Origin of the sequence: Hyphococcus luteus, assembly GCF_002943565.1 — a bacterium.
Lineage (GTDB): Bacteria > Pseudomonadota > Alphaproteobacteria > Caulobacterales > Parvularculaceae > Hyphococcus > Hyphococcus luteus.
In genome coordinates this window covers 1-55527 of the sequence record NZ_PJCH01000015.1, presented here as the reverse complement: position 1 = coordinate 55527, position 55527 = coordinate 1, and the positions used below count along the sequence as shown (strand labels likewise).

Annotated in this window: 60 protein-coding genes and 1 pseudogene (1 of these 61 only partly in view); 30 read left to right on the top strand and 31 right to left on the bottom strand. The window is 61.4% G+C overall.

What is annotated here, in order from left to right:
• A protein-coding gene (gene galT, locus CW354_RS16455; protein WP_165793779.1) for a galactose-1-phosphate uridylyltransferase crosses the window boundary here: on the top strand, positions 1-355 show its 3' end. Its footprint begins 647 nt before the window's first position; only the last 355 of its 1002 coding nucleotides appear in the window; its start codon lies off the left edge, out of view; its stop codon occupies positions 353-355.
• A 12-nt stretch (positions 356-367) separates the two neighbouring features.
• On the opposite strand, the gene hypE is transcribed toward galT, so the two are convergent.
• Genes hypE through CW354_RS16400 form a run of 11 tightly spaced genes read right to left on the bottom strand, consistent with a single transcriptional unit; the run spans position 368 to position 10328 of the window.
• Positions 368-1417 carry a hydrogenase expression/formation protein HypE gene (hypE, locus tag CW354_RS16450; RefSeq protein ID WP_104831189.1) on the bottom strand — a complete coding sequence of 350 codons (1050 nt, stop codon included), beginning with the start codon at positions 1415-1417 and terminating at the stop codon, positions 368-370.
• Entirely contained in the window at positions 1407-2510 is a 1104-nt protein-coding gene (gene hypD / locus CW354_RS16445; RefSeq protein ID WP_104831188.1) for a hydrogenase formation protein HypD, read from the bottom strand. Before hypD ends, hypE begins: the two co-directional genes overlap by 11 nt.
• A gap of 4 nt (positions 2511-2514) precedes the next feature.
• On the bottom strand, positions 2515-2757 hold the full coding sequence (locus CW354_RS16440) for a HypC/HybG/HupF family hydrogenase formation chaperone (RefSeq protein WP_104831187.1): 243 nt from the start codon (positions 2755-2757) through the stop codon (positions 2515-2517).
• Positions 2748-5054 (bottom strand): carbamoyltransferase HypF, encoded by a 2307-nt coding sequence (gene hypF / locus CW354_RS16435; RefSeq protein ID WP_207764864.1) that lies wholly within the window; start codon positions 5052-5054, stop codon positions 2748-2750. Before hypF ends, CW354_RS16440 begins: the two co-directional genes overlap by 10 nt.
• Positions 5055-5318, bottom strand: coding sequence for a hydrogenase maturation nickel metallochaperone HypA/HybF (locus tag CW354_RS16430; RefSeq protein ID WP_104831186.1), 264 nt, complete (start codon positions 5316-5318; stop codon positions 5055-5057). It lies immediately after the preceding gene.
• A gap of 14 nt (positions 5319-5332) precedes the next feature.
• On the bottom strand, positions 5333-5782 hold the full coding sequence (locus CW354_RS16425) for a hydrogenase maturation protease (protein ID WP_104831185.1): 450 nt from the start codon (positions 5780-5782) through the stop codon (positions 5333-5335).
• Positions 5779-7089 carry a Ni/Fe hydrogenase subunit alpha gene (locus CW354_RS16420; protein WP_104831184.1) on the bottom strand — a complete coding sequence of 437 codons (1311 nt, stop codon included), beginning with the start codon at positions 7087-7089 and terminating at the stop codon, positions 5779-5781. The genes CW354_RS16425 and CW354_RS16420 overlap by 4 nt, the downstream gene beginning before the upstream one ends.
• Positions 7064-7849, bottom strand: coding sequence for an NADH-quinone oxidoreductase subunit B family protein (locus CW354_RS16415; protein ID WP_104831183.1), 786 nt, complete (start codon positions 7847-7849; stop codon positions 7064-7066). The genes CW354_RS16420 and CW354_RS16415 overlap by 26 nt, the downstream gene beginning before the upstream one ends.
• A 4-nt stretch (positions 7850-7853) precedes the next feature.
• Positions 7854-8699 carry an FAD/NAD(P)-binding protein gene (locus CW354_RS16410; RefSeq protein ID WP_207764862.1) on the bottom strand — a complete coding sequence of 282 codons (846 nt, stop codon included), beginning with the start codon at positions 8697-8699 and terminating at the stop codon, positions 7854-7856.
• Complete coding sequence (locus CW354_RS16405; protein WP_104831181.1) at positions 8696-9172, bottom strand: cyclic nucleotide-binding domain-containing protein; 477 nt, start codon at positions 9170-9172, stop codon at positions 8696-8698. The genes CW354_RS16410 and CW354_RS16405 overlap by 4 nt, the downstream gene beginning before the upstream one ends.
• Positions 9159-10328 carry a 4Fe-4S dicluster domain-containing protein gene (locus CW354_RS16400; RefSeq protein WP_207764861.1) on the bottom strand — a complete coding sequence of 390 codons (1170 nt, stop codon included), beginning with the start codon at positions 10326-10328 and terminating at the stop codon, positions 9159-9161. The genes CW354_RS16405 and CW354_RS16400 overlap by 14 nt, the downstream gene beginning before the upstream one ends.
• Positions 10329-10584: 256 nt before the next feature.
• On the opposite strand from CW354_RS16400, the gene CW354_RS23525 reads away from it, so the two are divergent.
• From CW354_RS23525 to CW354_RS16355, 10 genes are all read left to right on the top strand, one after another.
• Complete coding sequence (locus CW354_RS23525) at positions 10585-10746, top strand: hypothetical protein (protein ID WP_165793778.1); 162 nt, start codon at positions 10585-10587, stop codon at positions 10744-10746.
• 337 nt (positions 10747-11083) lie between these two features.
• Positions 11084-11695, top strand: a complete 612-nt coding sequence (locus tag CW354_RS16395; RefSeq protein WP_104831180.1) for a TetR/AcrR family transcriptional regulator — start codon at positions 11084-11086, stop codon at positions 11693-11695.
• Positions 11696-11700: 5 nt separating this feature from the next.
• Entirely contained in the window at positions 11701-12450 is a 750-nt protein-coding gene (locus tag CW354_RS16390; RefSeq protein WP_104831179.1) for an outer membrane lipoprotein-sorting protein, read from the top strand.
• 3 nt (positions 12451-12453) lie between these two features.
• Positions 12454-13674: an ABC transporter permease gene (locus tag CW354_RS16385; protein ID WP_104831178.1), complete on the top strand. Its 1221-nt coding sequence runs from the start codon at positions 12454-12456 to the stop codon at positions 13672-13674.
• Entirely contained in the window at positions 13674-14897 is a 1224-nt protein-coding gene (locus CW354_RS16380) for an ABC transporter permease (protein WP_104831177.1), read from the top strand. The genes CW354_RS16385 and CW354_RS16380 overlap by 1 nt, the downstream gene beginning before the upstream one ends.
• A gap of 15 nt (positions 14898-14912) precedes the next feature.
• Positions 14913-15614: an ABC transporter ATP-binding protein gene (locus CW354_RS16375; protein ID WP_104831176.1), complete on the top strand. Its 702-nt coding sequence runs from the start codon at positions 14913-14915 to the stop codon at positions 15612-15614.
• A gap of 78 nt (positions 15615-15692) precedes the next feature.
• Positions 15693-16862, top strand: a complete 1170-nt coding sequence (locus CW354_RS16370) for a hypothetical protein (protein ID WP_133162347.1) — start codon at positions 15693-15695, stop codon at positions 16860-16862.
• Between the two features lie 175 nt (positions 16863-17037).
• Positions 17038-18018 (top strand): tRNA dihydrouridine(20/20a) synthase DusA, encoded by a 981-nt coding sequence (dusA, locus tag CW354_RS16365; protein WP_104831174.1) that lies wholly within the window; start codon positions 17038-17040, stop codon positions 18016-18018.
• The gene (locus CW354_RS16360; RefSeq protein ID WP_104831173.1) at positions 18018-18848 is read left to right on the top strand and encodes a sulfite exporter TauE/SafE family protein; all 831 of its coding nucleotides are present in this window, start codon (positions 18018-18020) and stop codon (positions 18846-18848) included. The genes dusA and CW354_RS16360 overlap by 1 nt, the downstream gene beginning before the upstream one ends.
• A gap of 113 nt (positions 18849-18961) precedes the next feature.
• Positions 18962-19939, top strand: a complete 978-nt coding sequence (locus CW354_RS16355; protein ID WP_104831172.1) for a beta-ketoacyl-ACP synthase III — start codon at positions 18962-18964, stop codon at positions 19937-19939.
• An 11-nt stretch (positions 19940-19950) separates the two neighbouring features.
• On the opposite strand, the gene CW354_RS16350 is transcribed toward CW354_RS16355, so the two are convergent.
• Positions 19951-20781: a sterol desaturase family protein gene (locus CW354_RS16350; RefSeq protein WP_104831171.1), complete on the bottom strand. Its 831-nt coding sequence runs from the start codon at positions 20779-20781 to the stop codon at positions 19951-19953.
• Between the two features lie 105 nt (positions 20782-20886).
• On the opposite strand from CW354_RS16350, the gene CW354_RS16345 reads away from it, so the two are divergent.
• The 6 genes from CW354_RS16345 (at position 20887) to CW354_RS16320 (ending at position 26574) form a co-directional block, all read left to right on the top strand.
• A complete protein-coding gene (locus CW354_RS16345; RefSeq protein ID WP_104831170.1) occupies positions 20887-21585 on the top strand; it encodes a Crp/Fnr family transcriptional regulator in 699 nt (232 codons plus the stop codon).
• A gap of 76 nt (positions 21586-21661) precedes the next feature.
• Positions 21662-22111 carry a DUF2946 family protein gene (locus tag CW354_RS16340; RefSeq protein ID WP_104831169.1) on the top strand — a complete coding sequence of 150 codons (450 nt, stop codon included), beginning with the start codon at positions 21662-21664 and terminating at the stop codon, positions 22109-22111.
• Positions 22112-22182: 71 nt separating this feature from the next.
• A complete protein-coding gene (locus CW354_RS16335) occupies positions 22183-24279 on the top strand; it encodes a TonB-dependent receptor (protein WP_104831168.1) in 2097 nt (698 codons plus the stop codon).
• A gap of 142 nt (positions 24280-24421) precedes the next feature.
• Positions 24422-25138 (top strand): PepSY-associated TM helix domain-containing protein, encoded by a 717-nt coding sequence (locus tag CW354_RS16330; RefSeq protein WP_104831167.1) that lies wholly within the window; start codon positions 24422-24424, stop codon positions 25136-25138.
• A gap of 252 nt (positions 25139-25390) precedes the next feature.
• Entirely contained in the window at positions 25391-26215 is an 825-nt protein-coding gene (locus CW354_RS16325; protein ID WP_133162346.1) for a VPLPA-CTERM sorting domain-containing protein, read from the top strand.
• Positions 26216-26355: 140 nt separating this feature from the next.
• Entirely contained in the window at positions 26356-26574 is a 219-nt protein-coding gene (locus CW354_RS16320) for a SlyX family protein (RefSeq protein WP_104831165.1), read from the top strand.
• Here CW354_RS16320 and CW354_RS16315 read toward each other — a convergent pair.
• Entirely contained in the window at positions 26571-28070 is a 1500-nt protein-coding gene (locus CW354_RS16315; RefSeq protein ID WP_104831164.1) for a phosphomannomutase/phosphoglucomutase, read from the bottom strand. The two genes, CW354_RS16320 and CW354_RS16315, sit on opposite strands and share 4 nt — an antisense overlap.
• A 181-nt stretch (positions 28071-28251) precedes the next feature.
• Between CW354_RS16315 and CW354_RS16310 the strand changes: the two genes are divergently transcribed.
• Genes CW354_RS16310 through CW354_RS16300 form a run of 3 tightly spaced genes read left to right on the top strand, consistent with a single transcriptional unit; the run spans position 28252 to position 31239 of the window.
• Entirely contained in the window at positions 28252-29538 is a 1287-nt protein-coding gene (locus tag CW354_RS16310; protein ID WP_104831163.1) for a NupC/NupG family nucleoside CNT transporter, read from the top strand.
• Between the two features lie 28 nt (positions 29539-29566).
• The gene (locus CW354_RS16305) at positions 29567-30829 is read left to right on the top strand and encodes a metal-dependent hydrolase family protein (protein ID WP_207764860.1); all 1263 of its coding nucleotides are present in this window, start codon (positions 29567-29569) and stop codon (positions 30827-30829) included.
• A 17-nt stretch (positions 30830-30846) separates the two neighbouring features.
• On the top strand, positions 30847-31239 hold the full coding sequence (locus tag CW354_RS16300) for a GFA family protein (RefSeq protein ID WP_104831162.1): 393 nt from the start codon (positions 30847-30849) through the stop codon (positions 31237-31239).
• Positions 31240-31244: 5 nt separating this feature from the next.
• Here CW354_RS16300 and CW354_RS16295 read toward each other — a convergent pair whose 3' ends face one another.
• Positions 31245-31715 carry a YegJ family protein gene (locus tag CW354_RS16295; protein WP_165793777.1) on the bottom strand — a complete coding sequence of 157 codons (471 nt, stop codon included), beginning with the start codon at positions 31713-31715 and terminating at the stop codon, positions 31245-31247.
• Positions 31716-31798: 83 nt separating this feature from the next.
• Complete coding sequence (locus tag CW354_RS16290) at positions 31799-32293, bottom strand: GFA family protein (RefSeq protein WP_104831160.1); 495 nt, start codon at positions 32291-32293, stop codon at positions 31799-31801.
• A 71-nt stretch (positions 32294-32364) separates the two neighbouring features.
• Here CW354_RS16290 and CW354_RS16285 point away from each other — a divergent pair, with 71 nt between their 5' ends.
• Entirely contained in the window at positions 32365-32979 is a 615-nt protein-coding gene (locus CW354_RS16285) for a uracil-DNA glycosylase family protein (protein WP_104831159.1), read from the top strand.
• A gap of 578 nt (positions 32980-33557) precedes the next feature.
• Here CW354_RS16285 and CW354_RS24125 read toward each other — a convergent pair.
• Together CW354_RS24125 and CW354_RS16275 are read right to left on the bottom strand one after the other, a co-directional pair.
• A pseudogene (locus tag CW354_RS24125) lies at positions 33558-33995 on the bottom strand (lysozyme); the annotation flags it as partial.
• Positions 33996-34239: 244 nt separating this feature from the next.
• Positions 34240-34602: a hypothetical protein gene (locus CW354_RS16275; protein ID WP_104831158.1), complete on the bottom strand. Its 363-nt coding sequence runs from the start codon at positions 34600-34602 to the stop codon at positions 34240-34242.
• A gap of 455 nt (positions 34603-35057) precedes the next feature.
• On the opposite strand from CW354_RS16275, the gene dksA reads away from it, so the two are divergent.
• From dksA to CW354_RS16260, 3 genes are all read left to right on the top strand, one after another.
• Positions 35058-35474 (top strand): RNA polymerase-binding protein DksA, encoded by a 417-nt coding sequence (gene dksA, locus CW354_RS16270; RefSeq protein WP_104831157.1) that lies wholly within the window; start codon positions 35058-35060, stop codon positions 35472-35474.
• Positions 35475-35498: 24 nt separating this feature from the next.
• On the top strand, positions 35499-35993 hold the full coding sequence (locus CW354_RS16265; RefSeq protein WP_207764859.1) for a GNAT family N-acetyltransferase: 495 nt from the start codon (positions 35499-35501) through the stop codon (positions 35991-35993).
• A 236-nt stretch (positions 35994-36229) separates the two neighbouring features.
• Positions 36230-36433 carry a cold-shock protein gene (locus tag CW354_RS16260; RefSeq protein ID WP_104831156.1) on the top strand — a complete coding sequence of 68 codons (204 nt, stop codon included), beginning with the start codon at positions 36230-36232 and terminating at the stop codon, positions 36431-36433.
• Between the two features lie 64 nt (positions 36434-36497).
• Here CW354_RS16260 and CW354_RS16255 read toward each other — a convergent pair whose 3' ends face one another.
• From CW354_RS16255 to CW354_RS16245, 3 genes are read right to left on the bottom strand one after another with little or no spacing between them, the layout of a single operon-like run.
• Positions 36498-36839 (bottom strand): hypothetical protein, encoded by a 342-nt coding sequence (locus CW354_RS16255; RefSeq protein ID WP_133162345.1) that lies wholly within the window; start codon positions 36837-36839, stop codon positions 36498-36500.
• Positions 36829-37434 (bottom strand): RNA polymerase sigma factor, encoded by a 606-nt coding sequence (locus CW354_RS16250; RefSeq protein ID WP_104831154.1) that lies wholly within the window; start codon positions 37432-37434, stop codon positions 36829-36831. Before CW354_RS16250 ends, CW354_RS16255 begins: the two co-directional genes overlap by 11 nt.
• A 25-nt stretch (positions 37435-37459) precedes the next feature.
• On the bottom strand, positions 37460-37831 hold the full coding sequence (locus CW354_RS16245) for a DUF6249 domain-containing protein (protein WP_133162344.1): 372 nt from the start codon (positions 37829-37831) through the stop codon (positions 37460-37462).
• Positions 37832-38063: 232 nt separating this feature from the next.
• Here CW354_RS16245 and CW354_RS16240 point away from each other — a divergent pair, with 232 nt between their 5' ends.
• The 5 genes from CW354_RS16240 (at position 38064) to CW354_RS16220 (ending at position 42832) form a co-directional block, all read left to right on the top strand.
• Complete coding sequence (locus CW354_RS16240; protein ID WP_104831152.1) at positions 38064-38882, top strand: RlmE family RNA methyltransferase; 819 nt, start codon at positions 38064-38066, stop codon at positions 38880-38882.
• Positions 38879-39457: a hypothetical protein gene (locus tag CW354_RS16235; protein ID WP_104831151.1), complete on the top strand. Its 579-nt coding sequence runs from the start codon at positions 38879-38881 to the stop codon at positions 39455-39457. Before CW354_RS16240 ends, CW354_RS16235 begins: the two co-directional genes overlap by 4 nt.
• 1 nt (position 39458) lies before the next feature.
• Entirely contained in the window at positions 39459-40934 is a 1476-nt protein-coding gene (gene guaB, locus CW354_RS16230; protein WP_104831150.1) for an IMP dehydrogenase, read from the top strand.
• Between the two features lie 206 nt (positions 40935-41140).
• Positions 41141-41398, top strand: coding sequence for a hypothetical protein (locus CW354_RS16225; RefSeq protein ID WP_133162343.1), 258 nt, complete (start codon positions 41141-41143; stop codon positions 41396-41398).
• 75 nt (positions 41399-41473) lie between these two features.
• Positions 41474-42832: an RsmB/NOP family class I SAM-dependent RNA methyltransferase gene (locus tag CW354_RS16220; RefSeq protein ID WP_104831148.1), complete on the top strand. Its 1359-nt coding sequence runs from the start codon at positions 41474-41476 to the stop codon at positions 42830-42832.
• A gap of 188 nt (positions 42833-43020) precedes the next feature.
• On the opposite strand, the gene CW354_RS16215 is transcribed toward CW354_RS16220, so the two are convergent.
• From CW354_RS16215 to CW354_RS16165, 11 genes are all read right to left on the bottom strand, one after another.
• The gene (locus CW354_RS16215) at positions 43021-43908 is read right to left on the bottom strand and encodes an MBL fold metallo-hydrolase (RefSeq protein ID WP_165793776.1); all 888 of its coding nucleotides are present in this window, start codon (positions 43906-43908) and stop codon (positions 43021-43023) included.
• A 48-nt stretch (positions 43909-43956) separates the two neighbouring features.
• Complete coding sequence (locus CW354_RS16210; RefSeq protein ID WP_104831146.1) at positions 43957-44706, bottom strand: SDR family NAD(P)-dependent oxidoreductase; 750 nt, start codon at positions 44704-44706, stop codon at positions 43957-43959.
• A gap of 15 nt (positions 44707-44721) precedes the next feature.
• Positions 44722-45729, bottom strand: coding sequence for an alcohol dehydrogenase catalytic domain-containing protein (locus tag CW354_RS16205; RefSeq protein WP_104831145.1), 1008 nt, complete (start codon positions 45727-45729; stop codon positions 44722-44724).
• A 3-nt stretch (positions 45730-45732) separates the two neighbouring features.
• On the bottom strand, positions 45733-46854 hold the full coding sequence (locus CW354_RS16200) for an NAD(P)-dependent alcohol dehydrogenase (RefSeq protein ID WP_104831144.1): 1122 nt from the start codon (positions 46852-46854) through the stop codon (positions 45733-45735).
• Between the two features lie 24 nt (positions 46855-46878).
• The gene (locus CW354_RS16195) at positions 46879-47700 is read right to left on the bottom strand and encodes an SDR family NAD(P)-dependent oxidoreductase (protein WP_104831143.1); all 822 of its coding nucleotides are present in this window, start codon (positions 47698-47700) and stop codon (positions 46879-46881) included.
• Positions 47701-47703: 3 nt separating this feature from the next.
• Positions 47704-48237, bottom strand: a complete 534-nt coding sequence (locus CW354_RS16190) for a 2,4'-dihydroxyacetophenone dioxygenase family protein (RefSeq protein WP_104831142.1) — start codon at positions 48235-48237, stop codon at positions 47704-47706.
• A 12-nt stretch (positions 48238-48249) separates the two neighbouring features.
• Positions 48250-48657, bottom strand: a complete 408-nt coding sequence (locus CW354_RS16185) for a VOC family protein (RefSeq protein WP_104831141.1) — start codon at positions 48655-48657, stop codon at positions 48250-48252.
• Between the two features lie 3 nt (positions 48658-48660).
• On the bottom strand, positions 48661-49194 hold the full coding sequence (locus CW354_RS16180) for a 2,4'-dihydroxyacetophenone dioxygenase family protein (protein WP_104831140.1): 534 nt from the start codon (positions 49192-49194) through the stop codon (positions 48661-48663).
• Positions 49195-49284: 90 nt separating this feature from the next.
• A complete protein-coding gene (locus CW354_RS16175) occupies positions 49285-50013 on the bottom strand; it encodes a sulfotransferase family 2 domain-containing protein (protein WP_165793775.1) in 729 nt (242 codons plus the stop codon).
• 307 nt (positions 50014-50320) lie between these two features.
• On the bottom strand, positions 50321-52810 hold the full coding sequence (locus CW354_RS16170; protein WP_104831139.1) for a TonB-dependent receptor: 2490 nt from the start codon (positions 52808-52810) through the stop codon (positions 50321-50323).
• Between the two features lie 473 nt (positions 52811-53283).
• Positions 53284-54219, bottom strand: a complete 936-nt coding sequence (locus tag CW354_RS16165; RefSeq protein WP_104831138.1) for an AraC-like ligand-binding domain-containing protein — start codon at positions 54217-54219, stop codon at positions 53284-53286.
• Positions 54220-54686: 467 nt separating this feature from the next.
• On the opposite strand from CW354_RS16165, the gene CW354_RS16160 reads away from it, so the two are divergent.
• Positions 54687-55526, top strand: coding sequence for a p-hydroxycinnamoyl CoA hydratase/lyase (locus CW354_RS16160; RefSeq protein ID WP_104831776.1), 840 nt, complete (start codon positions 54687-54689; stop codon positions 55524-55526).
• The last annotated feature ends 1 nt before the right edge of the window (position 55527 follow it).

Genomic DNA, 55527 nt, shown 5'->3' with positions numbered 1-55527 from the left:
CGATAACTTTCTGATTGTCGTTCCGTTCGCCGCCGCCGGTCCTTTCGAACAAAGGATTTATCCTCGACGGCATCAGGCGTGTTTTTCCGAACTTGCCGAATTGGAAATCCGGGAACTTGCTGGCGCGCTGAAGCGCGCCCTGCAACATTTGAATGCTGTGCTCGATGATCCCCCGTATAATTTCGTTATTGAATCAGGGACGGCGGACAGCGCCGGCAGCCGCTATCGGCATTGGGATATAAGAATTGTTCCCGCTATTCAGCATCTTGGCGGATTTGAACTGGGGGCCGGCCTGCCGGTCAATTCATCATGTCCCGAAGACGATGCTGAAGAGCTGCGTTCGGTTCGGTTTTAGGCGGCAGGGGCGTCAGCAAATGCGCGGCAACTGTTCTCCCTTGGGCGTGCGGATCTGACGTTTCACGCCGTAAGCGCTGCGAATAAGGGCGCGCCCGCCTTGATGAGCCGGCGTCGTCTCGCCGATGCGCCGCGCTTGCCCGGCGCTCGCCGATCCAAGCGTTGCAACCGCCAGATCGGCGTGTTCGGCGGGAACGACCGCGATGAACCGGCCTTCATTGGCGACATGGATCGGATCAAGCCCCAAAAGTTCACATGCGCTGCTGATTTGCTCGCTGACCGCGATTTCCGGTTCGTCGACGGCAATCTCGCAACCGGCGCTTTGCGCAATTTCCACAAGCGCGGCGGCAAGGCCGCCGCGGGTCAGATCGCGCAGGCAGTGCAATTCGACGCCTGCATCGATGAGCGCGCGCACCTGATCCCATAAAGGCGCGCAGTCGCTTCTTATAGGCGGGGTGAAGTCGAGTTCCGCGCGCGAGGCCATCACGGCGACGCCGTGCCGGCCGATGTCGCCGCTGAGGATGATGGCGTCGCCGGGGCGCAGACGGCTGGGCCCCGGCGCGAAAGGCGCCTTCACAGAGCCGACGCCGGCCGTGTTGATGTAAAGCCCGTCGCCTTTGCCGCGTTCGACGACTTTGGTATCGCCAGTGGCGATGCGCGCGCCGGCGGTTTTCGCCGCTGCGCCGATCGATTGCGCCACCCGTTTCAGGGTTTCGATGGAAAGTCCTTCTTCGATGATGAAGGAGACGCTCAAATAAGACGGCTCGGCCGCGCACATCGCCAGATCATTGACGGTTCCGTTAACCGCGAGCGAACCGATATCGCCGCCGGGGAAAAACAGCGGGCTGACGACGTAGGAATCCGTCGTGAAAGCGGCCGGTCCGCCGAGCGAAACCGCCGCGCCGTCGCTTTCAATGTCGAGGCTCGCCTGGTCCATCGCCGGCGCGATGATCTTGCCGATCAGGTCGCGCATCAGGCTTCCGCCGCCGCCATGGCCGAGTTGAATAAGCGCGCCGTCGCCGGCGTTGATCGCGCAATGGGGGCCGGCGGGCTCATCTTTCATGGCCGGAGCCTCCTTCGCGATATTGGTAATAGGCCGAGCAGGCGCCTTCCATAGAGGCCATGGTGACGCCGATGGGATTGTCCGGCGTGCAGCTTGTTGCAAATCGCGGACAATCCGGGGGACGCTTCACGCCCTGCAGGATCGCCCCGCTGATGCAGCCGCAGTCGCGCCGGGGCGCCGCGCCAATGGCGCCGAAACGGCGTTCGGCGTCAAAATCGGCGTGCGCGGCGTTCAAGGCCAGACCGCTCGCCGGGATGACTCCCATGCCGCGCCATTCCTTCGGCGCGATCTCGAATATTTCCATCATGAGGGCTTGCGCGGTTTTATTTCCCTGTTGCGCGACCGCGCGTTCATAGCTGTTTTCAACGAAAGCCTCGCCCGCCTCGAGCTGGCGGACGGCGTGGAGGACGCCGCGTAAAATGTCCGCAGGCTCGAAGCCCGTCGCAACAATCGGCGTATGATGTTTTTCGGCGATCGCATGATAAGCGTCGAGCCCGGCGACGGCGCAGACATGGCCCGCCGCCAGAAAGGCGTCGATCCTGCAGTCCGGCTGGGACAGGAGCGCCAGCAGGGCCGGCGGCACGAGCACCTGCGAAACGAGAAGCGAAAAATTCGTCAGGCCTTCGTCTTTGGCGCGCCTGACGGCAAGCGCGTTCGCCGGCGCCGTCGTTTCGAAACCGACAGCGAAGAAGACGACGTCTTTGTCTGGATTGACGCGTGCAACCTCAACGGCATCGACCGGCGAATAAACGACGCGCACGTCGCCGCCGCGCGCTTTTGCCTGCGCAAGGTCGCTGTCGCCGGATGGCACGCGCAGCATGTCGCCGAAGGTGCAGAACACGACATCGGGGAGAAGAGCGATTTCGATCGCCTTGTCGATATAGGATTGCGGTGTTACGCAAACAGGACAGCCCGGCCCGTGCAGCAGCGTGATCTCTTCGGGAAGCAGCTCTTGAAGGCCGTAGCGCATGATTGCATGGGTCTGTCCGCCGCATACTTCCATGACAGACCAGTGTTGAATTGTGGTCTTCCGTATCTCTTCGGCAAGACGCTGAACGCTGTCTACAGCGCGGAATTCATCGACATATCTCATGCAATCAATCCGGTGCCTGGTCGAGAGCGGTTAAGTTCGCGATTTCGTCGAGCGTTCTTTGCGCAGCTTCTTCATCGAGGCGGGTGATCGCGACGCCGGCGTGAACGATGACGTAATCGCCGATTTGCACCTCCGGCGCTAAAGCGAGGCTTGCCTCCTTGATCACGCCGCCAAAGTCGACGCGCGCGCTGCGCGAATAAGCGGCGCCTGAGATGTCGAGAACGCGTCCCGGTATGGCTAAACACATGCCGCACTCTCCAACGCCTGTCCGCGCGCCCACAGCGCCTGACCGAGCGCAAGGCCGCCATCGCCGGGCGGGACGGCGCGATTGATGAAAACCTGAAAGCCTTGCGCGCGTAAGCGCCGCAGCGCGCATTCCGTCAACAGGCGGTTTTGAAAACATCCTCCCGACAGGGCGACGGTTCTGATCCCGGCGATGGTCGCCGCGCCCGCAATCATGGCGGCGAAGGTTTCATGGATGGCGCGGGCTATCGCCGGGGCCGGGCGGCGTGCTTCAAGATCGCCGATCATCGCGTCCAGCATGGGCCGCCAGTCAATATCGAGGAGGCCGGGCGCGCCGCTTTTGACGGTATCGAAAGGATAAGGGCGGCAGTCTCCCTCGCGGGCGAGGCGGGCGCAGCGCTCCAGCGTCATCGCCGCTTCCCCTTCATGGCTCGCGTTCAGGCATAATCCAAGCAGGGCGCTGCAGACATCGAACAAGCGTCCGGCGCTTGACGTTGCCGGCGAGTGCAGGCCCTGCTTCACCATTTGCTGCAGGAGCGAAAATTCTTTTTCGTTAAAGGCCGGCGCCATCCGGTTCACATCGGCGTTCATGGCCATGAGCGCGCCTAAAGCGCTCCGGCGCGGCTCGCGCATCGCCTTTTCCCCCCCGGGCAGGCGAAACGGAACTAGGCGGGCGATGCGCGTCCAGCTTCCATCTTCGATATGCAGGAACTCGCCGCCCCAGATCGTTCCGTCGGGCCCGAGCCCAGCCCCGTCCCAGGCGACGCCGAGAACCGGCGGTTCGAGTCCATGCTCCGCCATGACGGAGAGGATATGCGCGTGATGGTGCTGAACCGGGATGACGGGAAGTCCGAGATCGTCTGCGAAGCGCGTCGTCTCATAGTCCGGATGCTGATCGCAGGCGATGATCTCGGGCTTAACGCCATTGAGATCCTGAAGTCCTTCGATTGAGGCGTGAAATGCGTCGTCCATGGCAAGCGAGCCAAGGTCGCCTACATGCGGCCCCAGAATGGCGCGTTCTCCGGTTACGATTACGGGTGCGGTTTTCAGATGACCGCCAAGCGCCAAGATGGCGGACGCTTCGGATGCGCCGCCGAGTTTAATCTCGCCGGGAGCGAGGCCGCGCCCCAGGCGCAAGACTTGCGGCGCGCCGTCGATCACGCGCATGACGGCGTCGTCGATGGGGCGGCGAATGCGCCGATTGTGAAACAGAACGAAGTCGGCAAGCTCCGACAGGGCGTCGTAGGACCGGGTTTCGTCAAAAATGATCGGCTCGCCGCTTCCGTTGGCGCTTGTCGCGGCGAACGGACATTGGGCCCGGTCGGACAAAAGCCGGTGCAGCGGCGTATAAGGCAAAAAGATTCCGATTTCAGGCGCATTCGGCGCAAGATTGGCCGCGAAGCGCGCATCGGCTTTGGGCGTCACGAGGACAATCGGCGCGGCGGCGGAGGCGAGGAGCCTTTCTTCAGCCTGACTGACATGCGCCAGCGCGTGGGCCTCGTCGAGGCCGGCGAGGATCGCGAAGGGTTTCGCGGGACGTTTTTTCTTTTCGCGCAAGGCGCGGATCGCCGCCTCGTCACAGGCGTTCGCCAGCAAATGAAAGCCGCCGACGCCTTTCACCGCGACGCAGGCGCCCTCGCGCAAAAAGCGCGCGGCATGGTCCAACGCTTCGCCGCCGCGCGCCAGACAGACGCGCTCTTTATCAAGCAAGGCGATCTCGGGCCCGCAATGGGAACAGGCGATGGGTTCGGCGTGAAACCGCCGGTCATGCGGGGAGCTATACTCTTCGGCACAGCGCGCACACAGATCGAAATCGCGCATGGTCGTGGCGGCGCGGTCGTAAGGCATCGTTTCGATGATGCTGTATCGCGGCCCGCAATTTGTGCAGTTGGTGAACGGGTAACCGTAACGCCGATTGGACGGATCCCTTATCTCTTCAAGGCAATCATCGCAGATCGCCATATCCGGCGGGGCGCGGGTCGTAAGCGATTGATCGCTGCAATTTCGCCGGACCTTGAAGGAAACATCGCCGTGAACAGGAATCGAAGAAAGGCGGACCGCGTCTATTTCGGCGCTGGGCGGCGGCGTTTCGCGCAGGCGCCGCACGAACGCGCCGACGTTGTCACGAGGTCCCTCGATTTCGATCGAGACGCCCTCGCTTGAATTATAGACATGTCCGGCGAGGGAGAGATCATGCGCAAGCCGGCTGACGAAGGGGCGAAATCCGACGCCCTGCACGACGCCCTGCACGACAAGGCGCAGGCGCGTCACTTCTTCAGGCTGCGTCAAAATCTGCGTCATTCACTCTTCGGTTTCGATGCTTTTCAAAAGAATGGTTTCCGCATTCGGGTCGTCAATATCCTCCGACACTTCCGTGGCCAGTTCTGCACCTTCAGCGATGGACCCTTTGGCGGCGACGTTGAAATGTTCGCGGAAATGGCCGGGCGTCATATGCGACAGCGCGCCGAGCCAGACCTCAACGGCTGTGATGCGCTTTGCGCCTTCCTTTTCCGCGACGTCCAGGATTTTCGCCATCAGGCTCTTCATCAAAGAGGCTTCATGCATGAGATGGTTTTCCTCTACTCCCGGCTGAATTCATCGAGGATTTGCGTGACGAGGCGGCGGCTCGCTTCCGCGACGGACGGCGTCAGCGCCGCGCCGGGCTCGGCGCTGCCCGCTTCTATTCCGTAGACAATCAACCTATCCGGCAAGCCGGAGAGCGCCCGCGCCATCTCGATCGTGGCGCCAAGATCGACGCCGTGGGTGGAGATTTCGCCGAAACAGGCGGGAAGGGGCGATCTATGCGCCTCGAAGCGTTGCACCTGTCCGGGAGCGCCGCCGCTTGCGCAGGCGTCAATGATGACGATCCGGCGCCGCCCAGAGAAGGCGTCGATCAATTCCGCCGGATCGCCGCGGCAGAGCATCACGTCGAGCTGCGGCGCTGCGGCGGCGACCGCTTCGGCGGTGACGGGGCCGGCCGCGTCATCGCCCCGGTCGGCATTGCCGACGCCAATCACAAGGCCCTTCATGCTTGCGCCTCGTCGCCTGTCAGGCGCTCGATATTGAGTTTTAGAAAGTGCGTAGAGCAGGAAATGCACGGATCGTAATTACGGATGGTTTGTTCGCAGCGGTGCTGAAGGACGTCGTCGGCCATGTCGAGATTGGCTTCGATCACGCCGCGGACGTCTTTTTCGATGCTCGGCTGGTTCTGCGAGGTCGGCGGAACGATGCGGGCTTCCTTGATCAATCCGTCGTCGCCGATTTCATAGCGGTGATAAAGCAGACCCCGCGGCGCCTCCGTGGCCCATCGCCCGTTCGCCTCTCGCGGTTCGACATCGATAGCGGGTGCGTCCGGCTCCCGGTAGCCGTCGATGATTTCAAGCGCCAAGTCGAAGGCGAACAGCACCTCGACCGCGCGGGCGATCAGGCTCTTATAGGGATTGCGGCAGGACGGCGTGAGACCGGCCTTTTCCGCCAGCGCGACAATCTCGGGAGAGAGGCGGTCATGGTTGAGCGCAAAGCGCGCCAGCGGACCCACAAGATAAGAGCGGCCTTGTTTCGTGCGGCCGTGCAGCGCCGTCGAATGCGGCACATGGATTTCCTGGAAATGATTCTCGAAATCGTCATACGGAATGTCGAGACCGGCGCTTGAGACGATGCGCCCTTCATTCATCGGATAATGCGAAGGATTGCGCAGCGCGACCAGAAGATAGTCGCGTTCATAATCGGGATAGGGCAGGCCGGCGGCCCAGTTCAGCGTTTCAATCGCGGCGTCCCGCGCCCATTGAAGCTCGTCCCGCAGCTTCAGGAGGTCGGCGCGTCTGGGCGCGCGATAAAACCCGCCGACCCGCACATTGACGGGATGCACCTCGCGCCCGCCAACCGTCGCCACAATGGCGTTGCCCGCCTTTTTCATGCGCAGCGCGCGGCGCACGAGATCGCCATGGGTCTTCGCCATCTCGACAACGCCGTGGCAGCCGAGAAAATCCGGCGCATGCAGCATGAAAATATGCAGCACATGACTTTCGATCCATTCGCCGCAATAGAGGAGACGCCGCAGGACGTGCAGCGGGTCCGGAAGGGCGCCGCCGCACGCCGCCTCCATCGCATGAACTGCGCTCATCTGATAGGCGACGGGGCAGATCCCGCAAATGCGCGCAGTGATGTCCGGCGCTTCGCGAAAATCGCGGCCTCTTAGAAAAGCCTCGAAAAAGCGCGGCGGTTCGAAAATATTCAGTTCGACCTGTTCGACGACGCCGTCCCTTATGGTGGCGTTCAGCGCGCCTTCGCCTTCGACGCGGGCGAGATATTCAACATTGATCGTTCGGCGCGTCATGTTTTTCGCTCTCTTCCCGGAAGGCGGGCGCGTAGGCGTTGAATGTCCGCAAAATGCGAACAATCTCATCTTCTGACAAGCCTTGGGCCTGAAGCAGGCGCGCGGTCGCCGGCATGTTGGCGGCGTCGCTGGGGCCGAAACAGCCATAACAGCCGCGCCCATAGGCCGGGCAGATCGCGCCGCAGCCGGCGTGGGTCACCGGACCGAGGCAGGGCGTTCCCTCGGCGACGGCGACGCAGACCGATCCGCGCGCCTTGCACTCGCCGCACACGCTGTCGGCGGCGATCATCGGCTTGCGCCCGAAGGTCATGGCGCTGACGACCTCAAGCAATTGCTTTTTATCGACCGGACAGCCGCGCAGATTGAAATCCACCGTGACGTGATCTTCGATGGGCGTCGAGGTTTCGAGCGTCTTGATGTAATCGGGGCGCGCATAGACCGCTTTGGTGAATTCCTTGACGTCGGCGAAATTCCGAAGCGCCTGGATGCCGCCGGCGGTGGCGCAGGCGCCGATCGTCACCAGCTTGTGCGACTGCCGGCGCACGTCCTGTATGCGCTCGGCGTCATGGGGCGTGGTGATCGATCCTTCCACCAGCGACAAGTCATAGGGTCCCGCAACGGTCTTGCTCGAGGCTTCGAGGAAATAGGCGATCTCGACCGTCTCGGCGAGCGCCAGAAGCTCGTCTTCGAGATCGAGGATCGAAAGCTGGCAGCCGTCGCAGGACGCGAATTTCCAGACTGCGAGTTTCGGTTTCGCCATAAGATCAGATCTCCGGCGTTTGCAATAGGGCGCGTATGCGGTCGAGCCGGAACACCGGTCCGTCCTTGCAGACGAAATGCGGACCGAACTGGCAGTGACCGCAACGGGCGAACGCGCATTTCATATTGCGTTCTAGCGACACATAAATCGAGTCCTGCGGCAGGTCCCTCGCCATGAGTTCGTCGGCGGCGAGGCGCATCATGACCTCCGGGCCGCAAATGAAAGCGACGGCGTTTGCCGGATCGAAATGCGCGGCTTTAATGAGGCGCAGGATAACCCCGATATTGCCGTGCCAGTCCTGTCCGGCGCGGTCGACGGTCACGTCGAAGCCGACGTCGGGGCGCCCGCGCCAATCGGCGATGTCGCCGAGAAAGAGAAGGCTGTCCGGATCTTTGGCGCCATAAAGGATGACGATGCGCTGAAAGGCGCTGCGCCGGTGAAGCGCGTCGAGAATGGCGGGACGCAAGGGGGCAAGGCCAAGGCCGCCGGCGATGATGAGAAGATCCTTGCCGCGCGCGGCTTCGACCGGCCAGCCGGCGCCGAAAGGGCCGCGCAGACCGACAAGGGCGCCGCGTTCATGCGCGATAAGCGGGCGCGTCACCGATCCGACGGCGCGGATCGTGTGAATGATCCGTCCCGTTTCTCTCGGATCGCCGCTGATGCTGATCGGGACCTCGCCGCCGCCGAAAGCGTACAGCATGTTGAACTGACCGGGCTCGAAAGGCATGGCGTTCGCCCGGTCTTTCGGCTCAAGGGCTAAGGTCGCCGTGTCCGCGGTCTCCATCTGCTTTTCAACGATACGCCAGACCTGAGGGCGGTAAGGGTCTGTCTGCGCGCTGACAGCGGTCACTGCGCCGTGCTCCCGCCGGCGTAAAGGTCCATCGCTTGAATGCGCGCGTGCGTCAGGCGTTCGACCATGACCGGAACGAAGCGTTTCATGAGATCATAGCCGACCGCGCTGTCGGCGTCGCATTTCTGGCGAAGGCAGACCGCATCGAAAGCGATGGCGCGGGTGTCGTCGACGGCGCGTGCGTCGAACCGGCATGTATAAGGCGGCACGAGCCAGCTCGCATTCAAAATGTCGCCGCCATCGAGCGTTTCCACACAAAGCGCCTTGCCGGCGGCGGGCATTTCCAGGGCGACCCGGCCGTGCCGGACGACATAGAACGTATCCGCCGCATCGCCGAGCCGGTAGATCATCTCGCCGGCCTTGAAACGCACATTGCGCGCGCAGCCAGCGATCAGCGACGAGATGTCGGGCGTCAGGCCGTCGAAGAAGGCGTGGGATCGAATTATGTCTTCAAGCGGCTTAATTTTCACCATTGTCAGCCTCTTCCGCATGACGGCGCAATGCGGCCGCTTCTTCCGTGATGTCGATGGATGCGGGGCACCAGGAAATGCAGCGCCCGCAGCCGACGCAGCCGCTGTCGCCGAACTGATCGATCCAATGGGCGAGCTTGTGGGTCATCCATTGGCGATAGCGCGCCTCGACGGAAGGCCGGACTGGACCGCCATGGAGATAGGAAAAATCGAGATTGAAGCATGACGCCCAGCGCTGTCGGCGTTCGGCGCTTTCGCCGTCGAGGGCGGTCACATCCTCTGTGGTGTTGCAAAAACAGGTCGGACAGACGAGGGTGCAATTTGCACAGGAAAGGCACCGCTCGGCGACGTCGCCCCATTGCGGCGCGTCCTGATTGTCTTGCAGGATCTCTTTCAGCCCGTTCGTGTCGAGCGCGCGCCCCATGGACTGCGCCGTTTCGGCGAGGATGGCGTCGGCGCGCCCGACCTCCTGCGGCTCAGCCGCGCGCAAGGGCAGCTTGCGTGCGATCTCGGCGCCGGCCTCGGTTTCGATCTCCACGAGAAAATCATGCGCGTCAGGCGCAATGAGCTCCGTCAGGACGAGATCGTGACCGCGGGTCACTTTGGGCCCTGTATCCATGGAGACGCAAAAACAGGTCTCGCCGGCTTCGCCGCAATTCACCGCGATAAAGAGCGCCCCCGACCGGCGTGCGGCGTAATCGGGGTCCGGCGCATCGCCGTTCATGAAGACGCGGTCCTGTAGTTCGATCGCGGCAAGCTCGCAGGCGCGCATGCCGAGAAACGCCATTTTGGGCGCAGGCTCTTCGGGCTCCGTAAAGGAAAGCTCGTCGCCGGATTTTTCCGCCCGCCACACCGTGCGGCTTGGCTGGAAAAGATAGGGCCGCCAGGATTGCGCCCCGGCGATATAGCCGAACAGGGCGTTGTCGGCGCGTTTCTCAAGACGATAGCGCCCGGCGGCCTGACGGCTTGCGACGCCTTCGGGAAGCGCGCCCGCATTATCGATTTCCTGATAGACGACGGCGCCGTTGTCGACTGTGGGGCCGATCACGTCATAGCCTTCCGCCTGCAGCACGGTGATGAGGTGATCGAAATCCGCCCGGGAAAGAACAGCCTGGGCGCCTGGCTTGACCTGGTCTGCGGAGAGCATCGTCTGTGTCATGCCTGGATTGATCTGTCGGCTCTATGAAATGTCGCGGTTCGCCGGTCCAGTGTAAAGGGCAAAATTGAAAACACGTTCGCAAACCCGCATAAGGCGCTGAAAGCAGGGCGTCGGCCTCGCGGGGGTGCGCTTATTCGCCTCCGGGCGCGCATTGCGTCGCGCCGACTAAGTGCAATATAAAGCGCGTATCGCGCAGGCGCACCGTCGCATTCGATCAGTCGATCTCTCCTTTATAGCGCGTGAGCGAAAAAAAACCATGAGACGCCTGACTGTTCTGTTTGTCATTCTTGCAAATTGCTCAAGCGCGGCGGCGCATTTCGACTCGACGCCGCACCATCATCCGGGCGATCTCATCCTTCTTGGGCTGGCGCCGATTATTATCGGCCTTGCTTATCTATTGTGGCGGCGTGTGAAATAATCGCACACGGAGTGTCTTGTCTTCGACACAATGCGAACTCATGCCCGTAAAGCCTTGTTCTTGGCCCCAGCATTCCTCGCCATAATTTTTCGCTAGGCTGCCCTGAACCTGGACGCGTCGCCCGAAAGCTTTTCCGTTCCCACAATCTAGTTAGGGCCCTCGCCCAGGGGGCTCCTATGCGCTGGGCTGGGCGCTGCCGGGCGTTAGGAGAATCGAACATCTCGGCGGAATGCGCCGCGCATACGCCGGAATGTCGTTTTCGGCCGGGACGGTCATTGATTTTCCGCCATCCATGCTCAATAATGACCGACCAGTCGGTCATTATTGAGGTTGCGCCATGGCCCGCGTCGTCGATCGGGAAGCCAAACGCATTCAGATCCTCGAAGCCGCGTCCAGTTGCTTCGCTGAGGCCGGTTACGACGCCACCTCCATGGACGACGTCGCCGCTGCGGCGGGCGTCAGCAAAGGGTCGCTCTACGATTATTTCAAAAACAAGGAGGACCTCTTTTACGGGGTCTTCGAATGGTTCCTCGGCTCGCTGGTGGGCGACGGCGCCCAGCGTATGGAAGAGGAGACGAGCGCTTACGCCCGGCTTTTCGCCTTCGCCGAAACTTCCGTGAATGCGCTGATCGACCACATTGCGCTTTATCCGGTCACGCTCGAAGTCTGGGCCGCGGCCGCGAAGGCCGGCACGCGCGAGCGCTTCTCGGCGGTGATGCGCGAGCTATATGTCGCTTACCGGGCCGAAGTGACGGCGATCATCGACTCCGGCCAGAAAGCCGGAGAAATCAGACGAGAGGTCGACGCCGAAGCGGTGGCGGCCATGCTGGTCGGCGCGATCGACGGGCTCTTTCTCCAATACTGGCTCGACCGGAGCTTCGACCCGCGTCGATATGTCGAGCGCTTTCTAAGCTCCCTTTTCGAAGGCCTTGCTGCAGCGAAAGGATAAACGCCATGCGCATTCTTGCTTTCATCTGCATATTGTCCCTTTTCTCCACCGCGGTTCGCGCGCAGGAGGCCGACGCCGACGCACTGTTGCGCGCCGCCTTCGACAACTGGCGCGCAAAGAGTTCGGACAGTGAGGTCACCATGACCGTTCACCGGCCCGACTGGGAACGGTCGATGAGCATGAAGGCCTGGACGCAAGGCGACGATTTCGCGCTGGTGCGCTTCACTGCGCCGGCGAAAGACGCCGGCAACGCCACGCTGAAAACCGATAAGGGGACATGGATCTACAATCCCAAGCTCAATCAGGTGATCAAGCTGCCCGCCAGCATGCTGGCGCAGAGCTGGATGGGCTCTGATTTTTCCTACAACGATCTCTCCAAAGCCGACGACATTCTGACCGAATACACGCATAAGCTCGTCAAAACCGAAGAAACCGGCGGCGACAAGATCTACACAATCGAGGCGATCCCAAAACCCGATGCGCCGGTCGTCTGGGGAAAGCTCGTCGTCAAGGTGCGCGAAGACGGCGTGATGCTCGCCGAGACTTATTACGATCAGGACATGAAAGTCGTTCGTGAAATGACGACGGAGAAGGTCGGCGAGGTTGGCGGGCGCGACTATCCTCTCGTCATGGTCATGCGGCCTGCGGATGAGCCGGAAAAATGGACGCGCATTGAAACGTCTTCCGCCGATTTCAATATCGACTTGCCGTCATATCTGTTCACCTTGTCGAACCTCCAGAATCCGAGGCGCTGACTGATGCTCTTTGCGCTGGCATGGAGAAACATCTGGCGTCAGCCGCGTCGAACGGCGCTGAGCCTCATATCGATCGTGCTTGCAAGCGCCATCACGATATTTCTCCTCGCATTGCAGCAGGGAAGCTACAGCGCGATGAAAGAGAATGTGCTCAGTCTTCTTGACGGCTTCGCGCAGGTTCAGCCCGAAGGCTATGCGGACGACCCCTCCCTCAGAAAGGCGATCGACGAGCCGGACGCGCTGGCCGCGCGCCTTGAGACGCTGGAGGCGGTCACCGCCGCTGCGCCGCGCGCGTTGACTTACGTCATTCTCTCCAACGGGCCGCGCAGTTATGGAAGCGCCGTCATCGGCGTCGATCCGTCTATAGAGACAAAGGTCTCAACCCTCGACGCATCGATCAAGGAGGGACGGTATCTCAAACCCGGCGACGACGGCGTGACGGTGATCGGCGCCGGTCTTGCGCGAAACCTGAAACTGAAGGTCGGCGACGAACTGACCATGCTGGGCGCGGCCCGCGACGGGTCGGTCGCCGCCGATATCGTGACCGTCGTCGGCGTGTTCGCGACGGGCGCGCCGGAAATCGACCGGCAGGTGATCGAAACCCCGATTTCGCGCTTCCAGTCGATTTTCGCGATGGAGGGCGAGGCGAATATGATCGCGGTGAAAGGGCGCCGGCTTGCGGATATCCAGAACGCGCTACCGGAGCTGCGCACAATCGCCGAAGAAGAGGGGCTCGTCCTCCGCAACTGGACCGAGCTCGAGCCGGCGCTCCACGACGTCATCATGCTCGACGCCAGTTTTTCCGTGCTCCTCTATGTGAGCCTCGTCGTCGTCGTCGTTTTCATCATTCTCAACACGCTCCTTATGTCCGTGCTCGAGCGGACGCGCGAATTCGGCATGCTGATGGCGATCGGCATGCGGCCTTCCGAGATCGGCGCCATGGTCTGGCTGGAGCTATTGTTTCTCGCCGGCATAGGGGCGGGGCTCGGCATAGCGTTCGGGGCGGGGATCACCGCCTGGGTCGAGGGGCGCGGCCTCGTCTTTTCCGGCGCCGAGGCGCTTTTCAGCCAATGGAACATGCCGTCGACCCTTTATCCCGATCTCAACTGGACGACGGCGCTCGCCGGCCCGCTGGCGATCGCCTGTTCGATCGGCCTCGCCGGACTCGTTCCCTATGCGCGGGTGCGCCGGCTTGAACCGGTTTCAGCGATGAGGGCCGCCTGATGGAGAAACTTGAACTCCTTCTGCCGCTCGCATGGCGCAGTCTCTGGCGCAATCCGCGGCGCACGATTATCACTGTGCTGGTCGTCAGCGTCGGGTTGTGGTCGATCCTCGTCTTCGCCGTCCTGCTCGAAGCCTGGTCCGCGAGCAGCCGCGACACGACCCAGAAGATGATGACCGGCGAGGGCCAGATCCACGCCGCCGGCTATCTCGACGATCCGACCATCGCCAACCGGATGGCGCCGCTTGAAGGCGCGCTCGCCGATATTCTAAAATCGGACGCCGTCAAAGCCTATGCGGAGCGCGTGCGTGTCGCGGCGATCATGCAAAGCGAATACCGGACGCTGCCGATCACGCTGACGGGCGTTGCGCCGGCGAAAGAGCGCGCGGTGTCCGTCCTGCCCGACAAGGTTTCGAAAGGCCGCTATCTCGAAAACGCCGAAGACGACGGGATCGTCATCGGCCGCAATCTCGCGAGCCGCCTTAAGACCCGCGTCGGCAAGCGCGTCGTGGTGCTCGTTCAGGATACGAAGGGCGAGCTCGCCGAGCGCGCCTTCAAAGTCGTCGGCGTCTACGCCGCGTCACAACAGATCGAGGACGAATTTGTCTTCACCGGGCTCGATCCGGCGCAAAAGCTCATCGGCGCGGGAAGCGGCATATCCGAAATCGTGTTCGACTCCTCGGATGCTGAGGCGTTGCCGTCGCTTGTCGACAAGCTCAGGGCGGCGGCGCCGGCGCTCGACGTCCAGTCGTGGGAGACGCTGAAGCCGCTCGCTTACGCGGTCAGCACGTTTTTCAACGAATTCATCATGATGTGGCTTGGGGTGATGTTTGCCATGATGGCCATCGGCATCGTCAACACGCAATTGATGGCCGTCTTTGAAAGAACGCGCGAATTCGGCCTGTTTCAGGCGCTCGGCATGCGCCCGCGGCTTGTACTGATGGAAGTCGCGCTTGAATCGACCATGTTGATCGGCATCGGCGTCGTCATTGGCGCCGCGTTCGCCGTGCTCAGCGTCATGGCTTTTCCGGGCGGACTGGACCTCGGTTTTCTCGGGCGCGGCGCGGAGCTCGTCGGCGCCGGACGGGTGCTATATCTCTCGATCGATATAAGCGATTTTGTCCGGTACAGCTTCATCATCTGGGCGCTCGGGGTTTGCGCCTCGCTATGGCCGGCCTGGCGCGCGGCGCATGTCAGCCCTGTCATGGCGATGGCGCGCGCGTAACAAGAAGGAGGCGTTATGAGTGTAATCGTCGAATGCCAGGGCGTCGCCAAGAAATACCGGCAGGGGCAGATTGATGTTCCCGCTCTGCGCGGCCTTGACCTCGCGCTCGAGGAGGGTGATTTCGCCTCGCTCGCGGGCCCGTCCGGTTCGGGCAAGACAACGCTGCTCAATATTCTCGGCGGGCTTGACCGGCCGAGCGAGGGCGAGGTTCGCGTCGACGGCGTCGCGATCACGAGTCTCGGAAACAATGCGCTCGCCGATCTTAGACTGCGCAAGATAGGGTTTATCTTTCAGGCCTATAATCTTATCCCGGTGCTTTCGGCGGCGGAGAATGTCGAATTCATCCTGCAACTGATGAAAACGCCGCATAAGGAGCGCCGGGCGAGGGCGGTGGAGATGCTGAAGGCGGTGGCGCTCGAAGGGCTCGAAAAGCGCCGCCCGTCGCAGCTTTCGGGCGGCCAGCAGCAGCGCGTCGCCGTCGCCCGCGCGCTCGCGAGCCGGCCGGCGATCGTGCTCGCCGATGAACCGACCGCCAATCTCGATACGAAAACAGCCGAAGACCTCATCACCTTGATGTCGGATCTCAACAAGAGCTCCGGGGTCACCTTCCTAATGGCGACCCACGACCAGCGCGTCATCGCCCGCACGCGCCGGCATATCGTCATCACCGACGGGCGCGTTTCCTCCGATGAACGCCGCGACGGCGCGGCGGCCTGACCAAGGGTGCGCGCGCTCGCCGCCATAATCCTTGCTACGGCGTTCGCGGGAGTCGGCGCCCCCGTCTCGGCGGAGCCCGTGCACGGCCGGATTCTTTTGCAGGACGTTTATGCGAGCGAAAGCAAGGACAGCCTGTCGGCGAGTCTGGGCTCGGAGAGCCGCAACGATGTTCTCGGCGATGCGCGGCTGACATGGGCCCCGCGCGCAGGTGCATGGAGTTTCGATCTGGCTTATCAGGCGGGCTTCGACGCGGGCGATGCGCCGGGCCTTGCGGCGGATGAAGATGCGCTCGGCCTTTTTCCGGCTGCGCCGCCGCTCACCTGGTGGGATCTTGACGACACGCTCGCGGACGGGCGCCGGCTTTCGGCTTTCCACAAGATCGATCGGCTTTCTGTCAGCTATACGGGCCCGCATCTTGTCGTCAGGGCGGGGCGGCAGGCGCTCACCTGGGGGGCGGGATTCGTCTTCCATCCGATGGACCTTTTCGATCCGTTTTCGCCGGAGGCGACGGACACGGAATACAAGCCCGGCGCGGACATGCTTTACGGGCAATATCTTTTTGACGACGGCTCGGATCTGCAGGCCGTCATTGTTCCAAGACCGGAGCGCCGCGGCGGGCCGCTGACCTCGCAGGCGAGTTCCTTCGCCCTCCATTACCGCAGGCGGGTCGGCTCGTTGCAGACGGCCATGCTCGTCGCACGCGATCACGGCGACACGGTCGCCGGGCTCGCCGTCGCCGGTTCGCTTGGCGGGGCGAGCTGGAACGCGGAAGTCATTCCGACTTTCGTAGACGGTCAGGAAACGGTGTCGGCGCTCGCTAATATTTCGAACGCACGCAAGATCGCTGGACGCGACGTCACCTATTTCGCCGAATATTACCGGAACGGCTTTGGCCTGCCGGAGAAGCGTTATTCTCTCGACGCGCTCCCGGTCGATCTCGTCGACCGCCTCTTGCGCGGGCAGGTCTTCGACACGGGGCGCGATTATTTCGCCGCCGGGGCGCAGCTGCAGGCGAGCCCGCTGCTCGAAATCAGCCCGACCCTGATCGCCAACCTCAACGATGCGAGCTTTTACGCCCTTATCCAGGCGACCTATTCATTGAACGAAAACCTCACACTTGTCGCCGGCGCGCAATTGCCTATCGGGCCCGTGAACACCGAATTCGGCGGCGTTGCGCTCACCGCCGGCGCGAATGTCTATTTCGAGCAGCCGAAAAAACTCTATATCCAGCTTCGCCAGTATTTTTAGGAAAGCGCGGAAGGGCGTCGAAAAGGCTGTTTCAACGATCTAGGCGCAACGGGTCAGCTTCCTTATTTGCAGCAGCCTGCGTCGAAATCCCTATCGGCGCCAAGTGGGGCGAATTTGTGCAGATACGCATAGATGTGCATAAGGTCGTCTTTGCTTTGATGTCCGAAAAGAAAAAATGCAAGAAAATCAAACGCATAAGTTCTGCGTCGCGCCGTTGATGGACGGCACGGACCGCCATTGCCGGTATTTTCACCGGCTGATGACGAAGCGCGCGCGGCTTTATACGGAGATGATCACTGTGGATGCGGCCATTCACGGCGACCGGGACTATCTGCTCGGCTTCGACCCCGCCGAGCATCCTGTCGCCCTGCAGCTCGGCGGCTCGGACCCTGAAAAACTCGCCGAAGCGGCGCGGATCGGCGGGGGGGTTGGCTATGATGAAATCAACCTGAATGTCGGCTGTCCGTCGGACCGGGTGCAGTCGGGCGCTTTCGGGGCGTGTCTCATGAAAGAGCCCGATCTCGTCGCCGGCTGCGTCGCGGCGATGAAGGCGGCGGTAAAAATTTCCGTAACTGTCAAATGCCGCATCGGCGTAGACGATCAGGACCCGGAGGAAAGTCTTTTTGGCTTTGTCGAAAAAGTCGCCGGCGCCGGCTGCAAGGTTTTTATTGTCCATGCGCGCAAGGCCTGGCTCGAAGGGCTGTCGCCGAAAGACAATCGCACCATCCCGCCGCTCGATTACGATCTTGTCCGGCGCCTGAAAGCCGCGCGGCCGGACCTGACGATTGTTCTAAATGGCGGCATCGAGACTATGAACGATGCGGCCGCGCTCGCCGAAGACTTCGACGGCGTCATGCTCGGCCGCGCCGCCTATGGCGCGCCTTATCTGTTGGCGTCGGTGGATGAGCTGATCTTCGACGAGACCGCGCCGGCGCTGTCGCGCGAAGATGTGGTGCGGGCGATGTCGGCCTATGTGAAGCGGGAGTTCGACAAGGGCGTCAGGCCCCATTCCATCACGCGCCACATGCTCGGGCTTTATCACGGCGCGCCGGGGGCGCGGGCCTGGCGTCGGTTCCTGTCCGAAAACGCCAGCATGGGCTCGGCGAATATTCTCGACGACGCGCTCGCCGCCATGCGAGCAAGAGAGCCCGCCTGATGGGGGCGGCGCTCGCCGAGCACTGGCCGCTGATCGCCGCGCTGCTCGGCGCAGGATTCATATCCGGTTTCGCCGGCGGGCTGTTCGGCATCGGCGGCGGCGTCATCACCACGCCCGCGCTTTACGCGATCTTCCACATGCTCGGCTATGGGGAGGCGCAGAGCCTTAAAACCGCCATCGGCACCTCGCTCGCCGTCATCATCGTCACGTCGATCCGCTCGCTCGCGACCCATCACCGCGCCGGCCATGTGGATATGGAGATGCTGCGCCAGTGGGGGCCGTGGATCGCAGGCGGCGCCGGGATGGGCGGGGCGCTCGCCCACTGGGCGTCGGCGGAGCTTCTCACCATCGTTTTCGCCGGCGGCGCGCTTTATGTCGGCTATCGCCGGATTTTCGCGAAGGAGCGCGGCCACGCCCATCCCGTCAATCTTCACCGCAAGCGCCTGAAAATCCCGCTCGGCTTCGGCACCGGTTTTTTTTCCAGCCTCATGGGAATCGGCGGCGGGGCCATGGGCGTCATGGTGATGACGCTGGCCGGGCGGACCATGCATCAGGCGATTGCGACCTCCGCCGGTTTCGGCGTTTCCGTGGCTGTGCCTGGCGTCATCGGCTTTGTTTTGTCGGGGCTGGCGGCGGCGGGATTGCCTGCGGGCTCACTCGGCTATGTGAATCTGCCGGCTTTTGCGGCCATGGCCCTGATGGCGGGGATCGCCGCGCCATTAGGTGCGAAAGCCGCCCATCAGCTCGATAGCGGCCTCCTTTCTAAAGGGTTCGGGCTCTATGTGCTGCTCGCCGCCGGGACGCTCGCCTGGGATGTTTTCACCTCTTAAGCGAACAGACCGGCGTATTTTTTGTGCAGCGCGGCGAGTTTTCTGTCGTCATCCCCGGCGCATGCCCCTAAGGTGGCCGTTTAATCCAAACGGGGGCGCGTCCGGGAGGGAACATGGCGGCAGTCGAAACCATTATTTCCGGGGTGGGGTCTTATCTGCCCGAGCGGGTGGTCACCAATGACGACCTCGCCAAGATCGTCGACACTTCTGATGAATGGATCCAGAGTCGCAGCGGCATCGCCCAGCGCCATTTCGCCGCCGACGACGAAGCCGCCTCAGATTTGGCGACCGCCGCCGCCTGGAGCGCCCTCGATCAGGCGGGGCTGAAACCCCGCGACATCGATCTCATCATCGTCGCCACGGTGACGCCGGACAGAACCTTTCCCTCCGTTGCGGTCTATGTGCAGGACAAGATCGGCGCGCCGCCGGGCATCGCCTTCGACGTGTCCGCCGCTTGCGCGGGCTTTCTTTACGCCGTCAACATCGCCCATGATTTCATCCAGATGGGGAAGGTGAAACACGCCCTCATCATCGGCGCGGAGAAGTTGTCCTGTTTTCTCGACTGGGAGGACCGGGCGACCTGCGTTCTGTTTGGCGACGGCGCCGGGGCGGTGGTGCTCTCCGGCGAAGCGCCGCAGACCGCGCGCGAACCGCGTGGCGTTCTCGCCACTTATCTCTCCTCCGACGGCCGGCTGGCGAAACATCTTTACGCCGATGGCGGACCGTCGACGACAGGCACGGTCGGCAAGGTGCGCATGAACGGCAAGGAAGTCTTCCGCAACGCGGTGGAACAGATTTCAAACGCCGTCTTCGAGGTGACCGAGCTCGCGAAAGTGAGCCGGCATGAAATCGATTGGTTCGTTCCCCATCAGGCGAATATCCGGATCATTGAATCCTGCGGCAAGAAACTTGAACTCGACGACAGCAAGGTGATCGTCACCATCGACAAGCACGCCAACACCTCGTCCGCCTCGATCCCGCTGGCGCTCGACGCCGGGATTCGCGACGGGCGCATCAAACGTGGTCAGTTGCTTGTCTTCGCTGCGCTCGGCGGCGGGCTCGCCTGGGGCTCGGCGCTGGCGCGCTACTGATTTTCGGCAGCTTATTCAGCGGGTGCGATCGACGGCGCTTTTGCTTCTTTCGTGCGGATCAGCGGCCATAAAAGCTGCTCGCCGGCGCTGGTGTCTGGCAGGTTTTCGACGCCAAACAGCTCGGGATAGCGGCGCGTGATTTTCGCCGTCCCGAAGAGGACGTCCCAGAAGAACAGAAGATTGCCGTAATTGCCCTTGTAGTTCGTCACACCGTCGGCCTGGTGCTTGCCATGATGGGCGCTGTGGGTCGCCGGCGTGGAGATCAGACGCTCGACGACCCACATCACTGGGGAGAGCCATTTTACCTTGTAAAGTTGCTCGTCCCAGCGAACGTCGGAATGGGCTCCGACAATCACCGCCATTTTGACGACGATGTAGCCTGCATAGATCCAGCCAAGCCCGAGATAGACAAGGGCGCCGGAGAACCACAGGCCGGGCATGAGAAGGTAGTAGAAAATGTTGTTGCGATAGACGACGCGGATCGACAGATATTCGCCATTGTGATGCGGGCGGTGCAGCTTGTAGAGCCAGGGCAGGCTGTGCGAGGCGCGGTGCCACCAATATTGCATCATGTCGTCGAAGATCAGGAACAGCGCGATCCCGGCGATGACCGGAATATGCGCGAGAGAGTCTTGTGCGCCCGGCGCGATGAAATGCGCCACCGTCGCGCCCCCGAGCAGCGCCAGCGGCTGCGTCACTAAGATTAATGTCAGGATGCTGACGGATTCGACGATCACGTCCTGGCGCGTCTGGCCCGGCTTGCGGAAAAAGTTGGTGTAGATGATTTCCAGCATGGCGAAGGTCGCCAGAATGCCGAGGATGGCGATCATTTCCGGTTTCATGTGGTGCGCTCCCTGTTTCTCCCGCGCGCCGGTTTTTCGGCGTCTTGCCTCTTGATTACCATTGGCGGGCGGGTCAGAATGCTAAAAATTTAGCATTTTGAATATATGGCGGATTTGCTCGATTTCGACAGCCGGCCGCTTCTTTCCCTCTTGCCGGAAGGGCTGGCGGCGCGGCTCAGCGCGGCGGCGACGCCGGTCGACTACGACGACGGCGAGACCATCCATTCGCGCGGCGATGACAAGCCGGGGCTTTCCATCATCCAGTCGGGCGCGGTGCGTTTCGCCATTCCGGGGGCGGACGGGTCTTATATCACGACCTCGATCCTCGGGCCCGGCCATTGTTTCGGCGAAGCGATCCTGTTCGCGCATCTGCCGCGCGCTTATGACGCCATTGCGGTGGGCGAAACCAGAGTGGAGCAGATCTCCAAGCCCCGCTTCGACCGGATTTTCGATGAAGAGCCGGCGCTGGCGCGGCTCATGCTCGAAGCGACCACCCAGCGGCTTTATGCGGTGCTTGAGTTTTTAGACGATGTCCGGCGGCTGCCTTTGCTCGTGCGGACTGCAAAAATGATCGCCGGCATGGCCCGTTCCGCCAAAAACGCCGAAGAAGTGGAATGCAGCCAGTCCGATCTCGCCTTCACCCTCGGCGTCTCTCGGGTCTCCATCGGCAAGGCGCTGTCGGGACTGCAAGACGAGAGGCTGATCGTTCTCGGTTACGGCCGCATCGGCGTTCCCGACCGGGCGGCGCTTGACCAATGGATCGCCGATCGCACGCCTTTGCAGGCCCTTAAACGCGGCGAATAGCCCTAACTTTTGCGAGTGGCCTTGCGGGCGGCGCGCGCTATGGTGCCGCCGTTTTCGTAAGGATGCGATCCGTTTCATGTTTGTCGAACGCCGCTCATCGACCGAAGGCCGCGCCATGACGCGCGGCAATGCGGCTGTGCGGCTGTTCCTTTTTGCGGCGTTCCTTGCGGCGGCGCTGCGCGCCGTCGTGCCGGCCGGCTATATGTTCGGCGCCGATCCCGAGACGGGCCGCATCGCGATCACCATCTGCACAGGGTCGGGAGACGGCGTTTATGCCGCTTATCTTGACCCCGAAACCGGCGACATCACCGATCATGACGGCGCGCCGGCGCCGGCGAGCAATGACGCCGGCCAGTGCCCGTTTGCATCGTTCAGCCTGCATTACACGCCGGGCGGACAAGCCGTCGACCTCGTCGTTGCAACCTTTTATGCACGTTTCGACGGCTGGCGCGTTTCATCGCAGGACCATTACAGCCAAAGCGCGTCCGCGCCGCCGCCGTCCCGCGCGCCTCCCTTCCGCGCCTGATCACCCGACTTTTTGTTTTTAGATCAGACTGGCGCTCCCGCCATGCTGCGGGCGCGCGACGGAGTGCATTGATGAAACCCTCTCTTTTACTGTCCGCGAGTCTCGCGGGCGCGCTGGCCCATGGAGCGGCGGCTTACGCGCAAACCTCTTCTTCCGCCCTCGAAGACGTCATTGTGGTGACGGGCAAATCCCGCAGTCGCATGACGGTCAACGAAACCGCCCCGGACTTCACGCCGGACGCAGGCCCCGATGCGGCGGGCATTATCGCGCGCCTGCCGGGCGCCGCGGCGATCGACAACGGCGCGCTCTCGGGCCAGGTGCAGTATCGAGGCCTTTACGGCGACCGGCTTAATATCCGGGTTGACGGCCAGAATTTCGCATCGGGCGGGCCGAATATGATGGATCCGCCGCTGCATTACGCGCCGGCGCCGCTGGTCGGCCTGATCGTCGTCGACCGCGGCGTCAGCCCGGTGCGCAACGGACCGGGCCTTGCCGGCGGCGTCAACGCCGAATTCAAGCGCATCGATTTCACCGACAGTTCCGAGGCGAGGCTCGGCTACGACGTCACTGCATTGGGCCGCACGGTCGGCGAAAGCTACGCCGTCGGCGGGGTCGCGGGCGCGTCGAACGAAACCTATCGCGTCAACATCCTTGGCTCTTACGAAAAGGGCGATGACGTGCAGTTTCCCGGCGGCGTTATCGGATCGTCTTCGCACAAGCGCGCGGTCTATGGCGCATCGGCCGGAGTCAAACTCGGCGATCAGGAATTCGGGATCGACCTGCGCCGGCAGAAAACCGGGCCCACCGGAAACCCGCCGTTCCCTATGGACATTCGCTTCTTCGAAACGGACTTCGCGCGCGCGACATGGAACGGCGATCTCGGCGGGATCAAAATCGAAAGCGCGTTCTCCATCGCCGATGTGGATCACGCCATGAACAATTTCGATCTGCGTCCGACGCCGCCCGACCCGATGCGCTATCGCGAAACCCTGGCGGCGGCGCGCACGCTTCACGGGAAGCTCGCCTTCGTCGTTCCGGCCGCAGGCGGCGATCTCAGACTCGGTGTCGACATGGAAGACGCCGACAAGGATGTGACCATCACCAATCCGAACAATGCGAATTTCTTCATCAATTCGCTTCCTGATGTTCAGATGCAGCGCAAGGGCGTCTTTGCGGAATGGACCGGGGCGTCCGGCTGGCTCAACGCCGAGCTCGGGGTTCGGGCCGACAGGCACGATGCGAGCGCCGGCGAAGCGAGTCTCGGCCCGGCTTTGCCGATGATGCCGGCCATGCTCGCCAATGCCTTCAACGCTGCTGACCGCAACTGGGAGAAGACAACGGTCGACGGCGTCATGCGGTTGTGGACCGAAGAAGCGCACGGCGTTTCTTGGCGCTTCACGCTCGCCCGCAAGGCCCGCGCGCCGGGTTATGTAGAGCGCTTTTCCTGGCTGCCGACGCCGGCGAGCGGCGGGCTCGCCGACGGCAATGTCTATGTGGGCGATCTCGGCCTTAAAGCGGAGACAGCCTGGATCACGGAAGCCGGCGCCGATCTGCGCGGCGAACGCTTTTATCTGAGGCCCACGGTCTTTTACCGCCGCATCGACTATTATGTTCAGGGCGTTCCTCTCGATGACACGGTCGGCGTCATTGACACGCCCCAAGAGATGGTCGCTTCCATGAACGGCGATGCAACGCCTTTGCGTTTTGCCAATGTGGATGCGGAGCTTTACGGCGTCGACATGGATGGCGGGGTCGTGCTCACCGATCATTTCCGTCTCGACGGCGTGGTTTCCTATGTGCGCGGCAAACGCCGGGACATTGACGACAATCTCTACCGCATCGCGCCGCCGCACGCGTCGCTGGCGGCGACTTACGAACAGGCGATCTGGTCTGTCAGCGCCGAAACCGTACTGATCGCGGATCAGAACAAGGTCTCGGCGACGAACAGCGAACAGGCGACGGACGGCTATGCGCTCCTCAATCTCACCGGCGAGATCGACCTCGCTGACGGGGTTTCGCTTTCCGCCGGCGTCACCAATCTTTTCGACAAGGACTATCGCCAGCATCTCGCCGGCTATAACCGCGTCGCAGGCTCGGACGTCGCCATCGGCGAGCGCATTCCGGGCAATGGCCGGGGCGCCTTTGTGCGCATTCACATGACGCGCTGAAAACAGGGAAGACCGGCCGGCATGAGACCGGCCGGTCTTCCAGTCGCCCATGTGACGTTTTGTCTTCCAATCCCACCGCAGGAATCACACGCGTCAGCCGTTAAAAGCTCTGTGCTGACGTTTAATATGGCGGAGACGGAAAATGGGTGAAACTGAGTTGCAGAAACAACAAAAACCGGTCCGGCGCGCCGGCGGCTATTTGTTCATCCCGAAAAACCTGCAAACGAAAACGGTTCTCACCTGGCTACGGCGCGGTCACGCTTGGACCGGCTTTTACGGCGCTCTGTTCTTTTTCTGCCTGGGGCTCACCGGCTTTTATCTCAATCACCGGACTGCGGTGATGCATATCGAAGGCGGCGTCGTGCGGGAAGTCGCCTCGCTGAGCGTGCCGGTCGATCCCGGACTAATCGCCGGCGAGGCGGATCTGGTCGCATGGATGCAGCGCGAGTTTTCGATCGGCGCGGAACCGTCCCGCGGCCGGGGCCGTCCCGCCGGTCCCGTCTCTTTTGGCGGCCGCCAGGCGGAGCAGCCGGCGACGCACAGCGTGACGTTTCGCGGGCCGAATGCGACGATCACCGGCGAGTATGAGGTCGGCGCAAACCGGGTGAAAGTGACGCGCAGCAACGCCAGCCTGCTCAAAGGACTGATCGACCTTCACAAGGTCGCCGGCGTGGGCAAGCTCTTTATCCTGATCATGGATACAATGGCGGGCGCCATGGTGTTTATGAGTCTGTCTGGAATTCTTCTATGGACGCGCTTGCACGGGCCGCGGCTGGCGGCGGTCGGCATTCTCGCTGCGGTTGCAGCGGCGACAGCGGTCGCGCTTTCGGGAACCTGGATCGTCTGGGCGGCGCCGTAAGCGCGGCAGGGACGCGGGACAGCACAAGGTTGTCCGCGTTTTCAGGGCGCAGCCTTTGCGCATAAAGAGTCAGGGTTGCGGCGTTGTTCCCCGTCGCAACCTATGTCGAAAATATACAAGACGGCTTCCCCGGTTAATGCGAGCATTGTTTTATGTGCGGGGCCCAGTGAAAGCTTGCGCGCCTGACGGCTGGCGAGCTGACAGGCTTCTTAAGCCCCGCTTGTAGCGTAATTGAGCAAAAGGGGTTTTTGCGTGAAAATTTCAACATTTTGTCTGGTGGGGGCGCTTGGCGTCGCCGCTCTTAGCGGCGCTGCGCATGCGTCGATCGTTGAGTTGAAGATGACGACGTCGATCAACGGGACGACGCATACGACGGTTCATCCTTACATGGCGCCGGGCGACACGGCGATGCTCACCGTGCGTTACGACACAGAGGCGGGGAGCCCGGAAGCGTTCGGCGGCGGCACCCTCTACAAAAACGCCGTCACCTATTTCGGCTTCGCGCTGGAACGGGGCGGCGTCGAGACCTATAGCGGTTCGGTCTCCGGTAATTTCGGTCAGATTCAGGTCGCCAACGGCGGAGCGTATGACAACATGGCTTTCCGCATATTCGACGATCAGGTCAATTATCCGAGCGGCACGCGCAACGGAACGATCCCTGCTGGGGACATTACGCCGTTTCTTGACACCGGGGATCCCGTCTATGGCGATTTGTTCTTCCGGGATTTCCGCATGCATTTTACAATGGTCGACAATACGGTGATTGACTCGGAAGCGTTGCCGACGGCGGCGGATCTTGTTGTTGCGGGCGGCGGTTCCCCTTTTGGGCCGCGCATCGGCAATACGGCCTGGAGTGGTTTCTGGGAGTTTGAAAACCGGCTGCAAGTGCTGGGCGGGTTGGGGTCATTTGGACCGGGAGCGCCTCGCGATGGCGATGATTATCAGATTGATTTCAGCGTGCGCGAATATACTGGCGACAGCGTGTCCGAAGTGCCGCTGCCGGCGGCGCTGCCGCTTTTCGGCTTCGGTCTCGCCGGGCTTGGCGCGGCTTTGCGCCGCCGCAAGACGAAGGCTTAGGCGTTTCACAAGAGGGAGCAACGGCGGCCGGCATTTCTTGCCGGTCGCTTTTTTTCTGCGCAGGCGCGCCGATTGTTGTGACTTCGGCGGTTTAGCGCTATCCGGTGGCCCCGCCGAAGGCGCGAATGCGAGGTCCGTCCATGAGCGATGATGCGTTGAATGCACGTCTTGAAAAACTTGAAGAACGCTCCGCCTTTCAGGAGCAGACGATCGAAGATCTCTCCCAGGCGGTGACCGAGCAGTGGAAGCTGCTGGAAAGCTTCAAGCGGGAGGTTTCGCGTCTCAATGATGAATTGAAAGCCGTGGAAGACAATTTTTCCCGGGGCGGCGAACGCGAGCCGCCGCCGCCGCATTACTAGATCTTCTGATTATATTCGCCGACTTCCGGGTGCTTTTTCAATTCGGCGTCCATCTCTTCGAACATCTTTTTCATGTTCTCCTCGGATGTCGGGCTTTCGATCACGACGACGAGTTCGGGCTTGTTGGATGAGGCGCGGATAAGTCCCCAGGTGCCGTCCTCCGCCGTGATCCGCACGCCGTTCACGGTGACGACATCCCGGATTTTCTGGCCGATGATCGTCCCGCCGGATTTGGCGCGCTCTTCGAAGGCCTTCACCACTTTGTCGACGACGTCATATTTCTTTTCGTCGTCGCAATGAGGCGACATGGTCGGCGACGACCATGTCATGGGCAGCGACTTGCGCAAATCCGAAAGCTTTTTGTCCGGGTTGCGGTCGAGCATCTGGAGGAGGGCGATGGCGGCGACGAGGCCGTCGTCATAACCGCGCCCGATGGGCGCATTGAAGAAGAAGTGGCCTGATTTCTCAAACCCCGCGAGCGCGTTCAGTTCGTGGCTCTTGCGCTTGATATAGGAATGGCCGGTTTTCCAGTAGACGGTCTTGGCGCCGTTCTCCTGCAGCACCGGATCGGTGACAAAAAGGCCCGTCGATTTCACGTCGACAACGAATTGCGCGCCCGGATGCAGGGAAGAGAGGTCGCGGGCGAGAAGCACGCCGATCTTGTCGGCGAAGATCTCTTCTCCCTCGTCGTCGACAACGCCGCAGCGGTCGCCGTCGCCGTCGAAGCCGAGCGCGACGTCGGCGCCTTGTTCTCTTACCGTTTTCTGCATGGCGTGCAGCATCTGCATGTCTTCCGGGTTCGGATTGTAATGCGGAAAGGTATGGTCGAGCTCGGCGTCCATGGGGATCACCTCAAGCCCCATGCGTTCGAGCGTTTCCGGCGCAAAGGCGCCCGCCGTGCCGTTGCCGCAGGCGGCGATGACTTTCATCTTGCGCGTGAAGGAAACATTGTCGGCGAGATCGGCGATGTAACGCTCGCGCATGCCTTCGACATATTTATAGGCGCCGCCGGGGCAGGGTTTGTATTCGCCTTTCAGGACGATTTCCTTCAGCCGGCCCATTTCATCGGGGCCGAAGGTGAGGGGGCGCGCCGCGCCCATCTTGACGCCGGTCCAGCCATTTTCATTGTGGCTCGCCGTCACCATGGCGACGCAAGGGATGTCGAGATCGAATTGCGCGAAATAAGCGACCGGCGAGAGGGCGAGGCCGATATCGTTCACTTCGACGCCGGCGCTCATCAGGCCGACGATCAGCGCTTGCTTGATGGAGGCCGAATAGCTGCGGAAATCATGCCCGATGACGATGCGGGGCTCCTTGCCCATTTCGCGGATCAGCGTGCCGAGTCCCATGCCGAGCGCCTGAACGCCGAGCAGGTTGATCTCCTTTTCGAACAGCCAGCGGGCGTCATATTCGCGAAAGCCCGTGGGCTTGACGAGCGGCGTCACCTCATAGGCGAAAGTGTTGGCTTTAAGGTCGGCGCGCGGCGCAGGCAGCATGTGATGTCCCCGGATAACGATGATTTGCAGCGCACCATAATAAGCCCGGCGCGCCGCGCAAGCTATAAAGAAGATTAACAGAATCAGTGACAAACGGGTCATGCTTGCGCATAGTTTCTCGTGTCATAAAAGGGTCGCGAGGACGTGGGGGCGGCGAAAGTCGAGGGGTCTGCGGGAATTTATGGATTTGCCATTTGAGCTGGCCGATGTGGGGCTGCGCGGCCAGAGCGCGATGGGCCTCGTGGTTTTCATCTTCATCGCCTGGCTGTTCTCCAGCCAGAAGCTGCGGTTCCCGTTTTTCGCCGCCCTGTGGACTGTCGGCGCGCAAATCCTGATCGCGATTTTCCTGCTTTATCAGCCATGGGCCCGGCAAGGTCTCCAGTCGCTGCAAGTCGTCGTGGAGGTCCTGCAGGCGGCGACGCGGGAGGGGACGACCTTCGTTTTCGGTTATCTCGGCGGCGGCGAGGCGCCCTTCGAGGTGGTGAATGAAGGCGCCATGTTCAGTTTCGCCTTCGGCGCCCTGCCGCTGGTGATTTTCTTTTCCGGCCTTTCCGCCGTGATGTGGCATTGGGGCGTGTTGAAGCTCTTCGTGCGCGGTTTCGCCTTTCTGCTCGAGAAAGTCTTCCGGGTCGGCGGCGCGGTGGCCCTCTCTTCGGCGGCGAACACCTTTCTCGGCCAGACCGAAGCGCCGCTGTTGATCCGCCCCTATCTGTCGAAAATTTCGCGGCCTGAAATGCTGATCGTCATCACCGGCGGCTTCGCCACGGTCGCGGGCTCCGTCATGGCGGTGTTTGCGACCATCCTCTCGAATGTCGATCCGTCGATCCTGGGGCATATCATCGTCGCCTCGATCATTTCCGTGCCCGCCGCGATCTTGATGGCGCAGGTGATGATGCCGGAGGAAAAGGGCGTGACGCCGACGCCGGTCGAGGCGGCCGACGATTTCGGTTATGGCGGCACCATGGACGCTTTCATGCGTGGCGTCACAGACGGGCTCGGGCTTTATCTCAACATTATCGCCTCGCTCATCGCCTTTATCGCGGCGGTGGCCTTGATCAATATGATGCTCGCCGCCGGGCCGGATGTCGCCGGCGCGCCGCTCACGCTGGAGCGCATTCTGGGATACATGTTCGCGCCTTTCATGTGGCTGGCGGGCGTGCCCTGGTCGGAAGCGGAGGCGGCGGGCGAGTTCATGGGACTTAAAACCGCGCTCAATGAATTCGTCGCTTATCTGCGCCTTGCGGAAGTGGAGCCGGGGACCTTCAGTGAACGGTCGATCCTCATTGTCGTCTATTCGCTTTGCGGGTTCGCGAACTTTTCGAGCCTCGGGATCGTCATCGGCGGGCTGACGGCGCTGGCGCCGGACCGCCGCAAGGACGTCATCGACCTTGCGCCGCGCGCGCTCATCGCCGGCACGCTCGCAACGCTGATGACCGGCGCGGTCATCGGTCTCATCTGGGTTGGATAAAAAGAAGCAGCAAGCAGAGGGCCAGAAAATGTTAAAACGGATCATGATTGCAGGCGCGGCGGGGCTGGCGCTTTGCGGCGCGGCGCAGGCGCAAACGACCGTCGTCAAGGCGGCGCGCTATCTCGACGTCTCTTCCGGCCGCTATGTGACGCCCGCCGTGATCGTCGTCGAGGACGGCAAGATCGCGGCGATCAATCCTGACGCGGCGCCTGAGGGAGACATGGTCGATCTGGGCGACATGACCCTGTTGCCGGGGCTCATGGATGCGCACACGCATCTTTCTTATGAAATCGAGCCCGGCTTCGAGACGGCGGAAGTCCGGTTCACGACCGGCGATTACGCCTTTCGCGCCGCTGAAAACGCCAGGAAGACGTTGCTCGCAGGATTCACCACGGTGCGCGAGGTCGGCGCGCCCGGTTTCGTCGATGTCGCTCTTTCCAAGGCGGTCGAGGCCGGCCGGGTCGACGGTCCGCATGTGATCCCGTCCGGCGTCGCCCTCGGCATCACCGGCGGACACTGCGACACGACGGGCTTTGGCCCGGGCATTCTCGAACGTGACGAAACCGAGGGCGTCGCCGACGGCGCGGCCGAATTCGTGAAAGCCGTGCGCTACCAAATCAAGCATGGGGCGAAGGCGATCAAGGTCTGCGCGACGGCGGGGGTTTTGTCTTTTGAGGACTCTGTCGGCGCTCAACAAATGACCTTCGAGGAAATGAAAGCGGTCGCTGACGAGGCGCACCGCCATGGGCTTAAAGTCGCCGCGCACGCCCACGGCACAGAAGGAATCATCGCCGCGTCAGAGGCCGGCATCGATTCCATCGAGCACGGATCGGTGATCACCGAAAAAGCGGCGAACATCCTGAAGAAGAACGGCACCTGGCTCGACTCGACGCTTTATCTCGCCCAGACCATCAATTGGGATGCGCTGCCGCCGCCGCTCGTCGCGAAAGGCCGCGAGGTCATGCCGCTTGCAGACGAGAGCTTCAAACTGGCCTTGCGCAAGGGCGTGAAAATGGCGTTGGGCACGGATGCAGGCGTCTATCCGCACGGTCAGAACGCCGGTGAACTGGTCCGGCGCGTAGAACTCGGGCAGTCCACGATCGACGCGATCCGCAGCGCTACAATTAACGATGCTGAGCTTTTCGGATTTGATGATCGCGGGCGCATAGCGCCGGGCCTTCTCGCCGACATCATCGCTGTCGACGGCGATCCGCTTGCTGACATTTCCGAGCTGACGGATGTCGGTTTTGTGATGAAAGCCGGCGAGATCTATAAAGCGCCCGGGGAATAGGCCGGAGAAACAGCGCGATGAGCCGGAGCGTCAAAAAAGGCGGATGTCATTGCGGCGCCGTGACCTGGGAGGCGGCGCTTCCAGACGAGATCGTCGCCGACGAATGCAACTGCTCGATCTGTCAGATGATCGGCTTTTTGCATGTCATTGCGCCGCGCTCGAAATTCCGGCTTTTGACCGGCGAGGACAAGCTGACGGAATATCTGTTCAACACCGGCGTTGCAAAACACTGGTTCTGCAAAATTTGCGGCGTGAAGTCGTTTTATATTCCGCGCTCGAACCCGGACGGTTATGCGCTCAATCTGCGCTGCATGGACCGTGAGCAGTTTGCGAAAGTCACGATCCAGCCTTTTGACGGCCAGCATTGGGAAGAACACGCCGGCAGGCTTGCCCATTTGTCGAAAGAGTAGGGCGCTTACTGGTCCGCCAGCAGAGCCTGGTATTGCGCCGCCTCTTCTTTCGGCATCGATGGCAGCATGGCGCGGATCGTATAGCCGCCGTGAATCTTGCCGTTTTGCACATACATCCAGTCGCTGATCTCATCGGCCGTAAAGGCGTAAGGCTCGCCGAGACTGACTTTTTCAACGACAGCGGCTTCGTTGTTGATGACGCCTGTAAATCCGTCATCGGTTTTTGAAAAAGGCGTCACCCAGAAATGTTCGACGCCGTTCTTGTCTTCGACTTTCACCTTCAGCGCATAGGCTTCCGTGCCGGGCTGGGGATCGGCCGCCTTGGCGAAAAACTGAGGCAGGCTCGCCCGCGCTTCTTTCATCGCCGCATTGACGGCCGCATCATTCGTCGCCACCTCAACGGTGCGGTCTTTCACTTGGGCTTGACCGCAGCCGGCAAGCAGAAGGGTCAGGAACAGGATTGTCATCAGTCTCATGGCGCACGCCCCTTGATCGCGAAGGGCGACGATAGAAGCGCGCATTTGACGTTATCTTAACAGGAGCCGCGAAAGGCGCGCCATTATGGGACAGGCGGCCAGCTTTCGGTGTCATGGTCGGGATGCTGACGGCTCGAGGCCTCCACAGATTGCGCCCAGTCTTCGTTGCCGTCTGCGCCGGTTTCGCCGCCTTCCTCAAGGCCCGCCAGGTCAGCGAACCAGGAGACGCGGCCTTCGAGCCCGATCTGTGAGACGGGCGGAAATCTCTCCGGCGCGTCGAGAGAGCCGATAGTGAGATTGATGCGGTCATTGTCGAGGCTGTTATAGAAAAGCGGCGTGCCACACGCTGCGCAAAAGCCGCGCTCGGCGTGATCGGAGCTTTTGAAGACCGCCGGGCGCCCGCGGGTCCATGTAAGCTTGTCGTTCGGGGCCGCGACCAGTGCCGCGAAAAGATTGCCGACCGCTTTCTGGCACATGCGGCAATGGCACAGATGCGCATTGTCGAGCATTTCGCTGGCGCGATAGCGCACTGCGCCGCACTGACACCCGCCGCTGACTTCGATTTTTCTGCTTTTCATGGCTTCACCGGATTTTGACTCGCGACCGCTGCGGCGCGCGATGACATTTCTGACGAAAGCGATATAGGAGCATGATGGCCGTCCGAAAACAAAGCCTTCCGTCCTTGCTCAAAGAGATCCGCGCCTGCCGCCTCTGCGTCGACGCGCCCAAGGCCGCGCCCTTGCCGCATGAGCCGCGGCCAGTCTTGCGCGTCTCGAAGACGGCGAAGATCGCGGTTTTCGGGCAGGCGCCGGGCAATCTCGTCCATCAAAGCGGCAAGCCGTTCACCGATCCGTCGGGCGTGCGGCTTCGCGAATGGATGGGCGTCACGGACGAAGAGTTTTACGACGAAAAGAAGATCGCCATCATTCCCATGGGGTTTTGTTTTCCGGGCTATGACGCCAAGGGCGGCGACTTGCCGCCGCGAAAGGAATGCGCGCCCGCATGGCGCGAAAGGCTGATGAGGGCGACGCCCAATATCGAGACGATGATTCTCGTCGGCTCCTATTCGCAAAAATGGCATCTCGGGCCGGATGCGAAAAAGACGCTGACCGAAACCGTGGAGAGCTGGCGGGACTATGCACCGCTTCATTTTCCGACGCCGCATCCGTCCTGGCGCAACAACGCCTGGCTCAAGAAACATCCGTGGTTTGAGGCGGAATTGCTGCCAGTCCTGCGCAAGCGCGTGCGCGCGCTTTTGCGCTAGCGCCGGTAATTCATCCAGTCGTCGATGCGCGCGAAGATGACGAACAGCACCGCCAGGATGATGAGAATGAGAAGCGCAAACTGAACCTGCGATTCGACCGCGTGGACTTCATGCTTGGATGGGCGGTCCGGCATCTCGATGGTGCGGCTTGTCGTGCCGGTTTGGTCTGCGCCCGTGGTTTGTCCGGCGTCTTCGGCTTGCGCCGCTGTCTCTTCGCCTGTTTGCGACTGATCACCGGTTTCGACGCCAGCTTCGCCTTCCTGCTCCTGTCCCGCCTGGCTTCCGGTTTCCTCGCCGGTTTGCGTTTCGCCTGCCGTCTGGCCGGCGCTTTCTTCGCCGGCGGCGGGTTTTTCCGTTAAGCCCTGTCCGGTTTCGATATTGGTTTCGATCTGGTCGAGCTCTTTGGCGTTGTCGCGCCCCATGGTCGAGGCGGCGACGCCGGCGCCCCCGGCGACGGCGGCGCCCTGAACCGTTCGGCTCTCCGCCGGATTGCCGCGGCGCGGCGCAGCTTCAATCGGCGTGGCGCGGGTGTTTTCATTGATCTGTTCCGGATCGCGCACATCCGGGGCCTGGGCCGGCGTCAGAAAGAGCGCGCGTTCGGCTGCGCGCCGCCGCGTGAGGCCGACAACCTCGCGCAAGACGCCGCCCACGGTCGCCTTATTCCACCAGGTGAGCGCGTCCGCGGCGCCGATCCGGTCGCCCTTGTTGAGGCGTTTCAAGGCCGTGGAGCTGCGAAGGGCGCCCACGCCCACATTGTAGACGAAGCTCACCAGCGCATCGAATTCGTTCTGATTGAGGGGAACTTTGACGGCGCTGTCGACTGCCTGTTCGCGGGGGCGCAAATCCTTGCGCAACAGCTCTTCCGCGTCGCGCTCGCTGATTTTCATGCCGGGCTCCACGTCGGGGCCCGTATGCCCATAGCCGATGGTCCAGATTCCGGCGATGTCCTGATAGGCTTCGAGCTCCAGCCCCTCGAACCGTTTGATCAGTTCAATGCCGCTTTCAGACGTTCTCACGGAAAACGCTCCCACACCCCGCTTCGCCGACACCTTAACCCTAAAAAAGGCTGAAATGTAGAATGGACCGGGCGGAAATGAGGATTTCTCACGGGGCTATGACTGCAGCGCCGCGCCTCGCCTCAACCGGAGGCTGAAGAAAAGCGGGAAAAGGCGCAAAAAGAATGGGTTAGAGACGCACGCGCAGAAGAAGCCGGAGACCCGGCTGTGGGCGTTCGCCAACACGTGCGGAAAATTTAAGGGTTTACAGTGCTTGCGCGAATTCGCCGTCGGCGTTCGCGGCGCGCTCGAGCAGGGATTTTTGACGCGCCGCACGCGCTTCGAAGCCTTCGGTCGCCTCACGCAGCCGGGACAGAAGGCTCGTTTCGACCGCGGCGACGCTGGCGCGGTCCGCTGCGACGGCGCGGATGGACTGGGCGTAGGCGGCGGCGAGCCGCGCTTTTTCCGCCTGCAAGGGGGCGAGATCGTCCGGGCGGCTGTTTGCAAGGGCGAGGTTTTCTTCTTCGAAAATGCGGGCCAGATCGTCTGTAAGGTCGATAAGGGCGCGCACCCGCTCCGCCGCATGCGCGCCGAAATCAGCGTCCGGTGTCGAAGAGGTTTCAGTCATCACACGGGGCTCCCTTGATGCGGTTTTGCTCGTCTGTAGACGGAGCAAAAAGGCGGTCTTTCGGCGGCGCAGCGCCGCTCTCCCGAACCCTATACAGGCCCGCGAAAAACAAAGGATTGCGCATTTAATTGAAATTGTAGACGCCTATTGGGGGGAGCCCCGGCTATGGGCGGTTCAGCGGAAAGGCGGGGGCCGTGGCGGTTTTTGCAGTGCAGCGAGAAACATCCGGATTCATGGCGGATATGCAACAGGCGGCCTGTTATCGGGGGCTGCCGGCGTCTCCAGCGTCTCCCGCAACCGAAAATCAAGATTTCATTTTTATGAAATCACGTCGGACGGGCTTAAGAGCGCAAAAAGCCTGCTTGAGCCGCCGGGGCGGCGCCGTTATAGAGAGCCGCGACCCGGGGGAGGAATCGGGTCGCGGCTTTTAGGAGCGTGTCAGTTGGGAGAAGACCATGTCGGCGTCCGAGATTGATGAGTATCGTCCGTCGGAAGACGAACCCTTCATGAATGACCGTCAAAAGGAGTATTTCAAAAAGAAGCTGCTCACCTGGAAACAGGACATTTTGAAAGAAAGTCAGGGCACGCTGACAAACCTGCAGGAAGACGACAATCACCTGCCTGACATTGCCGACCGCGCGTCGAGCGAAACCGAAAAAGCGCTGGAGCTGAGAACCCGCGACCGGCAGCGCAAACTGATCTCGAAAATCGACGCCGCGCTGCGCCGCATCGAAACCGGCGAATACGGCTATTGCGAAGAAACCGGCGAGCCTATCGGCGTGCGCCGCCTCGACGCCCGGCCGATCGCGACGCTGTCGCTTGAGGCGCAGGAACGCCATGAGCGCGAAGAAAAAGTCTATCGCGACGACTGACGGTCCGTTTCGTGATTAAAACCCGTGACTGAAGGCGTTTGCATCCGGCTTTTCAAGCCCGGTGATCTTTCGCGGCTGCATGAAATCCGCGAGGCGGCTTTTGCGCCGGTCTTCGCGTCTTTCCGAAACATTGTCGGCGAAAAAATCGCGTCCGTCGCATTCGCCGGCGCGGAGCAGGAACAGGCAGCGCTGCTCGACAGTCTGTGCGCGCCGGGCGCCGCGAGCGAAGTCTATGTGGCCGAACGCAAAGGCGAGGTCGCCGGGTTTTGCTCAGTGACGCTCGACCGTGATGCCGGTCTTGGTGAAATCGGTCTTAACGCTGTTCATCCGGGCCATCAGGGGGCGGGGCTGGGCGCGGCCATGTATGCATTCGCGCTTGATCGCATGAAAGAAGCGGGGATGAAAGCCGCGAGCGTGGGGACGGGCGGCGACGCCAGTCATGCGCCCGCGCGCCGGGCTTATGAAAAAGCCGGTTTCGGGCCCGGCGTGCCCAGCATGCATCTTTACAAATTGTTGTAATTTTCGCCCGCGCCTTTGCAAACACGTCAGTTGCAGGCGGCGTAGGGGATGGTTATATTCCTTCCCGCAATTTCTGTTTTGGGCCGCAGCCGAACCGCGGCCGACGCTACTGTCTGCTAAGCTTTCGACCTTTCCAAGACACGGGTTGCAACGAACCGGCCGGCGTTATTTGAACACCGGCCAATAGCCTTTCGGGCTTTCCCGTGAGGCGCGCCTAATGTCAAAGGAGACGAAAGATGGCGACTGGTACAGTGAAATGGTTTAACGGCCAAAAAGGCTATGGCTTCATCCAGCCGGATGATGGCGGCAAGGACATCTTCGTTCATGCGACCGCTGTTGAGCAGGCTGGCCTGCCGCCGCTGGTCGAAGGCCAGAAAATCAGCTTCGAGATTGTCACGGACCGCGGCAAAAGCGCTGCCGGCAATCTGCAAAAAGTCTAAGCCGGACTTTTAAGTCCAGGCTTTACGAGACGGCGCTCCCCTCGGGAGCGCCGTTTTTTTATGTCTAAAAATCCTGGCGCAGGACGAGGGCCGTCGCGGCGAGCGCGCCCGCCAGGATGAAGGCGGCGAGGAGATGCGGTGAAACGCCGGCGGCGTCCATCTCCGGCGGCGTCTCAGCGAGCGCCGGCGCGAGGGCGGCGACCATGCTGGTGAACTGCGAGGCTGCGACGGCGGCGCCGAGGCCGCTGGCGAAAGCGACGATCCCGAGCCGCGCGCGCCGTTTTGCGCCGAGCTTGAATAACAGGCGCTCTGCAAACCGATCCCGTTCAAGACGGCCCGCCAGCGCGTCGAAATCGGTTTTCAGCATGTCTTCCATCGGATCGGGGGGGATCGTGTCAGAGGGCATAATGTTTTCCGTTTGCTGGCGTTGGAAGTGATGACTCTTTCGCAGTCGGCGGTTCGGCCGACAGGGCGGCGCGCATTTTATCCCGTGCGCGCGCCACATAGGTTTTAACCGAGCCGAGGGGCGTTGAAAGAACCGAAGCGGCTTCGGTATGCGAAAACCCGGCGGCGTCGCACAGAAGGATCGTCGCGCGCTCCATCGCGTCGAGTCCGGCGAGGGCCCGTCGAAGGTCAAGCGACATGCCGGCTTCTAGAGGGCCCGCTTCGTGCCTGTCCGCCTTGCGGGCGGCCGCGTTTTCCTTCAGCGCGTCTTCAAGCCGCGCCGCCGCTTTCGTTTTGCGCGCATCCTGCAGAAATTCGCGATAGGCGATGGCGTAGAGCCAGGACCGGAACGAGCCGCCGCCTTTAAATCCTGAGAGTCCTGTATGGGCTTTCATGAATGTTTCCTGCGCGATGTCGTCTGCGAGATGAGGATTGCCGCAAAGCCGGATCAAAAACGCGCGCAGGCGCGCCTGATGCCGGCGCACAAGCGCTGCAAAGGCGCGCTCGTCCTGAGCGGCCTTTGCGAGCGTGACAAGTTCGATGTCGCTTGGCTCCATTGGGCGGCCTTCCGCGCGGGAGAGGCTAGACCGTCGGTTCTCTCGGGGCAAAGAAGTGGAACAGGACGTAAGCAAACCCAACAAAGCCGGGGAAGGATGCAACGCCCAACATTGGTCCGAGCGCGTCTTCTTGAGCCGGAATGGCAAGCCCCAGAGCCACAAACGCGCTGGCGATGGCGATCAGAATGATGCCTTTGCGAAGGTCCGCATAAGGGCCGACATTTTCGCGAATAATGGTCTCCACCAGAGCGGGGTCGACCGATCCGGTCTTTTCGATGGCGACCTTGATGGCGTCGTAAACCACCCGCCGCTTTTTGAAATTGAAATAAAAGGCGGAAATGATGACGGCCGCCAAAGAGGCGAACACGACAAAGGGGACGACGATATCCTCGGCCATGGGGCTTTCTCCTTTTTTGCGTCCGGCCTCTTGGGGCGGCCGGATTTTCTGCTTGTCCCCCATAGATGCGCCGGATGCCCTGATTGGATGTGACGGACGGCCTTTTTCCAGCCGGAAGCGGCGATGTGTGGGTTTTTCGCGGTGAAACGAGCCGTTTCAGGCCCTACGGCGGTCCCCGCGCGCCGGCCTCAAAAACCGGTTGAAACCTCATGAGACTCCGCTATGAAGGCCCATGGAGCGACGCAATTCCTCAGCAAAATCGCCGGCGAAACGGCGCGGCGCCGGGAAAGCGCCCAAGCGCGCGAAAAAGACCGATATCGCGACGACGGCGCTCGGGGCCGAGCCGGAAAAGCGCTCGCGCAAAAAAGATGCCCCGAGCCGCGGCGAAGCCGCCCAGCGCGACCTCAATGTCCATGTGAAAACCGCCAAGAAGCGCGATTACGCCTCGACGATCTGGCTGAAGCGGCAGCTCAACGACCCCTATGTGAGGAAGGCCAAGGCGGAGGGCTGGCGCTCGCGCGCGGCCTTCAAGCTGCTTGAGATGGACGAAAAACACCGGCTGTTGAAGCCCGGCGCCAAAATCGCCGATCTCGGCTGCGCCCCCGGCGGCTGGCTGCAGGTCGCGGTCAAAGCCGTCGGCAAGACCGGCAAGGTGGCGGGGATCGATTATCTCCATGTGCCGCCCGTGCCCGGCGCCGACATTCTCGAAATGGATTTCCTCGACGAGGGCGCGCCCGAAAAGCTGAAAGAGCTGCTCGGCGGGCCCGCGGATGTGGTGCTCTCCGACATGGCCGCGCCCACCACCGGCCACCGATCGACGGACCATCTCAGGATCGTGGCGCTCGCCGAAGCTGCGCTCGATTACGCCGAAGACGTGCTGGCGCCCGGCGGGGCGTTCGTGTGCAAGGTTTTCGCGGGCGGGGCTGAGGGCGATATCCTGACGCGCCTCAAACAGAATTTCGAAAGCGTTAAACACGTAAAACCGAAAGCCTCGCGTTCGGGCTCTGCCGAGAAATATGTGGTCGCGACCGGCTTCAGGGGGCGGGCATGACGGTCATCGCGGCGTTGTACGACCCGGACGAGAACGTCACCTGGCTCGGCTCCAACGGCCGCGCCACCATCGGTAGTTATGTGGGCCCGGCGCTGGACCGTAAATGGCGTTCCTTTCATGGCTGGGCTATCGGCATCACCGGGACGGGGCCGAAGCTCGAAGCGCTCGAAGCTAATGAGCAAAACTTTCCGAAACGGGCCGAGCGCCCCTTCGAAGTGCTGACCTTCATGAAAGAGGCTTACGGCGCTTTCGACATTGGCGAGATGGAGGAGGGGCTGAAACGCTATTGCGGCAACGGCCTGCTCGTTCACAAATCCGGCGCGGTCTGGGATTTCGACAATTCATTCTGTCTATCGCCGGTGGCCAAGGGCGCCTTCTGGACGCGCGGGTCCGGCATGGACCTGGCGCTCGGCGCCGGGTTCGCGCTCAAAGACCATATTCATTCCCCGAAGGCGCTGATGAAGCGCGTGCTTGAAATTGTTGTCGCCAATGACGTCGACAGCCCGGGCGAAATTTTGATTCAGACATTCGACCATCGTGGCGTCCTGTCTGATCCGTTAGATGTTGAGGTGTGATATGCAAATCCGTGATGCGCTGACATTCGACGATGTGTTGCTGGAGCCGGGGGCGTCCGAAGTGATGCCGTCGCAGGTGGACGTGAAGACGCGGCTGACCCGCGAGATCACGCTCAATATTCCGATCATCTCCTCCGCCATGGACACGGTGACAGAAGGGGAAATGGCGATCGCCATGGCCCAGAACGGCGGCATCGGCGTTCTGCACCGCAATCTCACTATCGAGGAGCAGGCCGAGCATGTGCGCCGGGTCAAGCGCTTCGAAAGCGGCATGGTGGTGAACCCTTTGACCCTGACGCCCGACGAAACGCTGGCGACGGCGCAGGCGATCATGCTCGAGAAAAACATTTCCGGCTTTCCGGTGGTCGAAAATCCGGATGCTTATGGTGTCGGCAAGCTCGTCGGCGTGCTGACGAACCGGGACATGCGCTTCGCGCGCAATCTCGACCAGCCGGTGAGCGATCTCATGACCTCGGTCGATCTCGTCACGGTGAAACCCGGCGCCAGCCAGGACGAAGTGCGCGAGCTTTGTCACAAGCGGCGGATCGAGCGCGTCATCGTCGTCGACGACGAGTATCGCTGCGTCGGCCTCATCACCGTCAAGGACATGGAAAAGGCGCAAAAATATCCGCTCGCCTCGAAAGACGCGCAGGGGCGTCTTCTGGTGGCGGCGGCGTCATCCGTGGGCGATGCGGGCTATGAACGCATCGAGGCGCTGATCGATGCGGGTTGTGACGTCATCGTCATCGACACCGCGCACGGCCATTCAGTGAAAGTCGCCGAACAGGTGGAGCGGGTCAAACGCGCCTCCAACGGGGTGCAGGTGATCGCCGGCAATGTTGCGACTTATGATGCGACGAAAGCGCTCGTCGATGCGGGCGCCGACGCCGTAAAAGTCGGCATCGGGCCCGGCTCGATCTGCACGACGCGCATCGTCGCCGGGGTCGGCGTGCCGCAATTGACGGCCGTTTCCGACGCGTCCCGCGCCGCGCGCGAGGCGGGCGTTCCCGTTATCGCCGATGGCGGCGTCAAATATTCCGGCGACATGGCCAAGGCCATCGCTGCGGGCGCCGATTGCGTGATGATCGGCTCGCTCCTCGCCGGCACGGACGAGGCGCCGGGCGAGGTTTTTCTCTATCAAGGCCGCTCCTACAAATCCTATCGCGGCATGGGCTCGATCACGGCGATGTCGCGCGGCTCCGCCGACCGCTATTTCCAGGCGGACGTAAAAGAGCAGATGAAACTCGTCCCCGAGGGGATCGAGGGGCGGGTGCCGTATAAAGGCCCCATTGGCCCGATCCTGCACCAGCTCGTCGGCGGCGTCCGGGCCTCCATGGGCTATGTGGGCGCGCCCTCCATCGAAGAGATGCAGAAGCGCGCAAGGTTCGTCAAAATCACCAATGCGGGGCTCAAAGAAAGCCACGTCCATGACGTCGCCATCACTCGCGAGGCGCCGAATTATCCGACCCCGAATTGAGGTTTGTTCTCTCTCCTTGAAACCTAGCGCGGAATTAATGTGCTCGCAGGGAAATCAGCGGGTTTGCCCCGGTTCGGGGCGTTGAAGCGGGCCGGAATTAAGGTAGAGTCAGGCCCGGGCGCGCCGCTTGGGGGTCGCGTATTGTCGACGGCAAAGGCCCATCCTGAATGTTCAAAGAACAGCAAAATTCCACGGGAGTTGACGTCATGAAAAAAGTTTTGATTGCAGGCGCAATGGTTGCGGCCCTTGGCTGCGGGGCGGCCTTCGCCGGCGATTCCGAAGCCGCCTGCGAAGAGTTCGCCGCCACGAACGACGTGTCGCCTGAGCCCTGTTCCTGCATCGCCGAATCCGTCGCGGACGATCCGGACCTGCAGGAAGAGCAGATGGCGCTGGTGACCATGGAGGATTATGAGAACGCCTCCGCCGCGCTGCACGACGCCATCGATCACTGCGTCGAGGAATAAGAAAGAATTCTCTTAAACGCCGCGGTTTGTCCGTAAAGGGATGGATCGCGGCGTTTTCTGTTTAAGGTTTTAAACATGCGCTTGTCCGGGCGGATTTCCGCCGCCATTGAAATTTTCGAAGATTTCGAGACAAGGCGCGTGCCGTTGAAAACCGCGATCGCCGACTGGGGGCGCTCGAACCGCTACGCCGGGGCGAAGGACCGCGCGTTCATTTCCGGTCTCGTTCTCGATGCGTTGCGCCGGCGCAAATCCCTGGCCGCGGCGATGGATGACGGGTCGGCGCGGGCCGCCGTGCTCGGCGCTTTGCGGTTTTTATGGGATGTGAGCGCTGACGACCTCGCCGAGGCCGTTGTCGAAGAACATGGGCCGGGGGCTTTATCTGAGAACGAAACTCAATGCCTTTCCGCTCCCTCTCCGTTCATCCCGGCGAAAGCGGGGATCCAGACAAATGAAGCCATGGATTCCCACCTGCACGGGAATGAGCGGGATAAGATTTCCGATTACCCCGACTGGCTGGCGCCGCAGATTGAGCGCGTTTTCGCCGACAAGGCTGAAGAAGTCATGGCCGCTTTCTGCGAGCGCGCCGATATCGACCTGCGCCTAAACACGCTGAAGACGATGCCGGAAAAAGCGCTCGCCGCCTTGAAAACGGTGAAGGCCGAAGCGGTTCCGCTGCTCAACACCGCCGCGCGCATCGCCGCGCCGGACCCCAGCGAAAAGGCGCCGGGCGTCACCGTGATCCCCGCCTTTAACAAAGGCTGGGTCGAGGTGCAGGATCTCGGAAGCCAGATCGCGGCGAGCGCTGCGGGGGCGATCAAAGGCGCGCAGGTCCTGGATTATTGCGCCGGCGGCGGCGGCAAGACGCTGGCGCTGGCGGCGCTGATGGAGAACACCGGGCAACTCTACGCCTGGGATCGCGATCCGCGCCGACTGAAGCCGCTGTTTCACCGCGCCAAGCGTGCGGGTCTTCGAGCGCTGCAAATTCGCTCGCCCGCCGGCGGGGAGGGGCTCGACGATCTTGAAGCCAAGATGGATGTCGTCTTTGTCGATGCGCCCTGCACCGGCGCGGGGACTTGGCGGCGCCACCCGGATACGAAATGGCGCCTGACGGAAAAGCAGCTTGAAACCCGCATCGCCGAACAGGACGCCGTCCTGAAAGAAGCGGCGCGTTTCGTCAAACCCGGCGGGCGGCTCGTCTGGGTCACCTGTTCTTTTTTGATGGAGGAGAACGAGGACCGGCTGGCCGCGTTTCTTGAAACGCATCCGGACTTTACGCGCGCGCCGGCGCTCGATTTCATGGATGAGTCTGGCCTCCTGACGGAGAAGGGTAAGGCGGCGCTCGCGCCTTGCGTCACGCCCGAAAGCGCAATCCGTCTGACGCCGGACAAAATCCGCGCCGACGGTTTTTTCACCGCCGTGCTTATCCGCGCATAAACGACGCTGAAAACTTGCCCCAATAAGGCGAGCGGGGGCGGTGAAAATACATCCTATGTGATGAATTCTTGCCGGAATCCCGCATTCGGTGCGGAGTTATCCACGCCTTTCCGGACGGGCCTATAATGCCCGTCCGTTGAAATTGAGAAAGGCGGACGCATGACAAGCAGCAAAAATAAACGACGCGCTTATTCCTGCCAGCGCGGCTCCTCGCCCATGGCGACTTTAGAGGAATTGCCGAGAATGAAGTCGCCGAGCGCGTCGATCGTGTCGGGATAGGCCTCAGTGACCATGGACCGCAGCTCTTCGCTGTTCTTCGCCTTCTTTGTGGCGTCGAGCCAGAAGTCGATATAGCCGCGCGTATAGGCGAGCGCGGAGGCGTCGTTGGGCATGCCGGGTTTGGCGTGGCCGGGCACGACGATCTCCGGCTCGAGCGCTGCGAGCTCGTCAACCGCTTTGCCCCAGGCTTTTGTTTCCTTTCGCCCATGCTCGCCGAGCCAGAGATGCATTTTATTGAAGAGAAGATCGCCCGCGAAGAGGGCGTTGATATCAGGAGCGTATAGCGCCGTCGCATGAACATGATCGCCCTGCATGGGGCCCAGCACTTTCAATTCATGCCCTTCGAGCATGATCACATCGCCGTCGAGCGCGGCGGGTGCGGTCGGCGTTTTCGGCCCGTTCTCGCTCAGCATCGGGCTCCAGCGTTTCACCTTGAAGGGAAGCGAGCGCCAGATGTCTTCGACCACGGTCGGATGGGCGACGACTTTCGTATCCGGGAAGGCGTCGGTGAGCACTTCCATGGAGAAGAAATGATCGGGATGGTCGTGCGTGACGAAGATGGTTTCGAGGTCTTTGCCGCTGTCGAGCACCATGGCGGCGGCGCGGTGGGCGTCGGCCATGGTGAAAGGCGGATCGACGAGCACGGCTTTTTTCTCGCCCTTGATCAGGACCACATTGGAGTAGAGCGAGCCGGCGCTTGTCTGCAGGACTTCGACTTCGAGCGGCTTGTCCTGCGCGAAAGCAGGAGACAGGAGCAAAAACAGCGCGGCGAGCGCGCGGGTCAAAAATTTCATCATATCCTCCCTTTCTGCGGTTCTGGCCGCAGTCATTTTGATGAGCCTTGTTTAGATCGCGGTTTGTCCTCCATCGACGATAATGACGGCGCCGTTGGTGAAGCTGGCTTCGTCCGAACACAGATGCAGGACCGTTCCCGCCATTTCCTCCGGCGCCGCGGGGCGGCCGATAGGCGAGGTGGGCAGGAAGGCTTCGAGAAACCCTTCCCGGTGGAACCAGGGTTCGGTCATGGGCGTCCTGACGAAACCGGGACAGAGCGCGTTCACGCGCACGCCCTGTTTAACATATTCGATGGCCGCGGTGCGGGTGAGGCCGATAACGCCGTGCTTCGAGGCGATGTATGGCGTCATGCCCGGATTGGCGATGACGCCGCCGACAGAAGAGGTGTTGAGGATCGCGCCTTTTCCCTGCTTCGCCATGACGGTGAGCTCCGCCTTCATGCACAGGAACACGCCCTTCAGGTTGATGGCGATGGTGCGGTCAAAGGTCTCCTCGTCGAATTCGGCGAACATCTTTTCCGGCGGAAAGATTCCGGCATTGTTGAAGGCGGCGTCGAGGCCGCCATGATTTTTGACCGCGGCGGCGACCAGCGCCTCGACCTCGTCGCCTTTCGATACGTCGCAATGAAGAAAGGCGGCGGTCCCGCCTTCGCCCTTGATCTCGGCGACTACGTCTTCGGCGTCGTCATTGTAATCCCCGATCATCACTTTCGCGCCTTCGCGGGAGAAGGCGAGGGCGGCGGCGCGGCCGATGCCTGTGGCGGCGCCGGTGACGAGAACGGATTTGCCTTCATAACGCATGGTCTTTTCCCCCTGTTACCCTTTCGGCGCGATCAGCACCTTGCATTGATGGGTTCGCTTTTTGAGCGATTCAAAAACATCCGGCACGGCGTCGAGATTGATGGTGTCGGAAATGAGCGCGCGGGGCTCTGCCGCGCCCGCGTCGAGCGCGTCGAGGGCGGCTTCATATTCCTGCCGCTTGAAGAAGGCGGAGGTTTGGATGCGCACTTCTTTCGAAAGCGCCACGAAGGGTACAAAGGTTTCGGGGCGCGTGCAAAGGCCGAGCACGAGGACCGTGCCTTTCACGCGGGTCTGGTCGACCGCCTGCGGAATAAGACCGGGCACGCCGACGCATTCATAGACGATGTCCGCCTTGCCGCCCAGCGCCCGCTCGGCCGCGCCGACGGGGTCTTCGAGATCGACGATGAAATCCGTCGCGCCCATCTCGCGCGCGCGGTTCTCCTGAAAATTGTTGATGTCCTGAACGACGACTTTCGACGCGCCGAAGCGCCGCGCCCAGAACGCGACGCCAAGGCCGATAGGTCCCGCGCCGAGAATCAGCACTTTGTTGCCGGGCTTTTGCTCGCCCATCATTACACCGTGCAGCGCCACGGCCAGCGGTTCGATGATGGCGCCGTCGGCCATGCTCGCGGTCTTGGGCAGCGGCACGCACTGGTTTTCATTGGTGACGGCGAGCTCGCTATAGCCGCCGCCCTGAAGATGCATTTTCTCGCACCAAGCGGGCTCTCCCGCGAGACAGCTCGGGCATTTGCCGCAGCTTGCAATCGGCACGACGGAAACGAAGTCGCCGAGTTTGAACCGCTCGACGCCTTTGCCGAGGCCAACCACTTCGCCGGCGAATTCATGGCCGAGCACGGCGCCGGCGTCGACGCCAAAGGCTTCGTCTTCGGTCATGTGCAAATCGGAGCCGCAAATGCCGCAGCGGCCGACGGAAAGAAGGACCTCGCCTTCTTTCGGCGAGGGCTCGGCGATGGTTTCGAGGGCGAGCTTCTTGTGAAGCCCCTGGTGAACGACTGCGCGCATGGGTCAGGTCTCCGCACTCATTCGCAGCACCGGTTTGATGACAGAACCGTTTTCGCTTGCCGCGATAGCGTCATTGATTTGATTGAACTCGAAATAGCCGATCAGCTTTTCGAAAGGGAATTGGCCTTTCAGGTGATAGTCGATCAGTTTCGGCAGAAACGATTCAAGGTCGCTGTCCCCGCCGAGAATGCCCATCACCCGGCGTCCGCCGCCCATGAAAGCGGCTTCGTTGAAGGTGAGATTATCTTCAGGGTTGGAGGCGCCCACGATGCCGCAAACGCCCATCGGGGCGAGCAGGCCCCAGGCGTCTTCGATTACTTTATTAATACCGGTCGTATCGAAGGCGTAGCCGAGGCCCGCCGGACACAAATCGCGAATCTTGGCCGCCGCATCGTCCTTGCCGTTGAAAATGTGGGTTGCTCCGAGCTCCATGGCCATGGCGAGGCGTTCGTCATTGACGTCGACGGCGATAATCGGATCGGCGCCTGCGATTTTGGCGGCCATGATCGCGGCCATGCCGACCGTGCCCGCGCCGAATACTGCGATGGGCAGACCGGCCCGCACCTTCATGCTGCGCAAAACGGCGCCCGCGCCGGTCATCAGCCCGCAGCCGAGCGGGGAAAGGCGCTCCAGCGGAATGTCGGCGGCCGTATCGGGCACGCGGACCGTGTTGCGTTCATGCGCAATGGCATAGGTGGCGAAACTCGACTGCCCGAAGAAATTGGCGTTCAGCTTTTCGCCATTCAGCATGAGTGTCGCCGAACCGTCGGTGCGCGCGCCTGACCAGTTATGCGGGAAGAAGTTGTAACAATAGGTCGGCGCGTCGATATCGCAGCTGGGGCAGTCGCCGCAGCTGTTGAAGCTGAGGATCACCCGGTCTCCCGGCTTGGCCGCCGTCACTCCGGCGCCGACCTCTTCGACAATGCCGGCGCCTTCATGGCCGAGCACGGCGGGAAGGGGGACCGGCACCTGCTGGTCGCGCACTGCCATGTCCGTATGACAGACGCCGCAGGCGACAATGCGAACCCGCAATTCATCGGGGCGCAAATCATCCAGCGTCACCTCTTCGATGGCGAAGGGTTCGCTGTTTCCCCGGCAAATGGCGGCCTTTGCGTGAACGGGCATAATTACTCAGTCCTCAGATACACATTACTTAAAGCCGCCAAGCGCCATGCCGCCGTCGATCAGGACCTGCGAGCCCGTGACATAGTTCGAGGCGTCAGAGGCGAGATAGAGCGCCAGCGGTTTCATCTGGTCGGTTTCGGCGATGCGGCCCAGCGGCACGACCGAATCCCAGGCCTCGCGCACCACCGGGTCCTGCAGCCAGCCGCCGCCGATATTGGTGACGAAGGGGCCGGGGGCGATGGAATTGACGCGGATCCTGAACTCGGCGAGCTCCATGGCGAGATAGCGCACCATGTGAGAAACGCCGGCCTTTGCCGGATGATAAGGCATGCCGACAATCGGTTCGATGACGACGCCGGCGTTCGAGGAGGTGGCGATGATCGAACCGGGCTTGCCGCCGGCTTTCATGACGCGCGCCGCCTCGCGCATGGTATTGTAAACGCCGGTGAGGTTGATGGCGATGCAGCGGTCCCAGGCGGAAACGTCATAAGCATCGACCTGGCCTTCCGGGTTGCGACCGCCGTCAGGCGCGGCGAAACCGGCGCCGGGGTCGATCCCGGCGTTCGCAAAAGCGATATCGAGCCCGCCATAATGGGCGACATGCTCGTCGAAAACCTTGGTCATCTCCTCGCGGTCGACCACGTCGAGATGCGCGGCGCGGGCATCATAACCTTCGCCCAGAAGGCGCTTGGCCTCGCGTTCGGCGCCGTCGATGTCGATATCGGTGATGGTGACGCCGGCGCCCGCTTCCGCCATGGCTTCGGCGTAGCAAAGACCGATCCCCGAGGCCGCGCCGGTGACGATCGCGGAGCGGCCTTTGATGTCGAACTGTTCGAGCGCTTTCATGGCTTAAATATAGAGTTGCTTGTTGAGGGGAAGGCCGTGTTCCTTGCAGTAACTCTCATAGTGATTCATGAACCACCACACGTCGAGCGTTTCGACGAAATCGCCGTTTTCGTCGTAAAACTCGTTGGCGCCTTGCATCCAGAACAGCGCCTTCATGCCGTTCGGATCGTCGGTGACAAGAGTGTGCGCGGTGCCCGGCGTTTCGGTGATGAACTCGCCCGGGCCGCAGACCCAGTCATATTCGAGATAGCGGAAGGAGCCTTCGAGCCCGACGGCCCAAACGGGGCCGCGATGTTTGTGCGTGCCGATGACGCCCGGCGATTTGATCCAGAGAATGTTGCAGTAAATATTCTGGCGCACGTCGAAGGCGAGATGACGGATGGCGGCGTTGTCGCCGAAGGGCACCCAGGGGCTTTCTTCTTCCGACTTGCCGACATAAGTGCCTTCAAGCCCGCGCTCCTTGATGAGATCGCCGTAAAGCTCCTCGACCTTGACGATTTTATAGGCGCCGGAAGGCGGCGCTTTCATGCCGGACATATTATTTGCTCCCTAATGATTTCCCGGAAAGTAATTGAGCTCCAGAAGCACGCCATTCGGATCGCGCACAAAGATCTGCTTCAGGTCGATGGCGGTTACATGGTTGAGGCGGTGCTCAAGCCCAAGCGAAACAAGACGCTCGGCCATGGCGTCATGGTCGGTGCAGCTCAGGGCCACATGATGGACGGGGCCGGTCTCGCGCGGCAGCTCTTGCACGGCGTTATCGCCCGAAAGCGAGCCCGGTGTCGTCAGGTGAAAGATCGCGCGGCCCTCCGCATCATACATCCATTGCACCAGTTTCGGATCGAGCGGCGGCGGCGGATCGCGCGCCTCAAGATCGAGAACATCAGTGTAGAAATTAATAGTCGCCTTCAGGTCGAGCGTCTGGATGTTGACGTGGTCGAGGGCGTTGACTTTCATGGCCTACCTGAACAGCGTTTTGACATAGTCCGCGCCGATGCCGACCTTGTCGTAATGCTCGCGCGCAGCGGCGATATAATCGTGCACGTCGTAATGGCCGACGCCATTGCCTTCGTCGTCGAGCCAGATCAGCGGGCCGGTGACGACAAAGAAAACCTTCATCGGATCAGGGCTGTCATAGGCGATCAGCGTATGGCCTTCGCCCGGCGATTCATAAATGAAATCGCCCGCCGTCGCGGTCCAGTCATGTTCGAGATAACCCCATTTGCCGGAGATCGTATAGGCGAAGATCTGGTGTGGGTGGTAATGGCGGTTCACAAGACCCGCTTCTTTCGACATCAGGACATCCGCCCACATGTTCCGCTGCGGCGAGATCCAGACCGGCTTCGAAGAAACCGTTTCCGAAATCGGCACCCAGTAGCGTTCGTCGCCTTCGGCGATTTTAGACATGTAGGCGTCGCCCATCGACTCCGGCTTGAACACGTTTTCGATCGGCGTGATGTCTTTCCAGAATTCCGTAGTTGCGGCTTCTGCCATTTCGGTTCCTTTCCTAACGCGCGGCGGGCGCTTTTGTTTTCAGGTATCGTTTCCCGCCATTTTCAAATCTATTCCCATCGTTGCGCCCGATCAGGGCTGATAGTCGAAGAGTTCGAAATCTTTTTCATAAACCGTTTCGATGATCCGCCGGACATCCGGCGCGAGATCCGGGCGTGTTTTCGATTGATTGCGCACATTATATTTTTTCAGCGCCTCGCCGATGCCTGTCGCATGGCGGATATGTTCATAATCTTCAGCAAGGGATTCAAAACGGCCGATATAGTCGAGTCCAGGTTTTCCGCGGATCATGACGAAATCGTGCTGCGGGACGAAGTGGACGTAGGAATACGCGCTTGCCGGCGTGAGCCATTTTCTGACGAAGCTCGAAAAATCGTCATAAGGCGCAAGATGCGCGTCGGCGAATGCGCTGTCGTCTTGCGTGATGCCGCCGCCTTTCAGAAAATTGAAAGCGGAAATCAGCCGGTCCGTGGGATGGCGCACAAAAGCGAATTTATAAAAACTGTCGAATTCTTCTTCGGTGAAAAGAAGACGGAACATGCGCAGGCGCGTGTGCGCCATGCTTATCGTGTCTCCATAGAACGACAGGACGACGGAAATGCCGGCGGTTTTCGGAATGTGGACGAAAATCGTTTTCGTGCGGAAGAAGGCGGCGACATTCGCTTCCTCGCCCGATATCTGCGCGCGGCTGTCTTCAATCATCCGATAGCGGTGGGGGCGGGCCAGCTTGTAGGCGTTGCGCGCAACGGCGCCGCGGGGAACATAGTCCAACAATTTGTGCAGGCGGGGCGCTTTCATCATCTTCCTGAAACGACGGCGCCTGGAAACTATACCGCGCCCGGACCGCAGGCAATGCGGCGTCCTGGCCGCGCGTGGCGGTCTTCCCTGTTTGGTAAACGGCGCGCTCGGACGCGGTTGCGCCGCGACTTTCGGCGCCAAAACGTGATGATTGAAATTACATATGGTCATGACGGTCGGAATAATCCGGGCGGTGTCTGTCGCCGTGTCGCGGTTTTCAGAACCGCCCGTCCTCTCATGCCGCCTCGACTGTGTTTGGCCCTGAGAAAAAGGGGCGGGACATGAGCCCCGCCCCGAACCCAAGGGAAGGTTAGAAATTAACGCCCAATCGCGCATACCATTCGGCCGGACGGCTGTAGGTGCCGTAGATCTGGCCGCCGGCGATCTGGGCCTGACCGGTGGTCAGATAGCGTTCGTCCGTAAGGTTGGTGCCGCCGACCGTGATGTTCCACCGGCCGCCGGGTTCTTCATAGGACGCGCTGAGGTTCAAGATGTCAGTGGAAGGACGCTGCAAGAGGAATGTCCTCTCCGTGTCGTTCCACATTGACGCGGTGTGCGTGTAGTCGGCGAGCAACGTCACAATCGCGCCGTTGCCCATGTTGAACTCATAACGCGGGCTCACATTGAATTTGAAGTCAGGCGTTTTCGGCAGGTCAGCGCCCGGGATGACGCCCGCTTGCAGCGGGTTCGGGGCGACCTGTGCAGGGCCCAGAACGTCGATATATTCGGCGTTGATGAGCCCGACCGAGGCGTTGATCGAAAGCCCGCCGCCCGGTGCGTAGACCGTTTCGACCTCAAGGCCTTTAATCCGCGCCGTGCCGGCGTTCTGAATGGTCGGCGAGACGCCCTGCTGGAAGTTCAGCTGGATGCCTTCATATTTTGTTGTGAAGGCCGCCACGTTGAACAGCAAGCTATTGTCGAACAGGGTCGACTTCAGGCCGCCTTCCCAGCTGGTCGCATTCTCCTCGTCGAAGTCAGGCGCATAGTCGAGTGGGTTAGACAGACGCGTGGTCCAGCCGCCCGTGCGATAGCCTTCAGAGTAGCTGCCATAGAGCATGACGCCGTCCGTCGGGAACACCTGGACACTGACCTTGGGCGAGAAGTTGTTGAACTTCTTGGTCTGGATGCCTTCGATGTAATAGCGCAGCGGTTCGCCCGGCACGGGGAAACCTTGCGCGATGCGGCAAGCTTCGGAGATGGTCGGCGCAAGCGACATGCAATCCGGATCGCCGAATTGCTGCGCGATTTTATAATTAAGACCGTTGCGGTCCGACTGCGCGCCCTCGAAGAGTTTTTTCTCGTGCGTGTAGCGGCCGCCGGCGGTGACCGTCAGCCAGTCGGTGACCTTGAAATCGATCTGTCCGAAGCCGGCGTAATTCGTCGTCTTCAGATAGTTCGGACCGTCGACCTGCAACAGGCCTTCAGCGAAGGTGACGAAGTCGTGGAGGTCGCCTTCCTCGACGAAATAGTAGCCGCCGAAGACATAATTGATGCGCTCGTCAAGAGCGGAGCCCGTGAGCTGCACTTCCTGGCTGAATTGCCACTGGTCGGTGGTGAAGCTCGTATGCAGGAAGTTCAAAGGCGAGTTGTCGAGGTCCATGCCGACATCCCAGTCGAGATGGCGGTAGGCGGAAATCGATTTCAGCGCTGCATTGGCGCCGAGATCGTAATCGAGCGTCAGGTGAACGCCGTAATTTTCGAGACGTGCGACGTTGTTGCCATTTGCGTAGCTCGTGTCGATGTCGTCGGTAATGAAACGGTCGTCATAGGGCAGGCGATCATTATACGGGTCAGCATCCGTATTGACGCCAAAAATAGGCGGATTGTCCGCGACCCAGGTGAGGCCGCCAATACCGCCGGCGTAAGCGATGGGCGGCGGGCCTCCGCCGCAGGACATGTCGCCCGCCGGCGGTTGGATGCCTTCGATGGCGCAGTTGTATGAGCCGGCGAAAACGGCGTCGCTGGTCGCGACCAACTTGTTGGCGAGCTGGCTTTGCTTGGAGAACGCATAGTCGCCGGAGAGCGTCGCTTTGAACGGCCCGCCGTCTTCATAGACCAGCTTGATACGGGCGTTTTTGGCGTCCGTGCCGCCTTCATAGTCGCCCTGGTTGCCGTAAATCGCGGCCCGCATGGTCTGGATGGGCTCCACATTATAATTTTCGAAGCCCGGATAGGGGATGCGTTTCAAATAGCCGCGGCGGTCCTTCATGGAGACGCTGATCGAGGATTTCAGGCTGTCCGACAGCGGAATGTCCGCCGTCGCGCGAATTTGCAGCAATTCAAAGCTGCCCGTGGTGACGTCGCCCGAGAACGAAAACTCGTCGCCCGGCTCATGGGTGACGATGGAGATGGCGCCGCCGATGGTGTTCCGGCCGAAGAGCGTGCCTTGCGGGCCTTTTAGGACTTCGATCCGTTCGACATCGAGAAGGTCTTGGTTGGCCCCGATGGAGCGCGCGAGATAGACGCCATCGAGATAGACGCCGACGCCCGGGTCGATATTGAAGGCGAAGTCGTTCGCGCCGATGCCGCGAATGTAAGCGGAGATCACGGCGGTGTCGCCGGAAAACGGCGTGCCGGCGTCGAGTGAGACGTTCGGGGTGATGTTCGACAGGCCCGCAACGCTGGTGACGGCGCGTTCCTGCAACGCGTCGCCGTCAAACGCGGAGACGGCGATCGGCACGTCCTGCACGTTTTCTTCGCGCTTTTGCGCGGTGACGGTGATGGTGTCGACCTGCGCATAGGCGACGCTCGAAAGAGCGATGGCCATGGCGCCGATGCTGGTAGTCAGTTTCAACTTCATTACGTGTTCCTCCCGGCAAAATTGCCCAACACCTCCGCCCGAGGGAGCGAAGGGATTCTATGCGTTCGAATTGTCGGCGGTTGCGTGCGCTAGGATGGCGCAAGAGCGCTGGCGCGGCCGCCGATCTTTGTCTTTTTTGGAAGTCTGAGCGCAAGAGCTCATGGCGCGCTTCGACCTGTTCAGAGCTGAAGACGTTTGCGTCAACACAGCTTCGCCGCCTTGCCTCACAACATTCCTCCCAAGTCCGGCTCTGCTTAACCGTTGAACCGGCGGAGCTGATTCAACGGCTTGCCGCCATCTCGCATTGGCGCGCATGAAGCGCAGATGAAAATCCGACTTCAGCCCAAGCATTATTCGCTAAATCCTCGGCTTGTTTGAGCGCAGCGTCTTGGACTGACGCGAAAGCCAGACGGATTTATGCGCAAGTCTTGCAGCTGTGATTGTGGCGCCACAGATGCCCCTTCGGGACAGGGCTAGTGCTGGGCGCGATAGGCCGAAGGAGAGACGCCGTATTTTTGTTTGAAGCAGCGCGTGAAATAGCTGCAATCGTTGAAACCGGACTCGTAAGCGATGCTGGTGATGCTGAGTTGCTGCGCCGCAATAAGACGGTCGGCTGCGAGGCTAAGCCGTTTTGACAGGATGTAGGCGGACGGCGTGGCGCCGATCGTGGCGAATGCGTTTTGAACCGTGCGGATCGATACGCCGAGTTGGTCTGCGAGATCGGACGGCCTCAGATCGGGGTCGCAAATGCGCGCTTTCACGAGCGCAGTGAGCCTATTGATTATCCGCGCATCGCTTTCCGCGTTCACATTTCGGTCGCAGAGCGCCATTGTCAGCAGGTTATAAAAGACGTCCGTTACGCCTTTGACCATGGCGGGGTCTGCATTGCTTTGATCGCCCTGACGCCAGAGAGAAAGAAGAAAGTCGTGCAGAAGACGGCTGGACGGCGTTTCTCCTGCGATGCGGCGGGAGAGAACATCGTTCAGGTTCGGCACGCGCTGGACGAGCGCAAGGCGCGGCATTTCAACGACGAGCATGTCATTGTCGCCGGACAGATCGACACGGTAATTTTCGTTGCTGTCTGTGAGGATCACATCGCCTGCGCGCAAATGATGAATCTCATTCGCCTGTGCATGAAGGCAGCTTCCCGCGTGCTGAAGATGCAGCATGACGCAGTCGCCGCCATTGCGGGCGATGCGGGCGTTGCGCTGTACGACGGCGTTCGGCGATCTCGGTCGGATCATGGTGAGATCGCCCATGCTCCAGCGCCACATTTCCGCATCGAAGGACTCTCGCTCGGAATCGATGCTCAGCCCGCAAAAGGTCTCGCTCGCAATTCTGTTCCAGAATTCAAGCCGTTCCAGTTGATCGACCTCGGCAGTGGCGAAATGTTCAATATTTTGAACCATGCAAGGCCTGTCCTCCCTACGCGCCTAAACAGCGGGCCGCAGTCCCCCGGCAAGATTATCTTCGCGCGGCCAGCTGTTATGATCAGTATCCCCCAACGCCGCTGCCTGCGCCTCTTGAAATATGAAACAAAATCGGCGCGCCGCCGAAAAAGTAAATTCTGACGCCGGCTTCATCAAGCTTGTCCGCGCCGGGCGTGCTGCGCTGCAGCATTGCCGCAGGCGCTTTGCCGGCATGAAGCCGGCATGAAGATGAGCTTGAGGGGGCTTTCCACATGGCCGGAAGCCCGGGTGGCGCGCGCCGGTATTTCTCATTTTGATGCAAATTCCCGCAGCCACGGCGCTCTGATCCGCTCTGGAACGTGATACCCGGAGATAGTAATGTAACATAACAATGTCGTCGGCTCGCCGGCGGCGAGCGCTGGCGAACCGGGCGCGGGGAAAGGCCCCGGGGTAATATGGAGAAACAGATGGCAGCTGAACGGGCTGAAGAAGAAACGGTATCCTACGAGATTGTGGACCGAGTGGCGTGGGTGAAATTCAATCGCCCTGAGAAGCGCAACTGCATGAGCCCGAAGCTGAACCGGCAGATGCTGCGGGTGATCGAAAAGCTCGAATTCGACGACAATGTGGGCGTTCTGGTGCTGACCGGCGAGGGGACGGCGTGGTCGGCGGGCATGGACCTGAAAGAATATTTCCGGGAAACCGAAGCGCTCGGTCTTCAGGGCACGCGGCATGCGCAGCGCGAAGCCTATGCCTGGTGGAAGCGGCTCAGATGGTACCAAAAGCCGACCATCGCCATGGTCAACGGCTGGTGTTTCGGCGGCGGCTACGGCCCGCTCTTCGCCTGCGACCTCGCTTACGCCTCGGAAGACGCCCAGTTCGGCCTTTCCGAAATCAACTGGGGCATTCTGCCCGGCGGCGGCGCGACCAAGGTGGCGCAGGTTCTGATGCCCTTCCGCAAGGCGATGTATCACGCCATGCTGGGCGAGAACCTCACCGGCAGGGAAGCCGAGGAGGCGGGGCTCGTCAATGAAGCGCTGCCGGCGGACAAGCTGAAAGCGCGCGTCGGCGAAGTCGCCAACAAGCTGCTCGAGAAGAACCCCTGGGCGCTGAAAGCCACCAAGGACGCGATGCGCCGGGTCGGCGAGATGACCTACGAGAATGCCGAGGATTACCTGATCCGCGCGCAGGAGGCGCTCAATTTCTTCGACAATGAAGCGCGCAAGGAAGGCATGCGGCAGTTCCTTGACGACAAAACCTACAAGCCCGGCCTTGGCGCCTATGATCTGTCGAAACAGAAAAAGTAAG

Coding starts and splice junctions, on each gene's coding strand:
- hypE (WP_104831189.1), bottom strand. CDS start 1,417: ATGAAAGATGAGCCCGCCGGCCCCCATTGCGCGATCAACGCCGGCGAC.
- hypD (WP_104831188.1), bottom strand. CDS start 2,510: ATGAGATATGTCGATGAATTCCGCGCTGTAGACAGCGTTCAGCGTCTT.
- CW354_RS16440 (WP_104831187.1), bottom strand. CDS start 2,757: ATGTGTTTAGCCATACCGGGACGCGTTCTCGACATCTCAGGCGCCGCT.
- hypF (WP_207764864.1), bottom strand. CDS start 5,054: ATGACGCAGATTTTGACGCAGCCTGAAGAAGTGACGCGCCTGCGCCTT.
- CW354_RS16430 (WP_104831186.1), bottom strand. CDS start 5,318: ATGCATGAAGCCTCTTTGATGAAGAGCCTGATGGCGAAAATCCTGGAC.
- CW354_RS16425 (WP_104831185.1), bottom strand. CDS start 5,782: ATGAAGGGCCTTGTGATTGGCGTCGGCAATGCCGACCGGGGCGATGAC.
- CW354_RS16420 (WP_104831184.1), bottom strand. CDS start 7,089: ATGACGCGCCGAACGATCAATGTTGAATATCTCGCCCGCGTCGAAGGC.
- CW354_RS16415 (WP_104831183.1), bottom strand. CDS start 7,849: ATGGCGAAACCGAAACTCGCAGTCTGGAAATTCGCGTCCTGCGACGGC.
- CW354_RS16405 (WP_104831181.1), bottom strand. CDS start 9,172: ATGGTGAAAATTAAGCCGCTTGAAGACATAATTCGATCCCACGCCTTC.
- CW354_RS16400 (WP_207764861.1), bottom strand. CDS start 10,328: ATGACACAGACGATGCTCTCCGCAGACCAGGTCAAGCCAGGCGCCCAG.
- CW354_RS23525 (WP_165793778.1), top strand. CDS start 10,585: ATGAGACGCCTGACTGTTCTGTTTGTCATTCTTGCAAATTGCTCAAGC.
- CW354_RS16395 (WP_104831180.1), top strand. CDS start 11,084: ATGGCCCGCGTCGTCGATCGGGAAGCCAAACGCATTCAGATCCTCGAA.
- CW354_RS16390 (WP_104831179.1), top strand. CDS start 11,701: ATGCGCATTCTTGCTTTCATCTGCATATTGTCCCTTTTCTCCACCGCG.
- CW354_RS16385 (WP_104831178.1), top strand. CDS start 12,454: ATGCTCTTTGCGCTGGCATGGAGAAACATCTGGCGTCAGCCGCGTCGA.
- CW354_RS16380 (WP_104831177.1), top strand. CDS start 13,674: ATGGAGAAACTTGAACTCCTTCTGCCGCTCGCATGGCGCAGTCTCTGG.
- CW354_RS16375 (WP_104831176.1), top strand. CDS start 14,913: ATGAGTGTAATCGTCGAATGCCAGGGCGTCGCCAAGAAATACCGGCAG.
- dusA (WP_104831174.1), top strand. CDS start 17,038: ATGCAAGAAAATCAAACGCATAAGTTCTGCGTCGCGCCGTTGATGGAC.
- CW354_RS16360 (WP_104831173.1), top strand. CDS start 18,018: ATGGGGGCGGCGCTCGCCGAGCACTGGCCGCTGATCGCCGCGCTGCTC.
- CW354_RS16355 (WP_104831172.1), top strand. CDS start 18,962: ATGGCGGCAGTCGAAACCATTATTTCCGGGGTGGGGTCTTATCTGCCC.
- CW354_RS16350 (WP_104831171.1), bottom strand. CDS start 20,781: ATGAAACCGGAAATGATCGCCATCCTCGGCATTCTGGCGACCTTCGCC.
- CW354_RS16345 (WP_104831170.1), top strand. CDS start 20,887: ATGGCGGATTTGCTCGATTTCGACAGCCGGCCGCTTCTTTCCCTCTTG.
- CW354_RS16340 (WP_104831169.1), top strand. CDS start 21,662: ATGTTTGTCGAACGCCGCTCATCGACCGAAGGCCGCGCCATGACGCGC.
- CW354_RS16335 (WP_104831168.1), top strand. CDS start 22,183: ATGAAACCCTCTCTTTTACTGTCCGCGAGTCTCGCGGGCGCGCTGGCC.
- CW354_RS16330 (WP_104831167.1), top strand. CDS start 24,422: ATGGGTGAAACTGAGTTGCAGAAACAACAAAAACCGGTCCGGCGCGCC.
- CW354_RS16320 (WP_104831165.1), top strand. CDS start 26,356: ATGAGCGATGATGCGTTGAATGCACGTCTTGAAAAACTTGAAGAACGC.
- CW354_RS16315 (WP_104831164.1), bottom strand. CDS start 28,070: ATGCTGCCTGCGCCGCGCGCCGACCTTAAAGCCAACACTTTCGCCTAT.
- CW354_RS16310 (WP_104831163.1), top strand. CDS start 28,252: ATGGATTTGCCATTTGAGCTGGCCGATGTGGGGCTGCGCGGCCAGAGC.
- CW354_RS16305 (WP_207764860.1), top strand. CDS start 29,567: ATGTTAAAACGGATCATGATTGCAGGCGCGGCGGGGCTGGCGCTTTGC.
- CW354_RS16300 (WP_104831162.1), top strand. CDS start 30,847: ATGAGCCGGAGCGTCAAAAAAGGCGGATGTCATTGCGGCGCCGTGACC.
- CW354_RS16295 (WP_165793777.1), bottom strand. CDS start 31,715: ATGAGACTGATGACAATCCTGTTCCTGACCCTTCTGCTTGCCGGCTGC.
- CW354_RS16290 (WP_104831160.1), bottom strand. CDS start 32,293: ATGAAAAGCAGAAAAATCGAAGTCAGCGGCGGGTGTCAGTGCGGCGCA.
- CW354_RS16285 (WP_104831159.1), top strand. CDS start 32,365: ATGATGGCCGTCCGAAAACAAAGCCTTCCGTCCTTGCTCAAAGAGATC.
- CW354_RS16275 (WP_104831158.1), bottom strand. CDS start 34,602: ATGACTGAAACCTCTTCGACACCGGACGCTGATTTCGGCGCGCATGCG.
- dksA (WP_104831157.1), top strand. CDS start 35,058: ATGTCGGCGTCCGAGATTGATGAGTATCGTCCGTCGGAAGACGAACCC.
- CW354_RS16260 (WP_104831156.1), top strand. CDS start 36,230: ATGGCGACTGGTACAGTGAAATGGTTTAACGGCCAAAAAGGCTATGGC.
- CW354_RS16255 (WP_133162345.1), bottom strand. CDS start 36,839: ATGCCCTCTGACACGATCCCCCCCGATCCGATGGAAGACATGCTGAAA.
- CW354_RS16250 (WP_104831154.1), bottom strand. CDS start 37,434: ATGGAGCCAAGCGACATCGAACTTGTCACGCTCGCAAAGGCCGCTCAG.
- CW354_RS16245 (WP_133162344.1), bottom strand. CDS start 37,831: ATGGCCGAGGATATCGTCGTCCCCTTTGTCGTGTTCGCCTCTTTGGCG.
- CW354_RS16240 (WP_104831152.1), top strand. CDS start 38,064: ATGGAGCGACGCAATTCCTCAGCAAAATCGCCGGCGAAACGGCGCGGC.
- CW354_RS16235 (WP_104831151.1), top strand. CDS start 38,879: ATGACGGTCATCGCGGCGTTGTACGACCCGGACGAGAACGTCACCTGG.
- guaB (WP_104831150.1), top strand. CDS start 39,459: ATGCAAATCCGTGATGCGCTGACATTCGACGATGTGTTGCTGGAGCCG.
- CW354_RS16225 (WP_133162343.1), top strand. CDS start 41,141: ATGAAAAAAGTTTTGATTGCAGGCGCAATGGTTGCGGCCCTTGGCTGC.
- CW354_RS16220 (WP_104831148.1), top strand. CDS start 41,474: ATGCGCTTGTCCGGGCGGATTTCCGCCGCCATTGAAATTTTCGAAGAT.
- CW354_RS16215 (WP_165793776.1), bottom strand. CDS start 43,908: ATGATGAAATTTTTGACCCGCGCGCTCGCCGCGCTGTTTTTGCTCCTG.
- CW354_RS16210 (WP_104831146.1), bottom strand. CDS start 44,706: ATGCGTTATGAAGGCAAATCCGTTCTCGTCACCGGCGCCGCCACAGGC.
- CW354_RS16205 (WP_104831145.1), bottom strand. CDS start 45,729: ATGCGCGCAGTCGTTCACCAGGGGCTTCACAAGAAGCTCGCCCTCGAA.
- CW354_RS16200 (WP_104831144.1), bottom strand. CDS start 46,854: ATGCCCGTTCACGCAAAGGCCGCCATTTGCCGGGGAAACAGCGAACCC.
- CW354_RS16195 (WP_104831143.1), bottom strand. CDS start 47,700: ATGAAAGCGCTCGAACAGTTCGACATCAAAGGCCGCTCCGCGATCGTC.
- CW354_RS16190 (WP_104831142.1), bottom strand. CDS start 48,237: ATGTCCGGCATGAAAGCGCCGCCTTCCGGCGCCTATAAAATCGTCAAG.
- CW354_RS16185 (WP_104831141.1), bottom strand. CDS start 48,657: ATGAAAGTCAACGCCCTCGACCACGTCAACATCCAGACGCTCGACCTG.
- CW354_RS16180 (WP_104831140.1), bottom strand. CDS start 49,194: ATGGCAGAAGCCGCAACTACGGAATTCTGGAAAGACATCACGCCGATC.
- CW354_RS16175 (WP_165793775.1), bottom strand. CDS start 50,013: ATGATGAAAGCGCCCCGCCTGCACAAATTGTTGGACTATGTTCCCCGC.
- CW354_RS16170 (WP_104831139.1), bottom strand. CDS start 52,810: ATGAAGTTGAAACTGACTACCAGCATCGGCGCCATGGCCATCGCTCTT.
- CW354_RS16165 (WP_104831138.1), bottom strand. CDS start 54,219: ATGGTTCAAAATATTGAACATTTCGCCACTGCCGAGGTCGATCAACTG.
- CW354_RS16160 (WP_104831776.1), top strand. CDS start 54,687: ATGGCAGCTGAACGGGCTGAAGAAGAAACGGTATCCTACGAGATTGTG.